A 57,671-nucleotide genomic window follows, 5' to 3' on the forward strand; every position below is an offset into this window, starting at 1 on the left:
AGGTTTTACGTACGTGATCGCGAGAAGCAAGCTCAGGAACCACACCGCCATAATCAGCATGTACTTTTACTTGGCTATACAGTTGATGTGCTAATAAGCCTTGTTCATCATCATAAATGGCAATACCCGTTTCATCACATGATGATTCAATACCTAAAATTCGCATCAATTACTCCGCCAAGAAAAAACAAATGCGTATTTTACAGTGAAAATACGCATTACTGAATATTAAATTGCAATACCAATATTGGTTTGACCGTCAGATACCGCAAGTTGCTTAAGCTCTTTTACGTTCTCTGAGGTAATTCGGCCCATTTGCTCTACAAAATCAATAAGCTCTGCAAGCACATCAATTTCATACTGCATTAAAGGGTGTTCACGAACAGCTTTGTTATCAGCAATTTCACCATCCACTGTTAGTTGATATTCAATGAAACGAGCCACCGAGGCCTGTGAAATTTTACTAATATTTAAAAACTCTTGTTCATCTTTGGCTATCAAACCGTGCAGCATGCCAAGCAAAGCTGTCGCTGTATCGATTGCGGGATAGGTGCCAAACATGTCAAAGTCAGTAAGCTCTGGCACGTTTGGCTCAATTTTCTCAATTTGCTTTTCAAGGCTGATTTTACTTTTTGGCAGTAAGATTTTTTCCCAGCAAACACTCAATGCGCTACGAAAAACCGCGGCATCACCGAACCCTGTTGCTTCACTAAATAAGCTATAATTAGGCAACATACGCTCAAGTAATGCGCCACCTAATACCGCTTTTTGCAAATAGTTTAATTCTCTAATACGTTGAAAATTATTCGCTTTCGTCATTCTTTACAGTCCCACAAGACCAACATATTTCAAATGTTGCTCCGTTAAGCTCATGACATTTTGGGCATACCCAGTCAGGAGCCGATTGTTTTAATTGCCGGTAGTTTAGCAATATTTCTTGCGCCTGGCGCTCTTTTAATGCGTAAACAAGTATATCGACCCCTGTTTGTTCAAATGGGATCTCCCCAAGCGCCCCTTGCAAAAGCTCACCTTGCAGTTGCGATTCGATCCCTTTACTTTTTAAAAGCCCTTTAATAATGTTTGCCTCTAAGCCATTTTCAGCCTGAAACACTTTTACCCAAGTGAATGGGTCCTGCTTCGCAGGTTGATTTAAATTACTGTTTTGCAAATCACTTCCCTTTTACTTTTCTATCTTTAAATCCTAAACTAGGCTAGCAACTAACTTCGCTGCAATGCTTATTTCAAGGTAGCCACATGACTTTAACAACACCGGGATTGTTATTCCCAGCAATTTCTTTACTGTTACTTGCTTACACCAACCGTTTTTTGGTGCTTGCTCAGCTTATTCGAGAACTCAATGCACGTGAAGGGGAAAGTATCCGCCCATTAGTTGTTGCACAGATTACCAATTTAAGAAAACGCATTAAATTAATTCGCGTAATGCAAGTTTATGGTGTTGCCTCTTTTTTAATGTGTACCTTATCAATGTTTGCATTATTTATAGAATTTAATACTACTGGAATCATTTTATTTGGCATCAGCCTCGCGTGCTTAGCCTTGTCGCTTCTCACCTCTTTGTATGAGATCCACATTTCTTGCGATGCAATCGAGATTGAATTGAAAAATATCGAAAAAAAACCTCTTTCAGATAAGGCAGAGTAAAATTCACCCTCTATACTTATTGTATGAGATACAACAATAAGTGGTGCTTTTGTGGATGATTTTTTATTTTCTGAAGAATCCTTAGAAGAAAATAATGTAGGTACGGAAGAGGCTGAATACTGGCATATTCTTGTTGTTGATGATGAAGAAGATATTCATCAAGTTACGAAACTAGTATTAGCTGGGTTCACTTTTGAAAATAAAGCGCTTCGCTTTTATCATGCCTATTCTGCTGCTGAAGCGAGAGAGCTTTTAGGTAAAGGTACTCCATTTTCAGTGGCGCTTGTTGATGTGGTAATGGAAACAAACCACGCAGGCCTCGATCTCATTCAATACATTCGCGATGAAATAGAAAACCATGATATACGTTTAATACTGCGTACAGGTCAGCCTGGGGAAGCCCCTGAAGAAGCCATCATTCGTGATTACGATATCAATGATTACAAAAATAAAACTGAGCTCACCGCGATAAAAATGAAAACTTTGCTCTATTCAGCGCTACGTTCACATCGTGATATTCAGATTATTGATCATCATAAACATGGCCTCGAACAAATTATCAATGCCTCAGCCAATTTCCTAAAATGTGATAGTGTACAAGAGTTTGCCTCCACAATTTTAAACCATGTTACTAACGTAATGGGGATAAGTGACAGAGAAATATATTGTGCCGCTGCGGTTAACCTGCAATCATCGCCAGCTAATGACTTTCAATTACTTGCCGCTTCAGGTGTTGAACCAACTCCATGTAAAAATAAAATTCCTGAGGATGTAAAAAACTTATTTATTGATGCACATGAAAGAAAATCGTCTTTAAAAAACAGCACAGATTACATTGGCTACTTTCCAACAAAAGCAGGCCTTGAAACTATGTTGTATGTCAATAAAGGTTCAAAGCTGCAGAATACAGACTATCAACTGCTAGAATTTTACGCCAATAATATCGCACTTGCTTATGACAACTTAAAGCTTAGAGAAATGGTCAAAGAGTCACAAAAAGAGTTGTCGTATATTCTTGGCGAAGCAGTCGAAAAGCGCTCAAAGGAAACTGGCTCACATGTTAAACGTGTCGCTTTGTACAGTGAGTTACTCGCAAAATTATATGGCTTGGATTCGTTCCGCTGTGAAATCATTAAACTGGCTTCACCATTACATGATATTGGTAAAATTAGTATTCCAGACAAGATTCTAAATAAGCCTGGTAAACTCACTGATGAAGAATGGGAAATAATGAAAACTCATGCCGAAACTGGCTATGAAATACTAAAAAACTCAACAAACGAAATATTAAACTGTGGGGCCTTAATTTCCTACCAACACCATGAAAAATGGGATGGAACTGGTTATCCGCAAGGACTAATTGGTGATAATATCGATATTGTTGGTCGAATTACTGCAATTGCAGATGTATTTGACGCACTTTGCAGTGACCGATGCTACAAAAAAGCATGGCCACTCGATGATGCTCTCTCATTGATAAAAGAGCAACGTGGGAAACATTTTGATCCAATTTTAGTCGATCAGCTACTTGAAAATTTAGCGCTTTTCTTAGAAATTAAGGAACGTTATCCTGATTGATGTAACTTTTCTGTAAAACAAGTACTTCCCAATACGGGTACAATACTTTACTATGCCTCTCGTGATGTAAAATTGTACCGCCTGGATGTAGGGCTTACTTATAACAAGGGACTATTAAAGTGAGATTTGAACAACTTGAACAATTCGTAGCATTAGGCGTGCTAAGGCATTTCCGCCAAGCTGCAGAGAAAACTCAAATAAGCACTTCTGCATTAACTCGCAGTATTCAAACACTTGAAGATGAAATTGGTTATGAGCTAGTTACTCGCTCTACTCGCTCAGTAAAGTTAACCAAAGAAGGTGAGCTTTTCCTAGAGTATGCAAAACAAACTCTCGACAATCTTGAAGAAACCAAGAAGCATTTATTTGAATCATTAAACGGCTGCGCAAGTGAAAAACTGATTATTGGCTACACCAACAAAGCGAGCACGGTTGTGCCTGTTTCTTGCGGTCAGTTTTTAGCGCAGTACCCTCATGTGAAAATCGAGATGCAGCTGCAAGAGCAAAGTGAACTAGTACGTAAACTGCAATTAGGTGAAATTGATATCAGTGTATGTTCGCAAGCGATGAACAGCATTGGCAGCGATATACATTTACCTGATCAACTAATCATTTTCGTGGCTAAAAATCACCCGCTTGCAAATAAAAGTGACATTAGTAAACGCGACTTAGCTGACTACCCTATGTACAGCTGTTTTTCACAGTCAAAACAAGTGCAATCTATGCTAAACGATGCAATTGATTCTTTTGATAAAACATCAAGCATCAAAGTAGGCAGTATTGAACAAGTTATGGATGGTCTGAAAAAATCAAACCATATCGCGATTGCCAGCATTGAGCATGCTAATAGTGTGTCATCTGATCCGGAGTTACTATTATTAAAAACTAATAAAGGTATCGCACACGACCAGCTAATAATCCAAACAAACCAACAAATCAATGAGAATTCTCACGTTAGCCACTTACTCGATCTCATTGAAAAAACGGCCCTTTCAAGCCAAGGTTAGAAGCTATTTAATCTACTGCTAGCCTGTAATTAATCAGGCTAGCCAATCTTTTTTTATTTCTTCATTTTTACTGCATAAAAAGCGTGCATCACACAATTTTTCATATACACTTACGCACCTTTTTTTGATTGTGCACATGAATGACCGCACCGCTTATTACCGACACATACTTAGATGCTATTGAACGTACTGGTTATGCTGTTGTTGAAAACGCGATTAATGAAAGCTTAATTGCTGATTTAATTGCCGATTGCTATCGCATTAATCCGCATTTTCATACCGCAGGTATTGGCCGATTAAACGACCAACAAATAGATAAAACTGTGCGTAAAGATAAAACCTTTTGGTTTGATAGCTCAAGCCAAGCACAAATTACTTATCTGGCGACCATGGAAGCAATAAAGACACAGTTAAACCGTGGCTTTTATTTAGGCTTATTTGACTATGAATGCCATTATGCAAAGTATCAACAAGGTGACTTTTATAAAAAGCACTATGATGCCTTCAAAGGCCGTTCTAATCGCATTTTTACAACGGTTTGTTACTTAAATACGCCAGAATCTGGCGGTGAATTGGTGATCTACAAACCAAAGAGTAAAGAGATTGAAATAGTCATTAAACCTCAAGCGGGCTTATTGGTGATGTTTGAAAGCGAACGCTTTATGCATGAAGTATTACCCGCAAACGATGTACGCTACTCAATTGCGGGTTGGTTCAGAAAAAATGCCTCAATCAGCGGTATTATCGACCCACCAAGATAATTAAAAGGACAGTGGCAAGGATGCTGCTAAACCGATAAAAATCACTAACCCCACATAGTGATTATTCAAAAATGCTTTGAAGCAAGGCTCTCGCTCTCGTTTATGAATAAGCGTTTGTTGATAAAGTAAAAAACCAACCGCTGCAGCTAAGCCCAGCCAATATGGCAAGCCAAGCTGATGACTCATACCTATGTAAGCAAGAATCGCAATAAATAAGGCATTGAGTAAAAAGATGATATGTCTGTCATAGCTGGCAAACAAGATTGCTGTCGATTTAACGCCAATCTTTAAGTCATCATCTCTATCAACCATGGCATACATGGTGTCATAAGCCACAGTCCAAACAAGATTCGCGATAAATAGGAGCCAGGCTTCTAATGGTACTGAGCCAATTGATGCCATATAGGCCATTGGAATAGCCCAACTGAATGCCGCGCCAAGTACAACTTGCGGCAGCTGGGTGTAGCGCTTCATAAATGGATAACAGAACGCCAGTGCTAAAGCACCAAACGATAGTAAAATCGTTGACCATCCAAGTGTTAACACTAAGCCAAACGCCACCACAATGAGCAGTACAAATAAGCTCAGAGCCTCACCACTTGATACCAAACCTGCTGCTAGCGGTCGCTGGGCTGTGCGCTTAACTGAGCCATCAATTTTACGATCGGCAAAGTCATTAATTACACACCCAGCACTGCGCATCACAAAGACACCCAAACTAAATACCACAAAATTTAATAAGCTAGGCGTGCCAAGCTCGGCAAGCCATAGCGCCCAGTAAGTAGGCCACAATAATAATAAAGTGCCTATTGGCTTATCGGTACGCATTAATTGCTTATAGTAAGCTATATGTGCGACCTTAAGTGCAGCTAGCTTCATAGGTAGATATACGCTCCAGGTAAGAATACTTCAGCCACGAGAAAATGAGCATTAGATAAGCTAAATACACTGCGTCTTCCCCACAGTGCTTGTGAAGAGTAGCCTATTTCAGCTATTAAAGCTTGAATAGCGTGCTGCTGTGAAAACTCAGCAACTTCTATTTCAGTGCGCGATAAGTTTGGGTCTTGAAAAATAACATCGCCCAGCGGCCTTGTCCCCATACTTAGTAACTGCTGCTTTTTTAATGTATCATCTGCCGGCAACCAGCTTTGTGCATAAACCATTGGTTTACCATCGCATAGTAGTAACACTTCGCGATTTAATGCCTGACTTAAAGAGGTATTGAGTAATGCTTGTTGCTCGCGGGTTAAGTCAAAAGGTGCTTCGTTTAAAACTTTAACTGAAAAGACCTGACAGTGACTTTTAAGCTTAGCTGTTAATGACCCAGCTTCAAGCAACCAACTTTGCTGTTGTTGCGTCAAATCTGGAAATGCTGAAGCAGGCTGCCAATTTGCAGCTAATGAAACTGGGAATGTGATCACAACGACTCATTATTTTTAAAAACCGTGCAAATGATATCACTGCTGCACGTTTGGCAAAAGTCATGATTTAATCTCAAGCTGGGTTAAAAAACGCAGAACAGCCTGTATCTTAAGTGAATTTGGGTATAGACTAAAAATCATTGAAAGGGTGGAATATTCTTAACTATGAAAAAATCATTGTTATCAATTTACTTGATAAGCATGCTACTTGTTACTGCAACAAGTTGGTCTGTTCGCGCTGAATCAAATGTTGGCTACTTTGGTTTTGAGCCTGACATCATCACTAACTACATAGGTCAAGGTAATAAAAAACTTGGCTATGTTCGTATTACGGTGGATCTCATGCTCAATGATCTATCTGATATCGCAATCGTAGAACATCACACTCCACTATTGCGTGATGCGATTGTTGAAATACTCTCAAAAGAGCCTGAAGAAAACATTAAATCGCTTACCGGCCGCGAAGAAATAAGAAAGCGCTGCACCGAAAAGCTAAAAGCACTACTAAAACAAGAAACAGGACAAGAGATTGTCCGAGAAGTGTTATTTACTAAGTATTTATATCATTAATTGTAAGATGGCGGCATTAGCCGCCACTTTTATTTACGCGATTATTTGCGTGAAAGCAGCTTGTCTGACACGGCATAAGCCATACCAGCCAATAACCCCGCTAAATGCGCCCAGTTCGCCATACTCACAGGCAACATATCTACAAAGCCTAGAATAAGCCATACCAGCATAAAACCGACAATGCTATTACTTACTAGTGGCGGCTCTGTTGGCCTCATTACGCTGTAGATCCAACAAAAACCCAGTAAACCATACACAACGCCGCTTAGACCACCAAAGTTAGGCCCAACTACTAAAAACTGTGCCCAGTTACTAATGAATGCCGTCACTAAAAATAAACCCACTAAGGTTAATTTGCCACTGCGTTTTTCTATATCGTTACCCAGCGTCATCCACCAGATCAAATTAAAAATAAGATGAATAGCGCTAAAGTGCACAATGGCAGGTGTAAACCAAGTTAGAGGCTGTGCAGGATTAAACTGCAACATACTGTAAATAGTTTCAAAACCACCTAATAAGAAGGCCACAAATATAGCTATCGAGACTAGAGTAACTGTACGGTTTAGCCAGCTTAATGCCTTAAAACGGGCTTTTAAATTAAGTGATTGGCCTTGATATGACAGAGGCGATCGTGTACTGCCCACCTGCCATGAAGCTTGTTGGTATTTTTCGTCATGAGGGTTAGCCGCAAACTCCTGCCAAAGAGATTGGGCTTGATGAAAGTGCTCTGGAGCAACACAAATAATCACTGTTTGTCCATCTTGCGAGCGTAGCTCACCATGTAAGCCCTTACTTTTGATGTAATCTATAAAGCCTTGTGCGGCGCGAGGATTATTTATGCTACCCAACTCAATCATCGTTCAATATGCTCCGGAAGTTGCGCTTGCCAAGCTGTAAAGCCACCATCCATGCTGTATACGTCTTCAAACCCCTGCTCAACTAAATAGCTTGCAGCACCTTGAGAGCTCACACCATGATAACAAACGATGATGATTGGCTGATCAAACTCTTTATGCATCATAAAATCGCTGATGTTAGCATTTGATAAGTGCTCAGCACCTGGGATATGACCCGTTTGAAATGAGTTAGGATCGCGAATATCAGCAATCACAACCTCTTCTTTATCTAACAGCGCAAATGTTTCGCTCACTGAAATATGTTTATACGACATAGTACTCTCTAAACTAAAAAGGCGGCCAAAGCCGCCTTATAAAATTACTCGGTGTTAATCCCAGTTGAGGATTACTTTACCTGATTGGCCTGAAATCATTGTATCAAAGCCTGCTTGGAAGTCATCCACAGAGAACTGGTGAGTGATAATTGGTTTCAGATCAAGACCTGACTGAATTAGACTCGCCATCTTGTACCAAGTTTCAAACATTTCACGGCCATAAATCCCTTTAATGATTAGACCTTTGAAAATAACCTGGTTCCAATCAACCGCCATATCTGAAGGTGGAATACCTAACATGGCAATTTTACCACCGTGATTCATGTTGTTTAGCATGCTGTTAAATGCTACTGGCACACCTGACATTTCAAGACCAATATCAAAGCCTTCAGTCATGCCAAGCTCTTTCATTACATCTTCAAGCTTTTCAGTTGCTACGTTTACAGCACGAGTCGCGCCCATTTTACGCGCTAAATCTAGACGGTATTCGTTCACATCGGTGATAACCACATGACGTGCACCCACGTGTTTGGCAACAGCAGCTGCCATGATACCAATTGGGCCAGCACCTGTGATTAATACGTCTTCACCGACTAAGTCAAACGACAACGCTGTGTGTACTGCATTACCGAATGGGTCAAAGATTGATGCTAGTTCATCAGGAATGTTATCTGGAATTTTAAATGCGTTGAAAGCTGGGATCACAAGGTATTCAGCAAATGCACCTTCACGGTTTACACCAACACCTGTTGTATTACGGCATAAGTGCACACGACCGGCGCGACAGTTACGACAGTGACCACAGGTAATATGGCCTTCGCCAGAAACACGGTCGCCAACTTGGAAACCACGTACTTCCTGACCCATATCGACCACTTCACCTACATATTCGTGACCAACAACCATTGGCGTAGGAATTGTATTTTGTGCCCACTCATCCCATTTATAAATATGGACATCTGTTCCACAAATTGCTGTTTTGCGGATTTTAATAAGCAGATCGTTATGGCCAACTTCAGGTTTTGGCGCATCAGTCATCCAGATCCCTGGTTCTGCTTTTAATTTAGATAATGCTTTCATGATTTATACTCAATTAAACAAAACCGAAGCAAAAGCTTCGGTTTAGGAAATAAAATTAGATAACACCCATTTCTTTACCAATACGGGTAAAGGCAGCAATAGCGGTATCTAATTGCTCTTTTGTATGCGCCGCAGAAATTTGCGTACGGATACGTGCTTGGCCTTTAGGTACTACTGGGAATGAGAAACCTGTTACGTAAATACCTTCAGCAAGTAATTTGTCAGCCATGGCTGAGGCAACTTTAGCATCGCCTAACATGACAGGGATAATCGCGTGGTCTTTACCTGCACAGGTAAACCCTGCAGCTTCCATTTGTTCACGGAAATACTTTGCGTTATCCCAAAGTTTAGCGCGTAACTCGCCGCCATTGCTTAGCATCTCAAGTACTTTAATTGATGCAGTAACAATTGATGGTGCAAGTGAGTTTGAGAAAAGATAAGGACGAGAACGCTGGCGTAACCACTCAACAATTTCTTTTTTACCTGATGTGTAACCGCCTGATGCGCCACCAAGTGCTTTACCAAGGGTACCCGTGATGATATCAACACGGTCTAGTACACCGCAGTACTCCGGCGTACCTTTACCATTTTCACCAACAAAACCAACAGCGTGAGAGTCATCAACCATCACTAATGCATCATATTTATCGGCAAGGTCACAAACCGCTTCAAGGTTACAAATAACGCCGTCCATTGAGAAAACGCCGTCAGTAGCGATTAACTTAGTTTTAGCGCCCGCTTCATCAGCAGCAATAAGTTGCTTTTCAAGGTCACTCATATCGTTATTTGCATAGCGGAAACGCTTTGCTTTACAAAGTCGTACACCATCAATGATCGAAGCATGGTTTAGTGCATCAGAGATAATCGCATCATCTGGACCTAGAATTGTTTCGAATAAACCTGCGTTTGCATCAAAGCATGATGAGTAAAGAATGGTGTCTTCTGTTTCTAAGAACTCAGAGATCTTTTGCTCTAAAGTTTTATGGATATCTTGAGTACCACAAATAAAGCGCACAGACGCTACACCAAAACCGTGCTCATCAAGGCCTTGTTGAGCAGCTTTAATTAACGCTGGGCTATTTGCTAAGCCAAGGTAGTTATTAGCGCAAAAGTTAATAACCTTATCACCAGAGGCAACTTCAATTTGAGCCTGTTGCTGCGACGTGATAACACGTTCGCTTTTGTATAAGCCCTCAGCTTTCACTTCATCAATTTGCTGCTGCAACTGATTAAAAAACGCAGATGCTCTCATCTGTAATCTCCACATATTCTTGTACCTAATCAGAAATGATTAGCATGAATTTAAATTTTGCACCTATTGTAAAAGCTTAGACGAACAATTGCACTGTTTGCAGTTCGTCGCAAACCCTCAACTGGTGTGGGTTTGTGAACTTAAACTGGTCTTACCTCATAAATTACAAATATAAATTGGGTAAATCAGCTAAAGATTCACAAACAATATCGGCATGTTGTTCTGTTGACTCAGCATAACTTTGCCCTGAGCGAACTAAAACACGGGTCGCGATATTGGCTCTTTCAGCGGCAATAAGGTCGCCAAGCTTATCACCGACCATAATACTTTGTGATGGGTCGATTTGATGCTCATCGATGGCTTGTAACAGCATACCCGGAGCAGGCTTGCGACAGTTGCACTCTTGCAAATAAGCAGGCTCAGCCTTGCTTGGATGATGCGGACAAAAATAGACATCAAGAATTGTAACGCCATGGCGTAAAAATTCGCCCTTCATCCACTCAGTAAGGTTGGAAAAATCTTGCTCTGAATAATAACCACGGCCAATCCCCGATTGGTTAGTTACTACCACAATTTTATAACCAGCGTCGGCGAAGGCTTTGCACGCTTCGAATACACCGGGTACAAATTCAAACTCTTCTGGTTTGTATACATAGCCATGATCAATATTGACCACACCATCACGGTCTAAAAATAAAACTTTGCTCATGACAATTGCTCTTTATCTACCACGTGGTCAAACATCGAAATCACCTTTTCTACACTTATTTGCGCCATTAAATCAGCCCCTTTAACGCGTGTTCCCCAAGGTAGCTGTTGCGCTGTTTTGCCTGTTTGTTCACGTAAGTTTTGGTGATAAACCTCAACAACATACTCTTGATACAAATAAGGTCCTGTGCGTTTTGGGTTTGAGTGGGCATACAAACCAATAACAGGTGTTCCTACCGTTACGGCCATGTGCGCAGGCCCAGTATCTGGAGCTAACACTAACGCCGCACGTTTCAAAACACATAACAGTTCTTTTAGTTGAGTTTTCCCTACTAAGTTAAGCACAGGTGCCGAACAATGCGCGATAATTTGCTCGGCAAGTTCAATCTCTAAAGGGGTTGGGCCGCCAGTAATAACCACCGAAAAGCCTTGTTGATGAGCGTGTTCAGCAAGTGCAGCATAACGCTCAGGTAACCAATTTCGCTCTTTTTTACTTGCCGCAGGCGAGATAACAAAAATACGCCCGGCTAAACGCTCCTCGCCTAATAGCGCATCGGCTGCTTGTTGGTGCTGCTCAGTAATTGGCATTTGCCATTGAGGTTTGTAATCAGACGACCCAATTGCTTGAGCGAAGCCTTTAAAGCCTTCTAATACATGCGCCTCTGATTGCGGGGCAATACGCTTATTAATAAACAAGCTATGTAACTCTTTTGAGCGAGCCCAATCAAACCCCACTTTGACCTTTGCAGGAATACAGCGGGCTGCTAGATTCGCTCTGAGTGCGACTTGCATATGTAAGAGCACATCAAATTTACGCCCCTTGAAAGTGTCTTTTAGTTGCTGATAAGCCTGTTTGCCCTGCTTTTTATCGAACACAACAAACTCAACACCTGGTAAATCGGCCAGTAACATAGCCTCAACTTTACCAATCACCCAGGTAATTTTTGCCTTCGGTTGTGCCTTTTGAATTGCTTGCACTGCTGATACGGCATGACATACATCACCAATAGCCGAAAGCCTTAAAATACAAATATCTGAATAGGAGGTTGATTGAGTCACGTGCGCCCTTAGCTACAGCAAATAATATGCGATCTTAAATTAACTTGATGCTAATGCAAGCACTTATGCGAAAAGCTAAAAATACGGTAAGATAGCGCTAATTTTATTTAATCTTGAAGTTGTTATGTTTGAAACTCAGCATCTGCAGAACACCACCCTTTTGTGTCACCCAGCTTATAAAGATGAGCTCACGCAACAGTGGTTCGATGCCAATTATTGGCAACAACAAGATAAAATCGTTGGTGCAAAAAAAGGTCGCGCAACAGCGTGGTTTTTTAAACATCAACAGCTTACAGGCGTTCTTCGTCACTATTGGCGTGGTGGTTTAATTGGTAAGTTACTGAGCGATCAGTACCTATATGTTGGTTTGAAGCAAACTCGTGTCTATAAAGAATTTACACTGATGATGCGTTTGCTTGAGCTTGGCCTAAATGTGCCGACACCCATTGCGGCAAAAGTGACCAACCACGGCTTAATCTATCGCGGCGATATCATCACCGAAGCAGTAACAGGCGCCAAAAGCGTGTTAGATATTTTAATCACGCGTCCACTTAGCCAGTCTGAGCTAAAAGCGATAGCAGTCACTCTCAGCGAATTTCACAATCATGGCGTCTATCACGCAGATTTAAACATCAATAACATCTTGTTCGATGATACAGGTAAGGTGTTTATCATTGACTTTGACCGCGGTGAAATCAAACAGCCACATGCTAGCTGGCAAACAGAGAATATCAAACGCCTTGCCCGTTCATTTGCAAAAGAGCAAGGCCGTAATGAAGTGATGCATTGGCAACAAAGTGATTGGCAGTCACTGGTGTGTGACTACCAAGCATTGCTGAACTAATTATCGATTTTGGGCCAATGCTAAATAACTTTCAGCAACTTTTGTTGATGGTATTTTTGATAGTATTTCTGCATCATCAACCTCTGGCTTATCGTTTAACACAGACTCAATAGCCTGAGTTAAAGCCCCAGGGTTATTTGTAGGAACTAAATACTTGGCTAAACTACCCGTTAAGATTTCTTTTGGTCCATGAGTACAATCGGTGCTTACAACTGGCGTACCCAGTATGAGCGCCTCAATGAGAACAGTAGGTAATCCTTCATAATCAGAACTCAGTACCAAAGCATCAGCACCTTTAATCCAAGCATATGGGTTTTGCTGAAAGCCAGGCAAAATAAGCCTATCTTCAATACCATGTTGGCGACCAAGTTTGGCGGCTTTATTAACTTTATTACATAATAAAACAAGCTTATGGGATGTATTTAAATTTGCAAATGCTGAAAATAAAACATCATGTCTTTTTTGTTTTGCTAAACGACCAACGTGAATAATATAGGGCTCACGTGGTAATCCTAACTCAGTTTCACTCGCTTTTTTGACTATGCTTTGAACATTAAACGGGTTAAAAATTGTTGTGATACTGCGGGGAGCAATCAACTTTTGCTGCTTAATTTCACTTTCAATACCTTCAGAAACACAAATTAAGTTTTGTCCTGACAAGCGCTTTTTACTTTTCAGTAAATATTGATAAGCAAATGGTCCAAGTTTCTTTTGTCTATTTAACTCAGCCGTAATTGAGTTATGAATGACATAGAAAACATGTTTAATAGTACTGCAAATTAGCAAATTATTACTGCGATCTAAATTTGATAAAACGAGATCAAATTCCCCGTTTTTAGATTGGTATTGTGCAAACCAATTTTCGATACGTTTTACGCTTTTTTTTAGTTGCCAGAACCTATCAACTTTTTTTGCTTTATGGTCAAACAAACATTCAACATTTAGTTGTGATGGTAAGGTATATTCAATCGAATTCGCTAAACTAAGAATGACAACTTCATGTTGTTGAGCCAAAAGCTCGCCAGCCAGCGTCAGCATCACTTTCTCAGCCCCACCGCCAACCAAAGAATCAATAACTATGGCAACCTTCATTTAGAAACCCCAAACAATAACTCAGACACGCCTTGCAGCATTTCTTTCTTGGCATTATGCGGTTTTATTTTCGCCAAAACGTTTTTAGTTGCTTGATAAGTTGCAGGTTCCAGTAATCGTTTAACAGCGTCACTTAAACTGTCTAACGTTGGATCTGCGGCTAAAGTTAAGTTACTTTCAACACAGTTTTGCAAACGTTTCGGTTGGTCCTTGGAAATTGCTGCAGCAACAGTGGGGACTTTGAGTGAAATAGCTTGTAATAAACTGTCCCCTGCTGATAACACTGCAAATTTAGCATGTGCTAATACACCAACAAATTCACTTGCATGTAAACTTTTTAAAATGATCAGGGTATCATCTTTAGGTAGAACGTTTGGGTAGTTAGAACCAAAAACAACGATACCTTTCAAGCCTGTTTCAGCAGCTATTTTCTTCGCTGCTTGATAAAAAATATCAGCAAATAACTGGTTTTTTTCACCGTGCCCACCTGATCCAGCATTTACTAAAAAATAACCTTCATTCGTAAGATTTAACTGAGCTAACAATTGATACGTTTCGGTATTTGATGACTGAGAGAAGAAAGGACCCACATTTACCGGAGGTGACAAAGGGAAGAGCTTAAGCTTTAATCGCTCACTGAAGCTTATTTTTTCAATACAATAGTCAGGTTGTGCAACCCAATGTTTATCTATTAAATTTAAACGATTTAGCTTTAAGCCTTTCGCTCTTTTTTTATTATGCTGTGAAATAAACACCACTTTAGCCCCTGCACGCTTTGCTGTTTTCATTTGGGCTGCTCTACCTGCACAATCAAAAACAACCAAGTTAGGCTTTAATGTTTCAATTAATTGATTAACTTTACGCGTTTCTTTTGTCGCTGATTGCTCTATCAGTGTTGTATCAAATGGGCAATCAAGGGCGTAATTTGTATGTTTATTTAATAAAAAGTGGATGTCTAAACGATCGGGAAAATTCTCATCTAAATAATGAGCAAATGATAACGAACGCATGTATTCACCTATTCCTTCAGATGATGACACGGGGATAAATAAAAGGCGTTTTTTTTCCATTACACTTTAAATTATAAAATTTGCCAGATTATACATCAAATTGAGTTCCTTTTACGATACCTAGACGAATTGCTCGTTGTGAATTATTTACTGCAATCATCATGTAGGGTTGGTAGACTTCTAGTCCCAAAAAACAAACCGAGAATTAAGCATTGCCTAAAAAAACACTTTTATTACTCGCTCTTGCTAGCGCATTTAGTCTACCTCTAGCTGCTGAACCTTGGGTTAAACCAGACGATTATGGCTTAAGAGCCGACATTCAATTATTAGCGGATACAGGAGTGATTAAAGCCCCTGTAACTACATACCCGCTAATGTGGAATAGTTTTATTGATGAATTAAATGACACCACACTAGAGCAATTACCTAGTTTTGTTCAAGATGCTTTACTTCGTGTAAAGCACAGATATAAAGCCGAAAATACCGAACAGTACAACTTCCATAGCGAAGTTTTTCTATCAACAGATACATTACCAGCCACGAGTTTTGGCGCCACCAACACACAAAAATCAGAAGCGACCGTCGCTTATAGTTTTTTAGGTGAAAGTTTAGCAGGTAAACTAGCAGTTAATTATCGTTCTGATGGTAGAAAATGCTACCTAGAGGGCATGGAACAATCAGACATAGCTGAAGATCATCAAGCTCTTACTGATTGTGATGATATTACTTTTGACCATAGTTACCTTGCCTATAAAATTGGCAATTGGGTCTTTCGTGCAGGTGCAGTTGAACAATTCTGGGGACCAGGTGTTGACAACAGTCTAATTCTCACAGCGAATAGTAAACCTTTACAAGCTTTCAGCATTAGTCGTGAAAAAGCCACCGCTTTTGAATCAGCTTGGTTGAGTTGGATTGGTCCTTGGAGCTTAACAACTCAAATGGCTAAGCTTGAATCTACCCGAGCAGTCCCTGATGCGCTACTTTGGAGTAGCCGAGTGAACTTTAGACCAATTCAGCAACTTGAGGTTGCTCTAAGCTGGTCTGCACAATGGGGCGGGGATGGCAAACCGAATTCTATAAAAGACTTCTTTGAAATGGTTTCAGGGAAAAGTACCTGTTCTGATGGTTCGCAAGATTGTAGTAATTCTGAAAAGTCAAAATTAGGCAACCAACTGGCAGGTATTGATTTACGCTGGTCAGATACTCTCTATTCATACCCGTACGCTATTTATTTAAGTACGATTGGAGAAGATGCTAGTAGCTACTTTAAGCCCGCAGACAGAGCGTATTTAGCAGGCATAGAAACAATAATTCCATTTGCAGAGCAAAATATCAAAATAAACATTGAATACATTGATACTGTGGTTTCTTGCTCTGGTGATGAATCAACCCCTAACGTACAAATAACTAATGATTGTTATTATGAACATTCAGATTATCATTCTGGTTATCGTTACCAAGGAAGAACAATCGGTTCTACATTTGATAACGACACAGAGTCCCTTGTACTCACTGTGCTTGGGCAACATAGAAATGGTAACGATTGGCAAGTTAAACTGCGTCAGGTTGATTACAACAAAGATAACGTTGATAGATACCCTAGCAACCCAGATTTAGGGCATACAATCACTAAAAATGCCATTGATAGCACACAACTAGAACTGCGCTACAGAATGTTAGCATTACAAGGAAGAATCTCTTTCGGTGCCCTGGCTGCTAAAAATAAATCAATGGGGGAATCAGACACTGAAACCTCCGCATTTATGAAATATGAAATGAACTTTTAGAATCAAAAAAGCCAACAAATGTTGGCTTTTTTATTAACTTTTGATTTTGCTAATAACGTTTGATGTTGAGCAACCATTAAGAAACTCAAGTACTTCGACTTTGCCGCCATGGCGTAATACATGATCTGCACCGGCAATTTGGTCAACGGTATAATCGCCGCCTTTTACTAATACATCAGGGCTAATTTGCTCAATAAGCTTAGCTGGCGTGTCATTTTCTTCAATACTGCCAAATGGAATAACCCAGTCAACTGACGCCAGTGCACTTAATACCATGGCACGTTCATCCAATGGATTAATCGGTCTTTCTGGACCTTTCAAGCGAGTGATTGATTCATCATTATTTAAGCCAACAACAAGTCTCTCGCCACGCGCTTTAGCCTGAGCAAGATAGCGTACATGGCCTGCGTGAAGAATATCAAAGCAGCCATTAGTGAACACTATTTTTTCACCATTTTGCTTAGCAAACTCAATATGCTGAAGCACATCTTCAAACGGCGTTTGGTAATGCTCACCAGTTTGCTGCAAATATTGACCAAGCTTACGGCTCAACTCTTCTGGCGACACGGTTGCGGCACCCAGTTTACTCACCGCAATTCCGGCAGCAAGGTTGGCAATTTCAACCGCATCTTTTGCTGCCATACCCGCACCAAGCATCACGGCAAGCGTCGCGATTACGGTATCGCCGGCGCCAGTAACATCGCTGACTTCAAGCTGCTGGGCCGCAAAATCATGTTTTTCTGCTTGGCTGATTAACGACATACCCTGCTCTGAGCGCGTTAATAGCATCGCAGCGATGCCCGCTTCAGTGATTAGCTTACGTGCGCTGTCAGTCAAGTTTTGCTCAGAGTCCGTCAAACCACCAGCAAGCTTAAATTCGTTTAAGTTAGGGGTTATGTAATCGGCACCACGGTATAAGTTTAAATCAGATGATTTAGGATCAATAAGAACTGTTTTACCTGCTTTCTTTGCAACCTGAACCATTTGTTGAATTAAGCTCAGAGAGCCTTTGTTGTAGTCAGAAAACAACACAAAATCGTAGTCATCTAAAACCAGCTCTAAACGGTTTAATAACAATTGGCTGTGTTGCTCAGTAAAGCTTTCTTCAAGGTCTAATCGAACAACTTGCTGATGACGGCTGATTACTCGCATTTTAGAAATAGTCGGTAAATCGCAAACACTCACTAATTGCGAATCAATTTTCTCTGAACTTAAAATTGTTTCGAGGATTTGCCCACTTTCATCTTCACCAATTAATCCTAGTAGGCCCACTCTACCATCTAAACGAGCAATATTTTTTGCTACGTTTGCTGCACCACCAGCTTTGTCTTCAAATTTACTGACTTTAACAACAGGTACTGGGGCTTCAGGCGAAATACGTCCTGAATCGCCATGCCAATATCTATCTAGCATGACATCACCAACGACCAAAATACGTGCCTTTGAAAGGTTTTTTAGTAACGCTAAATCCATTACTTTTGCTCCGCAACAACCATATCGATGGCTTCGCATAGCCAATGTCCGATGAACATATGCGCCTCTTGGATACGCGCTGTTTCATCATTTTTAATGATAATCGGTAGCTTAGCGATATCTTTTACTTTACCGCCATCTCGGCCTGTTAATGCCACCGTAAAAGCGCCAATTTCATTTGCTGCAGCCAGTGCGAGGTTGATGTTAGGGCTAGTACCAGAGGTGGTTAAGCCAATCACTAAATCTTCAGGTTTACATAACGCCTGCACTTGGCGCTCAAATACAGTATCAAAATGATAGTCGTTACTGTGAGCGGTTAAAATTGAGGTATCTGTTGTCAATGCGATAGAAGCAAGTGGACCGCGCTCCAATTTGTAACGTACAACAAACTCAGCAGCTAAATGCTGTGCATCAGCCGCACTTCCGCCATTACCAAACCAAATTACCTTACCACCTGCTTGCAAAGCGCTGTGACATGCTTCAAGTAATTGCATCACTTCTGGGTGATATGTATCCATCGTTTCAAATAACATTTGATGGCGGTTCAAACTTTCTAAGTAGCTTGCTGCTACAGAATCTAATTTAGGCATGAATATCCCTCTTTGGAACAAACTTTGGCAGGAGTAATAATGTTATTATTCCACAGATTTATTTCTTTGTGTTCAGTTTATCGTACTTTTATGAATATCGACTGGATAATTACAGTTATATGTAGACTAACTATTGGCAACAGCTCGATTAGCGTTAAACTACCCTAAAACTCTATATATTAAAAATTATGGCACGCATTTTATACTCTTTACTTTTATACCTACTAAGCCCACTGGTTGTTTTTTACCTGTATGTTTTACGCGGCAAAAAGAATAAGGGTTACCGTGAACATTTTGCTGAGCGCTTTGGCTTTTCTAACTTATCTCATCACGATGTTGTTTTTCATTGTGCCTCTGTCGGTGAAGTGTTAGCTGCAACGCCGCTTATAAAGGCCGTTCAATCAGAAAACCCAACACTTACTATTTTAGTAACCTGCAATACCCCAACGGGTCGAGAACAAATAAAAAATAACTTTAAAGATGCGCTTAGCTGCTGTTATTTACCGATTGATTTTTTCTTCGCTACGAAGCGATTTTTAAAACGTATCCAGCCAAAGGTACTGTGTATTTTAGAAACTGAGCTTTGGCCAAACCTGATGGCGCAAAGCAACAATAACGGCACAAAGGTACTTGTTTTAAATGCCCGGCTTTCAGCTAAATCACAGCAAGGCTACCAAAAGGTAATGCCTTTAACTAAGGTGATCATGCACTCTATTAGCGATCTGGCCAGCCATAATCAAGATGATGCAAAACGCTTTATTGAACTTGGTTTAAAGCCTGAAAAGGCACGCGTATTTGGCTCAATTAAATTTGATATCATGCCTACAGATGAGCAATTAAATAAAGTCGCAGCACTTAAAAACCAATATAACAACGAGCGATTTATCTGGGTTGCAGGCTCTACTCACCCTATTGAACACGAGCTTATTTTAACTGCTCATAAGAAGCTGTTAAAAGTGTTACCCAACGCTCTTTTGATTATTGCTCCACGTCACCCAGAGCAATTTGATAAAGTCGCAGAGATATTAAAAAGTTCAAATTTGAGCTTTAGTCGTCGCAGTGAAGATAACTATAACAACCAACAAGTTGTGTTAGCTGATACGTTAGGTGAGTTACAATGCTTATATGGTGTGGCAAACATCAGCTATGTTGGTGGTAGTTTAATCGAGCGAGGCGGCCATAATCCGTTAGAGTCAGCAGCGTTTTCTGTTGGCGTATTAGCAGGTCCTCATACCTATAACTTTGACCATATTTATCCTGAGCTGATTAGTGCTCAAGGAGCAAAAACTGTTACCGATGAAAATCACCTTGCTGACACACTTATCGCTTTGAGTAGTGATGTACAAGAGACTATTAAGCTCGGTCAACAAGCTCAGAAATGCGTTGCTAACAACCAAGGCGCCATTAGTAAAACGGTTAAATTAATTGAGCATTACTTAGAAAAGTAAGATAGAAAAGTAAAATAGAATAGAGAAATAATGTGACTTCAAAGCAAGCGATAAATCGCCCAGAAATACAAACGCGCGAATGGGTATCAAGCGTAATCGTAAAATACAATTTCTGCCCGTTTGCCCGTAAAGAAGTAGAAAGCAATTGCATTCATTATCAAATTAGTCAGTCTATTACGCTTGATGATGCAGTAATGGATATGCTTGAGCAATGTAGCGCGTTAGACCAACAAGCAGAGCGCGAAACCACTTTGTTGATGTTTGAGCAAGGCTTTAAAGATTTTGAAGAGTTCTTAGATTTAGTCGATTTAGCCAATGCGCTTTTAGCTGCGCAAGGCTATGAAGGTAAGTATCAAATAGCCAACTTTCATCCTAACTATGTATTTGCTGATAGCGATGACAGCGATGCTGCAAACTATACGAATCGTGCACCTTACCCAACACTGCATTTAATCCGCGAAGCCAGCATGAGCGAAGCGTTAGACAACTACGATGAACCCGAATCCATCCCAGAGCACAACATTAAACTTACAAGACGCAAAGGCATCGATTTTTGGCAGCAGCTACTGCAAAACTGCATCGATAAGCGCTAACACCTACCAGCGTTCTATAGATAAAAAGCCAGTAATGCTGGCTTTTTGTTTTTATAGCTATTAAATTTAGTGAGTTATTTTTTTACCCACTCACCGTTCACTTCAATGTAGTGACCCGGCTTCGTTTTCTCGATAGTTTTAGCAGCTGCAAGGGCTTCAACTTGCGCTAACGAAAGATTGTTCTTTTTCGCAAGTTTTAAATATTGCTCTTTACGCTTTGCATTAATTTCATCAACGACCGCTTTTGCTTCGCTGTTATTAACCACTAAACCTAAATAGCCTGAGCTGTCTTCACCCACTAGGCCTTGGCTTTTTGCATCATCAAGGCTGATAGCCCAAGCAGAGAAAGATAAACAAACAGCACTGATCAAGGTGATCACATTTAGTTTTTTAAGTTGTAATTTACGCATGTGTGCTCCTTAGAATAATTCGCTGTCATCACTGAATAAGGTATCTAGTTCTTTATCCACTTTTACGCGGATCTCATGGTCAACTTTTACATTTAAGTTGATTGTAATCGGCTCTTTTGCTGCCACCTCAACACGGTGGGTACAGGCACTCAGCATGCCTACCGCCGTGAGCATTACTAACCACTTAGCCATCATTGCTTCCTTTTTTTGCATACTCTTTCTCAACTCTTTGAGTAATTTCATCACTTAAACGCAGCGCTCTAAGTAAAGTAAATACATTCTCTTCATGATTATAATTAAAGTTCACTGCTTGCTGCTGCGCTTCATTATAACCCTCTAAATTTACACCTAAATGTAACCAACCATCCGGTTTGAGATTAACACTGCTGCGTAGTTTTTTAATATCTAAATTCTCAAGTAAACTCAGCGTGGTACTCAGCTCTTGTTGCTGCGCTTTTACCGCTTCAAAGCCCGCATTATTAGTGATCAGTAATTTACCATCACCCTGATTAACTAACTGCCCTTGCTTTACCTCGATGCCCTGTTTATTTATTACAACGGGTAAGGTGCCTGCTAAGCGCCCACTTAAGCTAATTCCTGATTCAGCATCAAGGGTGACCAATTTACTGGCATCAATATTTTCAAATTTAACAGTCGCGGTTTGGCTATCACTGAGTGGGCAGAACTTATTCACCACAAATGCCCCACCCATAACCTGACCAGTTAGATTAGCTACGCAAGGCTGATTAGCTGTTACCTGCAACTGACCTTGTATATTTTTGACCACGGCACCTGCGCGCAGTTCATTGAGTGTAAATTTAGTCGCTACAATATTAAGCTGCCCTGAATTAAACGTGCCGTTCAAATTCACTGCAAAATCATTCGCTAGATAATCATTATAAAGCGCAGTGAATTTACTTATTTGCACGCGCCCTTGTGCTTGTTGAAGATTTACATCCCCTTTTATATTGCCCGAAACGACTCCATCAGTGACTGTAGCAAGCGGCTCAAACTGAACAATTATCGGGTTTAGCTTGGATACTGCCTGCTCTGGTATCACTAATTCAAATGGGTGAGCAACCTCAGACATATGATGGCTAACAAGCGCTTCAAAGCCATCGGCAAACACATGATGCGTTGCCTGCAAGGCGCGGCTTTGAAGAGCCTTTGAAACGACTGACAACTTATTTAAGCTAAGCTCTGCTGTTGATAATTTAGCGGCTGTGGTTTTGGCATCAATATCAGCAAATAACTCCCCCACACTGAGATCTGTACTAAGAGTAAGCTCATTGCTAATTTTTGCTGCGTTAATATCATCATAAGTTAATGATTTAACCTTGCTATTAGCGTTAACAACGAGGTGCTGCTGGGCATTATACTCAGCGTTAATTGCGCTGCTAAAATCAGTTATCTGAGCACCCGAAATTAGGGCATTTTTAACACTGATATCAGTATTCAGTTTAGCTGTAGGGCTAGTAAATAACCCTTCAATATTTAGCTTTCCTTTAGCCCCAATACCTTCAACCCCAACACCCTCAGTCAAGGCGCCATCAGACTGAAAATCTAAAAATGCAGGTAGTGAATCCACCGACAGTTGAAAATCAGCGCTAACGCTGCTTTCATGCAAATGCGCGTTGAACTTAAGCTCATCTATATCTTTACTATTAAAATCAATGCTAACTTGGCTATTCAGTGATGTGAGCGGATCCAGCAAAGAAAGGGATGTATTACTGACTGTCACCTCACTTTGCCCTTCTATAGCTTGCAGCTTTACAGTTGGGATTGATAGCAACTTACTTTCTACACTCACTGGTTTTTCAATGTGTAACTGCCAAGTAAGCGGTAACTGCGCTTCAACAAATGATTGATGCTGCTGGTCTGCGATGGTGTTTAAGCAGTCTCGCTTTGCGCTCAGTTGATTTTGTAAAGCTGATAAATCCGCGTATAAATGCTGTTGATTTAATTGATACTTAGCACTCAATTGCCCTTCACTGGCAAAACCTAGGTCACACTCCCCTACAGCATGCTGATAACTTGCATTGATTGAGCTTTCAATGGCAACTGTAATTCCATCAAACTTAATCTGTGATTGAATAGTAAAGTGGCTGCTTGTTGGCAATGTTACGAATCGCTCTGCCACTTGCTCATCAAACGTGATGTTGGCTTTGACTTCATAATTAGATATTTCAACATCTGCATTAAGATCCCGCAAAATCGAAAAATGGTTTAGGCGTTTTTCTTGTATCGCCAACCTAACAGGGGTGTCAGTAAACGGTGAGACTACATCAAGCTGCTCAATGCGAATTAGCGGTCTTTGCTCGGGTAATACCAAGGCAAGCTTTTTAAATTCAGGTTGTGAAGTGTCAGGTTGTTGATTATTACTCTGATTACTAATTATAAGATTGGCTCGAGAAACACTAACCTGCTGCTTATTCGCAATAATGCCAGCTAACTCTATTTGCTGTCCTTGGTAGGTTAAGCATAATTTCTCGATATTCAAATCAAGCTTGCGAGTTAATGACCAATCAATGCAGTGAAGCTCAGCGCCATTTTTACTGAGCATAGGCGTTAAGTACCACGATGTCAGTGGTAATCTGAACAAATACGCCAACAGCACCATGCTTAGCACGATACCTAGCAACCCAACACACGCCCGCTTAAAACTCAAAAAACTCTCCTTGCTTCTCGCTTCTCGCTTCTCGCTTCTCGCTTCTCGCTTCTCGCTTCTCAGATCATTATAAACAAAAAGGCCACACATGATAGTGCAGCCTTTTTAGTTTAAACGGTTTGTATGAACCTAGCTTGTATAGCTAGGCACACAATTAAGTTCTAGCCAACGTTTTTACGAGCGTTGCGGAACATACGCATCCACGGGCTATCCTCTTTCCACTCATCTGGGTGCCATGAGTTAGCAACCGTACGGAATACACGCTCAGGGTGCGGCATCATAACCGTTGCACGACCATCTGTAGAAGTAATACCTGTGATACCTTCTGGCGAGCCATTCGGGTTAGCTGGGTATTGCGTTGTTGGGTTACCGTAGTTATCAACAAACTTCACTGCCACTGTACCTGACTCAAGCGCTGCTTTAACTGCATCAGCGTTTGCGAACTCAGCATGACCTTCACCATGTGAAACAGCGATAGGCATACGTGAACCAGCCATACCGTTAAAGAATACCGATGGGTTTTCTTGCACTTCTACAAGGCTAAAGCGAGCTTCAAAACGTTCTGACTTATTCGTTACGAAACGTGGCCAGTGCTCAGTGCCAGGGATCAATTCTTTCAATGTTGAAAGCATTTGACAGCCATTACATACACCTAAGCTGAAAGTATCTTCGCGGTGGAAGAAGCTTTGGAACTGCTCACGCGCCATCTCATTAAATAAGATTGACTTAGCCCAGCCTTCACCTGCACCTAATACGTCACCGTAAGAGAAACCACCACATGCCACTAAGCCTTTAAATTGCTCAAGTGTTAAACGACCTTCAAGTATGTCGCTCATGTGCACGTCAACCGCAGCAAAGCCTGCACGGTTAAATGCCGCCGCCATTTCTAAGTGAGAGTTAACACCTTGCTCACGTAAAATAGCCATTTTCGGCTTCGCGCCAGTTGCAATGTAAGGCGCTGCAACATCTTCGTTTAAGTCAAAGTTTAGTTTTACGTTAAGACCAGGGTCTTTTGCGTCAAACTTAGCGTCAAACTCTTGCTTAGCACACTCTGGGTTATCACGACGCGCTTGCATTTGGTAAGTTGTTTCTGCCCAAATAGTACGAAGCTCAGTGCGCGTGTGGTTAAGAACCACATCATCACCACGAGTGAATACCACGCGGTCATCAGCGTTTAGTGCACCAATTTCATGGCTGATAGCTGCTAGACCGTGGTCTGCAAGAACGGCTTTAACTGCGTCTAAGTCAGCGTTTGCCACTTGGATAACCGCACCTAGCTCTTCATTGTAAAGCGCTTCGATGTCTGAACCTGTTAAGCCTGCAAGGTCAACAGTAACACCCGTGTGGCCAGCAAATGCCATTTCAGCGATAGTTGTGAATAAACCACCATCAGAACGGTCATGGTAAGCAAGTAACTTGTTATCAGCAACAAGCGCTTGCATTGCTTCATAGAAACCTTTTAATAGTGCTGGGTTATCAACATCAGGCGTTACATCACCTAGTTGCTTATAAACCTGTGCAAGGCTTGATGCGCCCATGCGGTTTTGACCCGCACCTAAATCAACTAATAATAGTGAAGACTCACCTTTATCAGTGCGTAGCTGTGGCGTTACTGTTTTACGCACATCTTCAACACGACCAAAGGCTGTAATAATCAGTGATAATGGTGCAGTAACTGATTTTTGCTCACCGTTTTCATCCCATTGAGTTTTCATCGACATTGAGTCTTTACCCACAGGAATAGTTAAACCTAGTGCCGGACAAAGCTCTTCACCCACCGCTTTTACAGCTTCGTAAAGACCTGCATCTTCGCCAGGGTGACCTGCTGCTGCCATCCAGTTTGCAGATAGCTTGATATTTTCAAGGCCACCGATGTTAGCACACGCGATGTTCGTTAGTGACTCAGCCACAGCTAAACGAGCAGAAGCACCGTAGTTTAAAAGTGCAGCTGGTGTACGTTCACCTAGTGACATTGCTTCACCGTGGTAAGTATCAAACGCAGCGGCTGTTACCGCACAGTTTGCTACTGGCACCTGCCAAGGACCTACCATTTGGTCACGCGCAACTAAACCCGTTACCGTACGGTCACCAATGGTGATTAAGAATGTTTTCTCAGCAATCGTTGGTAAGCGTAATAAACGCTGTGCAGCGTCTGCAGCATCAATGTTAGCAACGTCTAATGGTTGAGATTGCGCTTTTTTCGATTCAACTTCACGGTGCATTTTTGGTGCTTTACCAAGTAAAACATCAAGCGGAAGATCAACAGGATTGTTACCGAAGTGGCTATCTTCAACCGTTAAGTGACGCTCTTCTGTTGCTTCACCAATAACAGCGTATTCTGCACGTTCACGTTTACAGATTGCTTCAAAGCGCGCGAAGTCTTCTGCCGCAACTGCTAATACGTAACGCTCTTGAGATTCGTTACACCAAATTTCGTGTGGTGCCATACCCGGCTCATCGTTAGGAATGTCACGAAGTTGGAATTTACCACCACGACCACCGTCGTCTACAAGCTCAGGGAATGCGTTAGAAAGACCACCTGCACCCACATCGTGGATGAAAGCGATTGGGTTTGCATCACCTAGCTGCCAACATTTATCGATAACTTCCTGACAACGACGTTCCATTTCTGGGTTTTCACGTTGTACCGATGCAAAGTCTAAGTCTTCGTTTGATTGGCCTGATGTCATACTAGACGCAGCACCACCACCTAGGCCGATGTTCATTGCCGGACCACCTAGTGCAATTAGCTTAGCACCTACAGGGATTTCGCCTTTTTGAACATGCTCAGAACGAATGTTACCTAAACCACCTGCAAGCATGATTGGCTTGTGGTAACCACGTACCTCGATACCATTATGGCTTGATACTTTCTCTTCGTATGTACGGAAGTAACCAAGTAAGTTAGGACGACCAAATTCGTTATTGAATGCCGCACCACCTAATGGGCCTTCAGTCATGATATCAAGTGCATTTACGATACGACCAGGCTTACCAAAGTCTGTTTCCCATGGCTGCTCGTAGCCAGGAATTCGTAGGTTAGATACAGTGAAACCAACTAAACCTGCTTTAGGCTTAGAACCACGGCCTGTAGCACCTTCATCACGAATTTCACCACCAGAACCTGTTGATGCACCTGAGAATGGCGCAATCGCTGTTGGGTGGTTGTGCGTTTCAACTTTCATCAAGATTTCGATGTTCTCTTGATGGTATGCGTACTCGCCTTCGTTATTTGGGAAGAAACGACCTGCTAGCGAGCCCTTCATTACCGCTGCGTTATCTTTATATGCAGATAGTACGTTTTCAGGGTTTTGCTCGTAAGTGTTTTTGATCATTTTGAACAATGATTTTGGCTGTTCGATGCCATCAATTGTCCAATCGGCGTTAAAGATTTTGTGACGACAATGCTCAGAGTTTGCTTGTGCAAACATGAATAATTCGATGTCGTTCGGGTTACGCCCTAACTTTTGGAAGTTTTCTACCAAGTAATCAATTTCGTCATCTGCAAGCGCAAAACCTTGCTCAACGTTTGCTTTAGCAAGCGCTTCACGGCCACCACCTAAAATGTCAACTGATGACATTGGACGCGGCTCATCGTGACGGAATAATTTAGCTGCATCAGCCATATCCGCGTGCGTTGCTTCAGTCATACGGTCATGTAATAACGCTGCAACTTCAGCTGTTTGCTCAGCTGATAAGTTACCTTCTACGTAGTATGCAATACCACGCTCAACACGGTGAACTTGGCTTAAGCCACAGTTATGTGCGATGTCAGTTGCTTTTGATGCCCAAGGCGAGATAGTACCTGGACGCGGCGTTACAAGAATTAACGTGCCAGCAGGGGTATGCTCGGCAATTGTTGGACCGTAAGTAAGCAGTTTTTCCAGCTTGGTTTGCTCATCAGCTGAAAGCTCAGCTGTAAGATCAGCAAAATGCATGAACTCAGCGTAAACGTCAGTGACTGGAAGTTGTGCCTGTTGGCAACGCGCTAAAATTTTCTGAACTCTAAAATCGGAAAGTGCTGGTGCACCACGAAGGATCAACATAGGTATTTTCATCCGGGGTTAGGGATTGAACGATATTTTAGGCGCATATTATAGTGCAAATAACGTCTAGATTTAACTCAAAATTACGCTTTTATTTAAATAATCTTCATAACCGCTTTTAAGGTTGCAACAATTAACTAGCTTAGTCGTCTTTATTTCTCTGCAGGTTCTTGTTCTGTATGACTTATCTATCAGCAACCCTGTTATTGTTATTAATTTTTAAATAGATAACTAAAACTATTCGCCAAGTGACGTGGCTTAGAAGTTTTGTTATAACACTAAGGTAATGGTTTAAGGGGCATTTATAATTTATGCAAAAGTTACTCGCTATTTTTAGTTTAGTGCTCATGTTATGTGCGTGCGATATGCAACAGCAACCGTCGCAACTTGCTCATATCAAGGCGCAGAACAAAATTAGAGTCGGCACATTAGCTGGTGCGAGTAATTACTATCAGGCTCCACAAGGTGTGCAAGGCTTTGAATATGAGCTCGCCCAAGAATTTGCTGACTATGTTGGTGTAGAGCTCGAGATGGTGCCTTTTTTTAATCTATCCGATATGTTCGCACGCTTAGAAAGTGGCGATTTAGATATTATAGCGTCAGGTCTTACCTATAATACGATTCGGGCTGAGCATTACCGGTTCGGCCCAACCTATCGCACCATAAGCCAAAAACTAGTTTATAAACAAGGCCGTAATAGACCTCGTGAGTTTGCAGATTTAACAGGCAACCTGACTGTTCTAGCCAAAAGCAGTCACTCGCTGGCACTACAACAATTAAAACAGCTCAATCCAGAACTTAGCTGGAACGAAACAGAAGACATGGATGAAGAAGAGCTTTTACAAGCTGTCATCGACGGTGAAATTGATTACACCTTAGCAGATTCACACACCCTATCACTATTTCGCCGCTATCACCCAAATTTGAGTATAGGTTTCTCGGTTACCCGTAATGACCCTATCGCTTGGCTACTTAGAAAAGATGGTGACGACTCATTATATGCCTTAATGGTGCCATTTTTTGGCGATGTAAAACAAAGCAACCAGCTTTATGTGCTAGAAGAAAAATACTTTGGTCATGTTCGCCAATTCAATTATGTGAATACGCTAGCGTATATCGAAGCAATAAAAGACACTTTACCTAAGTACCAACCTTGGTTCGAGCAATACGCAGGTAACATAGACTGGCGATTACTGGCAGCTTTGAGTTATCAAGAATCGATGTGGAACCCAAGGGCTAAGTCACCAACCGGTGTTCGCGGTATTATGATGCTAACCCAAGCAACAGCAAAACAGGTCGGCGTAACAAATCGCCTAGAGCCTGAGCAAAATATTAAAGGCGGTGCGCAGTATCTTGCCAAAGTGATTTCTTGGATCCCTGAACGCATTCCGCAGCCCGACAGAACCTGGTTTGCTTTAGCCTCTTATAATGTTGGCTGGGGACACGTAAACGACGCACGGATTATTACCGAGCAAGAAGGTGCAAGCCCCGATAAGTGGGCTGATGTTAAAAAGCGCTTACCGCTTTTAATTAAAAAGCGTTACTATCGAAAAACCAAATATGGTTATGCCCGTGGCGATGTTGCAGTAAAATACGTTGATAATATTCGTCGCTATTACGACGCACTGGTTTGGCTTGATGAAAATGATGCGATTGCTAACCCTAGTGAAGAAGAGCAAAGCACTGAAGAAGCTAAACCTGAAGCGCAAGTAAGCGAAACAAAGCCAAATGACAACACGCAACAAACCAACTCAGAGCAGCAAGAATTAGAAAACAACTAACTTCAAGCACCGAAATCTGTTTACTTGTCATCAAATGATCATTATCTTCCTGTAGAGATCAATATAATGCTTTACTCTCACTTAAGGAGCACTCATGTTAAAAAGAAGACGCACGACACATAAGTTCAAGCGTAATGTTATTTACTCAACGGCGACCCGCCGTCGTATCATGCTACGTAATACACACAAAAAAGTTATTTGGCGTCGCCGCTTATTTGCGATGCAGTTAATGGAAGCACAAGTTCCTGCAACGCCGGTTGTATAACTAGGCGTTGCGAGCAGCCAGCTTTGCCGCCTTTTTCTCTTCTCTACGACGCTTAAAAAACGCTGAAATTACCGCCCCACACTGCTCACTCATAACATCACCGGTTACTTCAACTTGATGATTAAGCCTAGGCTCTTGCAGCAGATTCATAATTGATCCTGCCGATCCCGTCTTGGCATCTTTAGCACCAAATACCAACCGCTTAATACGGCTATGTACCAACAGACCTGCGCACATAGAACAAGGTTCTAACGTAACATACAAGGTGCAATCGATTAATCGGTAGTTATTAAGTATTTTACCTGCTTCGCGGATTGCCATCATTTCAGCATGAGCGGATGGGTCGTTATCGATAATTGAGCGGTTATAACCATAAGATATCAGTTGATTATCTTTTACCAGCACAGCACCAACCGGAATTTCATTAATCGCAGCCGCTTCATTGGCGTAGTTTAATGCTTTTTCCATCCAATATTGGTCGCTAAATTGTTCGCTCATATATCACACAAATCTTGTAAAACTGTGAGTAATTATACCTAGTTAGTGAAAAATGTCGGCAATAAATACTGCTACACTTAAAAATTAACGCAAAATTTAGTGGCTTTTTCATGGCTCAATGGACCCATATTGCGCTATAATCTCGCGCTTTTTTTATTTAGCTTACAACACGGGTAGCAAATGAAATTTCCTGGACGCCGCAGGCATAAACATTATTTTCCGGTGGAAGCCAAAGATCCACTGACGAATCAACTTAACTCAACCGACCGACTACAACGTAGTTATATTACGGGTATCGACCAAATTGTGGTAGATATTGAAGCGAAAGTTGATCAAGCTTTCCTAGATGAATTTCAATTGCGCCGTGGCATGTCGCAAGTGATCGATAACGATATTACCAACGCACTATACGACAGACTAAAACTCGACAATATGATCGATTATGAGTTTGCCGGTGGTACGGTAGGTAACACCATGCACAATTACTCTACCCTAGCTGATGACCGATCAGTACTTTTAGGGGTAATGAGTGAAAATATCAAAATCGGCAGCTATGCATACCGTTTTTTATGTAACACCTCTAGCCGCGTTGACCTTGACTACCTTCAGCCTGTAGATGGCCCTATTGGTCGTTGTTTTACCTTAATTGACGAGACCGGTGAGCGTACCTTCGCAATCAGCGCGGGGCTCATGAATCATCTTCGCCCTGAATCAATCGACCAAGCACTTATTGAGAATTCATCAGCACTGGTGATCAGCGCATACCTAATGCGTACTCAAGGTGATGAAACCATGACAGAAGCGACCATGCAGGCAGTGAAATATGCCAATGATGCCGGTGTGCCTGTGGTTTTAACCCTTGGCACTAAATTTCTAATTGAACAAGACCCTGCTTGGTGGGCTGATTTTGTAAAAGAGCATGTTGATATTCTTGCTATGAACGAAGAGGAAGGCCTTGCTATTACTGGCTTTGAAGATCCGCTTCTGGCAGCCGACAAAGCGCTAGATTGGACTGATTTAGTTATTTGCACGGCTGGTGAAAAAGGCTTGTTTATGGCCGGTTACGTCGACGACTCATTCAAGCGTGAAACAGAATACCCGTTATTACCAGGTGCAATTGCTGACTTTAACCGTTATGAATTTTCTCGCGCAATGCGTAAAGACGACTGCCAAAACCCTATTCGTGCGTACAGCCACACAGCACCATTTATGGGCGGCCCTGACAGCATTAAAAATACCAATGGCGCAGGCGATTGCGCTCTGGCTGCGGTACTGCATGACCTATCAGCAAACGTTTACCACAAACTTAATGTGGCAAACTCAGCGAAGCATCAGCAACCTGCTATGACCTACTCATCGCTTGCACAAATTAGTAAATACGCTAACCGTGCAAGTTATGAAGTACTTGTTCAGCACTCGCCACGTTTATCGCGTGGTTTACCTGAACGTGAAGATTGTTTAGAGCAAGTTTACTGGGATCAGTAATCTCCACTAAAAAATCGAAATATCCAGTTTCTGGGATAAACGCTCAAGAGCCGCTATCCCAGCCACTGAGTTACCATACGAGTTAAGTCTAGGCGCCCACACAGCCACAGTAAATTGATTTGGTAACACAGCTAAAATAGTACCCGATACCCCTGACTTACCCGGCATACCAACACGGTAGCCAAAATCCCCAGCTGCATCGTATAAACCACTGGTAAACAGTAACGAGTTTAACTGCTTATTTTGCCTTGCACTAAGTACTTCATGGCCATTGGCATCTTTACCTTGGTTTGCTAAGTAATTGTAAGCTTTTGCTAATTCTACGCAGTTTAGCTCTATGGCACAGAAGTTAAAGTAAGCCCATAACACATCATCAACTTCATTATTAAAGTTGCCGAATGACTTCATTAGATGCCCCATCGCGGCGTTGCGATGACGAAACTCATATTCAGAATTTGCCACTTTCTTATCAATAACAACCTGAGCATTTCCTGATAACTGACGAAATGACTCAAGCATAGAGTGCATCGGCGCAGATAAACGGCTATATAACGCGTCACAGGTGACAATCGCGCCGGCATTAATAAATGGGTTGCGTGGTATGCCCTGTTCAAACTCAAGCTGTGTAAGTGAGTTAAAAGCGGTGCCTGATGGCTCTTTACCGACTCGCTGCCAAAGCTCATCACCATAACGCTGAAGTGCTAAGGTTAAGGTCATTACTTTAGAAACAGATTGAATCGTAAAACGCGCACCACAATCACCCGCGCAATAGGTTTGCCCATCAACTGTATGGATAGCAATGGCAAACTGGTTTGGCTCAACTTCTGCAAGCGCAGGAATATAATCAGCAACCTTACCTTGGCTCAGTAATGGTTGAACTTCTTTTGTGATTTCATCTAATACATGTTGATAATCAATCTGTGACATACCGCGTCCTTTAAAACAAAAAGCCCCGCATTTGCGAGGCTTTATAGTCTACTAAAGATGGTTTGCTATAGCGATTGCTATTAGCTCATAGCTGATTGCAGTTTTTTCATCGCTGTTTTTTCTAGCTGGCGAACACGTTCTGCTGAAACGTTATATTTCTCAGCAAGCTCTTGTAATGTTGCTTTATCGTCAGCTAACCAACGTGCACTTACGATGTCTTGAGAACGTTCATCAAGGGTTTTTAACGCGCTGAATAAACGTGCATGAGACTGTTCTTGCCATTGCTGCTCTTCGATATCATCAGCAAGGTCAGCACTGCCATCTGTTAAATACTGTACTGGCGAGTATGTGCTTGTTGGTGCGTCGTCATTGTCGTCGCCCGTTAAGTCAAAGCCCATATCTTGGCCACTCATACGTGATTCCATCTCACGTACTTCTTTTTCACTTACACCTAGCTCATTAGCAACAGTGCTAACCTCAGCTTGGTTAAACCAACCTAAACGCTTTTTGTTTTTGCGTAGATTGAAGAATAATTTACGTTGCGCTTTTGTTGTTGCAACTTTCACGATACGCCAGTTTTTAAGTACGTATTCATGAATTTCGGCTTTGATCCAGTGTACTGCGAATGAAACTAAGCGAACACCTACACTTGGGTCGAAACGTTTTACCGCTTTCATCAGACCAATGTTACCTTCCTGAATTAAATCAGCTTGCGGTAAGCCATAACCTGAATAGCTTTTCGCAATATGAGCAACAAAGCGTAGATGCGACATAATGAGTTGCTTCGCAGCTTCAAGATCACCTTCTTCCTGAAGACGTGTCGCCAACTGCTTTTCTTTCTCTGCATCAAGCATAGGAATAGTGCTAACCGCTTGAAGGTAGCCGTCCATACTTGCGCTCTGTTGACCTGCAGTAAGTGCCATTGCGTATAAATCTTTACTCATTTTTCACCTCAGTGATAAACATTTGAAACCATCTTAGCACTCTTTAAGCGAGAGTGCTAACTTCAATTAAAAACTTTTTTAAAGTTCAAATCAAGTGGTTTTTTTAAGATTAATTTTATTTTACTTTAAGGCGCTGAATAAGCGATGAATTCTAGCTTTTAAAGGTATTTTGAAAGATATATAGCCCACCATTCAAAATCTAAACAAACAGCATAAAGGCTTAATATGACAAATTAACGACAAGCAAAAGCGCTAAAATAATAGCGCTGATAGCTACACTTTATCGGGTTCAATTTCTTTTATATAGCGGTTAACTGATAGGTAAGAACCAACAAATCCTAACCCTGTTGCAAGAGCGACTAAAATGCCAAACTCTGTGAGTGTTAAACCAATTAAGTCAAAGCTGGTTTCATAAACACCCGCAACATCACTTACAGCAGCACCAAGCCACCACATCATTAATGCAACACAAATAAAAGAGAACAAACCGCCAATAATACCGTACCAAATTCCTGTCCATAAAAATGGCGCATGAATAAAGGTGTTTGTCGCCCCAACTAACTTCATCACCTGAATTTCATCTTTCTTATCCATGATTGATAAGCGGATAGTATTACCAATGATCAGGGTGACGGAGGTTAATAATAGTAGAGCAATGGTGATCACGCTTTCTTTTAATAAACTTAAAAGTGCATTTAATCGCTCAAGCCAAGCAATATCGAGTTTACCAAAATCCACTTCTCTTTCGCCTTCAAGCTTTTGCAGTAATTGTTTTGCTGTATTTGGCTGACGGTATCGTGCTGTCGGCGTGACGATAACAACATCAGGTAACGGGTTCGCATCTAAATATTCAAGTGCTTGGCCAAACCCTGATACTTGTTTAAATTCAGTGAGGGCATCGCCCTTTGATATAAACTCTACTTTATCTACTTCAGGGTAGAGTGCTAAACGCTTAACCAAGGTTTGCGTTTGCTGTTCGCTCATAGTTTCTTTTACGAACAACGAAATCTCTGCAGCATCTTCAAAGCCACTGCTCACTTGCGAGACATTTTTAACCACTAAATAAAGCGTCGCTGGCAGTGTTAAGCTCAATCCTAATACAGCAATGGTCATCAATGAAGCTAAAGGCGTTCGCCACATTTCACCGAGGCTGTGCACACCTTGGCGAATAAGATTAATAAAGAAGAAATAAGGCGCTGCTAAAAATGACTTTTTCTGACGTTCGTTTTGGCTGTTGCGGCTTTTAAACAATAAACTCATAGTGCCCCCTCAGCTAGCGGATCCTCAATCATACGGCCATCTTTCAGTGTTAGACTGCGATAACGCATACGCGCAATTAAGCCAATATCATGGGTTGCAATCAGCACGGTTGTACCATGATTATTAAAGTCTTCGAATAAACGTAAAATGTCCATCGAAAGCTCAGGGTCTAAGTTACCGGTTGGTTCATCAGCTAATAGAATTGGCGGTGAATTAACGATAGCGCGAGCAATACCCACACGCTGCTGCTCACCACCTGATAAGGTTGCAGGATTACACTTCGCTTTATCAAGTAACCCGACTTTATCAAGCGCACCATGAACACGCTTAGCTATTTGCTTGTGGTGCGTACCTTCAATAATTAAAGGTAAGGCAACATTATCAAACACTGAGTAACGTTCTAGTAAGCGGTGATTCTGAAAGATGATACCAATATCGCGGCGCACGTAAGGGATCTGACGTGATTTAACAGCATTTAAATCAACACCATTAATAAGCACCTGCCCTGCCGATGGACGCTCCATCAAACTAATAAGCTTCAATAGGGTACTTTTACCTGCACCACTGTGCCCAGTTAAAAAGGCCAGTTCGCCAGGCTTAATATGAAAGCTGACTTTTTCAAGGGCACGATGGCCACCTGGGTATGTTTTACTGACTTGCTGAAAATTTATCATTTTAGTTATCAATCATCTTGCAGCGAAAAAGGGAGCAAACTCCCTTTAGTTAATTATGCGTCATCCTCGTCTTGGCTAAATAGTGCATCAATAAAGTCACTACTATTAAAGGTACGTAAATCATCAATACCTTCACCAACACCAATGTAACGAATTGGGATATTAAATTTATCTGCAACGGCGAAAATCACACCACCTTTAGCGGTACCATCTAGTTTAGATAAAGTAATGCCCGTTAAACCAACACATTCATTAAATAATTTAACTTGGCTAATTGCGTTTTGACCTGTACCTGCATCTATAGTTAGCATAACTTCATGCGGCGCATCTGGGTCAATTTTCTTCATTACACGGGCAATTTTCTCAAGCTCTTGCATTAGGTTATCTTTATTTTGCAAGCGACCTGCTGTATCGGCGATTAACACGTCAACATTACGGGCTTTTGCCGCCTGAAATGCATCAAAAACCACTGACGCACTGTCTGCACCTGTATGCTGGGCAATCACAGGAATGCTATTACGCTCACCCCATACTTGCAGCTGCTCAACCGCCGCAGCGCGGAACGTATCACCAGCAGCAAGCATCACTGACTTACCTTCGTTTTGGAACTGCTTAGCTAATTTACCAATCGTGGTGGTTTTACCTACACCATTTACACCCACCATTAAGATAACAAATGGCTTTTTGTCACCACTTACAACCAGCGGCTGCTCAGCGGTTTTAAGCATACTTGCCATTTCTTGCTTCATTAACTCATATAAAGCATCGCCATCTTTTAATTGCTTACGATCAGCGGCATCGGTTAGGTTATCAATCAACTTCATGGTTGTATCAACACCTAAATCGGCTGTTAGTAATTGTGTTTCTAGTTCTTCAAATAACTCATCGTCAATTTTCTTACCACTAAAAATAGACGCAAAGCCAGAACCAATATTAACGCGAGTTTTTAATAAACCTTTTTTAAGGCGTGCGAAGAAACCTTCTTTCTTAGGTTTTTCAGCAGCAGCTTGAGCAGCTTTCTCTTGCTCTAGGCGCTCTGCCTCCGCTTTCTCTGCCGCAATACGTTCTTGTTCTAAACGCTCCGCCTCTGCTTTTTCTGCCGCGATACGTTCTTGTTCTAGGCGCTCCGCCTCCGCTTTCTCTGCCGCAATACGTTCTTGCTCTAAACGCTCCGCTTCCGCTTTCTCTGCCGCGATACGCTCTTGTTCTAAACGCTCAGCTTCTGCTTTTTCTGCAGCGATACGTTCTTGTTCTAAGCGCTCTGCCTCCGCTTTTTCTGCAGCAATGCGCTCCTGCTCTAAACGTTCCGCTTCCGCTTTCTCTGCCGCGATACGCTCTTGCTCTAAGCGCTCCGCCTCTGCCTTTTCTGCAGCAATACGTTCTTGTTCTAAACGCTCAGCTTCCGCCTTTTCTGCTGCGATACGTTCTTGCTCTAAACGATCCGCTTCAGCCTTTTCTGCAGCAATGCGCTCCTGCTCTAAACGTTCCGCTTCCGCTTTCTCTGCCGCGATACGCTCTTGCTCTAAGCGCTCCGCCTCTGCCTTTTCTGCAGCAATACGTTCTTGTTCTAAACGCTCAGCTTCTGCCTTTTCAGCTGCGATACGTTCTTGCTCTAAACGATCCGCTTCAGCCTTTTCTGCCGCGATACGTTCTTGTTCTAAACGCTCCGCCTCTGCCTTTTCTGCTGCAATGCGTTCTTGCTCTAAACGCTCAGCTTCCGCCTTTTCTGCTGCGATACGTTCTTGCTCTATACGTTCAGCTTCTTCCTTTTCTGCTGCAATGCGTTCTTGCTCTAAACGCTCCGCTTCCGCCTTTTCTGCCGAAATACGCTCTTGCTCTAGGCGCTCCGCTTCCGCCTTTTCTGCAGCAGCTTGCTCTGCTTCACGCTGCGCCTGTTCTGCGGCAGCACGTTCTTGCTCTAATTTCATTGCTGCTTCTTGCTCAGCAAGTCGAGCTTGTTGTTCTTGACGTTGCTGCTCTGCCGCTTGCTGCTCTTGAGCTAAACGCTCAGCTTCTGCTTTTTCTGCCGCAATGCGTTCTTGCTCTAGACGCTCCGCCTCTGCCTTTTCTGCAGCGATACGTTCTTGTTCTAAACGCTCAGCTTCTGCCTTTTCAGCAGCAATGCGTTCTTGCTCTAAACGCTCAACTTCTGCCTTTTCTGCCGCAATGCGTTCTTGCTCTAAACGTTCAGCTTCTGCCTTTTCGGCTTCAATTCGCTGTTGTTCTTCTATTTGCTTCTGGTTATCAGCCTCTTTTGCTGCTTGCTCTGCTTGTTGCTTATCTGATTTGCCAAAACCAAACCAAGACAGGAATTTACTTTTTTTTGCCATACTTGCTAATAACCACTTATAAAAATCTGATAAACTTACATGAATAATAGTTTGGTGACAGTTCAGCTTTTTAGCCAAACATAAACAGGTACCATCTATCGCTAAGGTCGCAATACTATCACTTTTAGCGCAGTAGAAAAATGACACGCTAGCTATTGCATACAATATTATCTGAGCTAGGGGTCAGTTACCAATGATTAGTGAGTTAAATGAGAAAAAAATCAACAGCTAACCGCCAAGCAAAAGCAGCGAACAATAAATCAGCAAATGGTTTTATTCGTATTATTAGTGGGCAATTTCGTGGTAGAAAATTACCAGTAAAAGATGTGCAAGGCTTGCGTCCAACCACAGACCGTATAAAAGAAACAGTATTTAACTGGCTCATGCAAGATACCCGAGGCGCAGCTGTTCTTGACTGCTTTGCTGGTTCTGGCGGCTTAGGGTTTGAAGCTTTATCGCGCTTTGCTGATCATGCTGTGTTTTTCGAACTAGATAAAAGTGCCGCTAGCCAGCTAAAAGAAAACATTAGCACGCTTAAATTGGATAATGCCGTCGTAAAACAAGGCAATAGCCTTTCATTATTAGAACAAAACACGCAAAACGAGCAATTTGATCTAATTTTTGTTGACCCGCCATTTCGACAAAACTTGGCTGAAAAAAGTTGTTTTTTACTCGAAAAAAATAACTGGTTATCTGCCCAAGCACTTATATATGTTGAGGTCGAAAGCGAACTAAGCGACCTAAGCTCACCAGATAACTGGATGCTTTTAAAAGAAAAAACTGCCGGACAAGTAATTTGTCGACTATATCAACGCCAGACAAATTAACACTGTTTTGCAAACCTAGTTTCTGTTAATATTATTCTTTACATGTGGTGTTGCTTCGGATTACAATACCGCACCATTTTTGAACCACTTGGTCGTTATTCGATCAACTTGAGCAACGCTCATTATTTAGGTAGGTGAATTTTTAATGCCAGTAATTAAAGTAAGAGAGAACGAACCGTTTGACGTAGCACTTCGTCGCTTCAAGCGTTCATGTGAAAAAGCAGGTATCCTTTCAGAAGTTCGTCGTCGCGAGCACTATGAAAAACCAACAGCTGAGCGTAAGCGTAAAAAAGCTGCTGCAGTAAAGCGTCACATGAAGAAGCTTTCTCGCGATAACGCACGTCGCGTTAAATTATACTAATCAGTATTTGTTCTTGTATAAATGAGCCTTTTATTAACGCTAAAAGATGCGCAAAAAGATGCGATGAAGACAAAAGACAAAGAACGTCTTAAGCCTATCCGCATGGTACTTGCTGCAATCAAGCAACGTGAGATTGACGAGCAAATTACGCTTGACGACGACGGTATTACCGCTGTTTTAGTAAAGCTTGTTAAGCAACGTCGCGATTCTTACACCCAGTATATTGATGCGGGTCGTGAAGATTTAGCTGAAATTGAAGCCAGTGAGATTAAAGCACTTGAAGAATTCTTACCTCAACAATTGAGTGAAGAAGAAATCATTGCTCTTATTGACTCGGCTATAGCTGATACAAACGCAGCGGGTATGCAAGACATGGGTAAGGTAATGGGAGTTATCAAAAGCAAAGCTGAAGGTCGTGCCGATTTAGGTAAGATTTCTGGCTTAATCAAGCAACGATTAACTGCCTAACCCCCACATACAGATGTATGATTCAAGCAAACCGAGCCTAGTGCTCGGTTTCTTGCTTTTAGTCTTTCATAAACACAGTAATTGTGTTCAAATCTTATTTTACAACGCATAGATAGCGCAGGAAAAAACAACAGCTATGGCCGGAAAGATCCCTCGACAGTTTATTGATGATTTACTCGCTCGCACAGATATTGTTGAGTTAATTGATTCGAGAGTTGGCCTAAAAAAAGCAGGTAAAGACTACCAAGCCTGTTGCCCATTCCATAATGAAAAATCACCCTCTTTTACCGTTTCTCAAGATAAACAGTTTTATCACTGCTTTGGTTGTGGCGCCAATGGAAATGCAATTTCGTTTGTCATGGAATACGACAAATTAGAGTTCGTTGACGCCATTGAAGAGTTAGCGAGTATGCTCAATTTAGACGTACCTCGCGAACAAGGCACAAGCTCAGGCCCGCAACGCACCGCAGAACAAAAGCGCTCTGATTACGATTTAATGTTACATGCTGCTCGCTTTTACCAACATCAATTAAAGCATCATGCCAACTCGAAAACGGTTATCGACTATATCAAGGGTCGTGGCTTAAGTGGTGAAACAGCGAAAAAATTCATGATTGGTTATGCGCCAAGTGAATGGGAAGCGCTATGCCAGCAACTTGGCCGCAATAAAGAACAAAAAGAGCAGCTTGTAGAACTAAAGCTAGCCTCTGAAAAATCGCCTGGTCGTCAATTTGACTTCTTCCGTGATCGACTCATGTTTCCTATTCGCGATAAACGCGGTCGGGTGATTGCATTTGGTGGCCGTGTTATGCAAGCGGATCAAGGTCCTAAGTACCTTAATTCACCAGAAACCCGTATTTTCCATAAAGGCTTTGAGCTTTATGGTTTATACGAAGCCAAGCAAGCTCACAAAAAGCTCGACCATATTTTAATTGTTGAAGGCTACATGGATGTCGTTGCTTTAGCTGAGCAAGGCATCGAATATGCCGTCGCCGCCCTTGGCACAGCAACCACTGCAGAGCATATGCACACTTTATTTAGAACCACGGATAAAGTGATTTGCTGCTACGACGGTGACCGTGCTGGCCGCGATGCAGCTTGGCGAGCGCTTGAGAATGCACTGCCTTATCTTGGTGATGGTAAGTCGTTGAAGTTTGTGTTTTTACCAGATGGTGAAGACCCTGATTCACTGGTACAAAAGGAAGGTAAAGACGCTTTCGAAGCTAGGTTAAGCGAAGCGGATGATTTTACTAAGGTGCTGTTTAATAAGCTCAGCCAAGAGATAGACCTGACACAAGACGCAGGTAAAGCAAAGCTCCTTAGTGATGCCCTACCACTAATTGAAAAAATCCCGAGTGATTTTTACCAAGAGAATATTTTGGAACATCTTGGCCGCTTAATTGGTCGAACAAGAGAGCAATTAAATAATCGTGTTAAGTCACCAAAGCAACAGCATGCGATTGAGCGTAAATTTAAAATAACGCCGATGCGCCAAGCGATTGGTATTTTATTGCAACACCCAAGTTTGGCGACCAGCATTGCTTATATGCCGGAGTTAGCTGAGATGAAAATAGCCGGTATTGAGCTATTTTTACGCATTCAGCACTTAGCACTAGAACGTGAAGGTATCACCACCGCACAAATTTTAGAGTCATTTAGGGATGGCGCTGAATATGACGCGCTGGTGAAATTAGCCACTTGGCAGCATCAAATAAATGACGATCGTTTAGAGACGGTTTTTAAAAATACTTTTAAATTTATTGAAGACCAGTGTTTAAATTATCGACTAGAGACCCTATTAATAAAAGACAAGACCCAAGGCTTAAGCAGCGAAGAAAGGCTGGAATGCCACTTACTAACGCAAGCGTTAAAAGGCAGCAACAGCTAGTCAGAATTGAATAATGCTGTTATACTGTGCTATTCACTGCGTCTAGTTAGTTTTCGTGTCGCTTAATTAGTAAGCGAGCTGGCGCCTGTTGTATCAACTTTCAGAGTGGAAGAATAAATCTCTATGGATCCAACTCCTCAGTCACAATTAAAGCTTCTGATTCAAAAAGGTAAAGAGCAAGGTTATTTAACTTTTGCAGAAGTTAATGATCACCTTCCACAAGACATTATCGACTCAGATCAGGTAGAAGATATCATTAGCATGATTAATGATATGGGTATCAAGGTAAGTGAAAACGCACCTGATGCCGATGAATTAATGATGCAAGAAACAACGACAGACGAAGACGCAGCAGAAGCCGCGGCAGCTGCACTTGCGACTGTAGAAAAAGAGATCGGTCGAACAACTGACCCTGTACGTATGTATATGCGTGAAATGGGTACTGTTGAACTTCTTACGCGTGAAGGCGAAATCGTAATCGCTAAGCGTATTGAGGAAGGTATTAACCAAGTACAGATTTCAGTTGCTGAATACCCAGAAGCAATTACTTATCTACTAGAGCAATGGGACAAATTCGAAGCTGAAGAAATGCGCTTAAGCGATATTATCTCTGGCTTCTTTGATCCTAATAATGAAGACGAATCACAAATTTCTGCAACACACATCGGTTCTGAGTTAAACGAAGAGCAACTCGACGAAGAAGACGACGAAGACGATGATGACGAAGATAGTGATGATGATAGCGATGATGATAACGATGGCGACACAGGTCCAGATCCTGAAGAAGCCCGTATTCACTTCGAAAACTTACGTGAGCTTTATAACAAAGCACGCGAAACGTTCGAAGAAAAAGGTCGCTCACACCCTGACTCACTTGTAGCTATTGCAGAAATCGGCGAACTATTTAAAACATTTAAATTAGTGCCAAAACAGTTTGACCGCATGGTTAACAACATGCGTGAAATGATGGACCGCGTTCGTGTACAAGAACGTATCATCATGAAGCAAGCTGTACAAATTGCTAAGTTACCGAAAAAGAACTTTATCAAGCACTTTGCAAATAACGAAACAGACACAAGCTGGATCGACCTTGAGATTGCTGCAAACGAGAAATACTCAGTAGCACTTGAATCAGTTAAACCAGAAATAATTCGTTGCATCAGCAAACTAAGTGCAATTGAAGAAAGCACAGGTCTTAGCATCGAACGAATTAAAGATATCAACCGCCGTATGAGTATTGGTGAAGCGAAAGCTCGCCGTGCGAAGAAAGAAATGGTTGAAGCGAACTTACGTCTTGTAATTTCAATTGCGAAAAAATACACCAACCGTGGTTTACAATTCTTAGACCTTATCCAAGAAGGTAATATTGGTCTAATGAAAGCGGTTGATAAGTTCGAATACCGCCGTGGTTATAAGTTCTCAACTTATGCAACATGGTGGATCCGTCAAGCAATCACACGTTCGATTGCTGACCAAGCACGCACCATCCGTATTCCTGTGCACATGATTGAGACGATCAACAAGTTAAACCGTATCTCTCGTCAAATGCTACAAGAGATGGGGCGTGAGCCGAGCCCAGAAGAATTAGCTGAGCGTATGTTAATGCCTGAAGACAAGATCCGTAAGGTACTTAAGATCGCTAAAGAGCCTATTTCAATGGAAACACCAATCGGTGATGATGAAGATTCGCACTTAGGTGACTTCATTGAAGATACCACAATCGATTCACCTATTGATTCTGCAACCATGGAATCACTACGTGGCGCAACAAACGATGTACTAGCGGGCTTAACAGCACGTGAAGCTAAAGTATTACGTATGCGTTTCGGTATCGACATGAACACTGACCATACATTAGAAGAAGTAGGTAAACAATTTGACGTAACACGTGAGCGTATTCGTCAAATCGAAGCGAAAGCGTTACGTAAATTACGTCACCCTTCTCGCTCTGACTTACTGAAAAGCTTCTTAGATGCTAAGTAATTTAGTATCGCGTTATTAACTAAAAGGCCGCTGTTGCGGCCTTTTTTCTATTCGAGAGATATTCATGGCTTGGATCCAAATTCGCATCAATGCAAACGCAGACAACGCTGAATTAATCAGCGACTTACTCATGGACACTGGCAGTGCCTCAGTCACTTATGTTGATGCCAAAGATACTCCTATTTATGAGCCAAAGCTTGGTACTGTGCAGTTATGGGCTGATACCACAGTGATTGGCCTGTATGACGCAAACCATGATATGGACAGCGTTGTAGCAACATTAAATGCTGAAGCAACACTCGCCGATAAGCTCGTTTATAAAATTGAACAGCTTGAAGATAAAGATTGGGAACGTGAATGGATGGATAACTTCCACCCTATTCAATTTGGTGATCGCTTATGGATCTGTCCAAGTTGGCGCGATATTCCCGACCCTGATGCGGTTAATGTATTGCTCGACCCTGGCCTTGCTTTTGGCACAGGTACCCATGCAACCACTGCGCTTTGTTTAAAGTGGCTAGAAAGCCAAGATTTAACAGGTAAAACCGTGGTCGACTTTGGTTGTGGCTCAGGTATTTTAGGAATTGCGGCGATCAAACTCGGGGCAGAGCGTATGATCGGTATCGATATAGATCCTCAAGCCCTTGAAGCAAGCCGCGATAATGCAAAACGTAATGGCGTTGCAGATAAACTTGAAGTGTATTTACCTGAAGATCAACCAGAGTTTACAGCCGATATTGTGGTTGCAAACATCTTAGCTCAACCACTTCGTGAACTACATGAAGTGATTTTAGGTCTTTTAAAACCGAATGGTAAAATTGCTATGTCAGGAATTTTAGAAGAACAAGCTCAGTCTGTAGCCGATGTTTATGCCCCGTTTTTAGCACTTGATGAAGTGGCTGTTGAAGGTGAATGGACCCGTGTCAGCGGCGTCAAAAAAGCTTAAACAGCACTAGAGCATTTACTCAAACATAATAGGTAAAGCCTATATTTAACAGGCTTTACCTTATTTTTACAGTTAATCGTTTCGCACTTTTTTGCGAGTAAAAAAATTTCTGTTTAAATATCAAACAAATCAACCTACCCGTCAAACTGTTATCAAAAGTCAATACGAAAAGGGCAAAAAAAAGTCACTTTTGTTCAATTTATAGCCTTTGATTTTTGCAAAAAAAACCGTAAACTTAGCGCCCCTTGAAAAGAGGCCAATTGAATAACAGTGCGTATCGGTTCATACCAACTTGAGAACAATGTAATTGTCGCGCCAATGGCAGGCATTACAGACAGACCATTTAGACAACTTTGCCGTCGCTTAGGTGCGGGCCTTGCTGTTTCTGAAATGCTCTCGTCAAACCCGAAAGTATGGAAAACTGAAAAATCGATGAACCGTATGGATCACAGCGGTGAATCGGGAATTCGTTCGGTGCAAATCGCCGGAGCCGATCCTGAGCTTATGGCACAGGCAGCACAATTCAATGTCAGCAATGGTGCACAGATCATAGATATCAATATGGGGTGCCCAGCTAAAAAAGTGAATAAGAAACTCGCAGGCTCTGCCTTATTACAGTTTCCTGAATTAGTACAAGAGATACTCGATGCCGTTGTAAACGCTGTTGATGTCCCTGTCACTTTAAAAATCCGTACTGGATGGGATCAGGATAACCGTAATGGTGTCGAGATTGCGAGAATAGCTGAACGTTATGGCATTGCCTCACTGGCAGTACATGGGCGAACGCGCGCATGTATGTATAAAGGTGAAGCAGAGTACGCCACAATTAGGGATATTAAACGTTCAGTGTCTATCCCTGTCGTTGCCAATGGTGATATTACTTCACCAGAAAAAGCAAAGCAGGTTTTGGATTATACGGGTGCAGATGCCATTATGATTGGTCGAGCCGCCCAAGGTCGCCCTTGGATTTTTAGGGAGATAGACCACTATTTGCGAACTGGAGAACATTTGCCAGCACCTGAAATTGCAGAGGTGCGTAGCATTTTGATGGAGCATTTAGACAATCTACATCAGTTTTACGGGGAGCCAATGGGAGCGCGTATCGCTCGAAAGCATGTATCTTGGTATTTGCAAACCCATGACAGTGACGGTCAGTTTAGGCGAGTATTTAATGCGTTAGATAACCCACAGGCACAAGTCGACGCATTAGAAGAATACTTTAAAACACTAGCAGCTAACTAAGAAAGAAAGAGACATATAACGATGTTCGAACAAAACGTGACTTCTCCATTTATCACAAACCCTCATGTACAGTCACACGAGAAACCACAGCCGTTGCGTGATGCAGTGAAAAAAGCTGTTCATCACTACTTAAAGCAACTTAATGGTCAAGACGTACAAGACGTATACGACCTTGTTCTTTCTGAGCTAGAAGCACCATTACTTGAAGAAGTAATGACGTACACGCGTGGTAACCAAACTCGTGCTGCAATCTTACTAGGTATCAACCGTGGTACTTTACGTAAGAAGCTTAAAAAATACGGCATGAACTGATACCAGTTGTATTGAAACCGTAATCATTCTAACGAGCTAAATAAGTCCCTAACTGCGTTAAAAATTTCTTATGTAGAATAACTACACTGCAAAATTTTTGCCTTGTTATTGACTTATTTCTCTGTCGTTATAATTGCTTACTAATCCAATACAACTGATATAAAAGTTTTTAAAGAACTGATATAAAAGTTTTGAAAAAAGCACCTTAGGGTGCTTTTTTTATAGCTGTTAAAAACTATGCAAAATCCTCACGCTTTAAACGTCGTTTTTTAAAGCAGATTCAGTTAAAATACCGCCTTTCTAAGCTAGCTCAAACATTGAGGTAATCAAAACTACAATGGATACACATCGTCCAATTCGTCGCGCACTATTAAGTGTGTCAGATAAAACCGGTATCGTTGAATTTGCTCGCGCTCTTGAAGCACAAGGCGTGGATATTTTATCAACTGGCGGTACTTGCAAATTACTTGCTGATAACGGCATCAAAGTCACTGAAGTATCTGACCATACTGGTCACCCTGAGATCATGGATGGTCGCGTAAAAACACTTCATCCAAAAATTCACGGCGGCATCTTAGCGCGTCGCGGTCAAGATGAAGACGTAATGAGCGAGAATAACATCTCTGCTATCGATATCGTTGTAGTTAACTTATACCCCTTCGCAAACACTGTTGCGAAAGAAGACTGCAGCCTAGAAGATGCGATTGAAAACATTGATATCGGTGGTCCAACTATGGTTCGCGCTGCGGCGAAAAACCATAAAGACGTAACTATCGTGGTAAATGCAAAAGATTACGACCGCGTGATCAGCGAAATGCAAAGCAACAACGGTTCAACAACGTATAAAACACGTTTTGATCTAGCTATTGCTGCTTACGAGCACACAGCTCAGTACGATGGCATGATTGCAAACTACTTCGGCAAGATGGTTCCTGACTACACAGAGGAAGCTGCTGAAGAGACTAAGTTCCCACGCACTATCAACATGCAGTTCACTAAGAAGCAAGATATGCGCTACGGTGAGAACTCACACCAAGACGCTGCTTTTTATGTTGAAAACGACTTAACTGAAGCATCTGTTGCGACGGCAGTTCAACTGCAAGGTAAAGCACTTTCTTACAACAACATTGCTGATACTGACGCAGCATTAGAGTGTGTAAAAGAATTCGACGTACCAGCGTGTGTTATCGTAAAACATGCGAACCCTTGTGGTGTGTCAATTGGTGACAACATTCTTGAAGCTTATGATCGTGCATTCAAAACTGACCCTACATCAGCATTTGGTGGCATCATCGCATTCAATAAAGAACTTGATGCAGACACAGCTGAAGCAATTGTTGCTCGTCAATTCGTTGAAGTTATCATTGCACCTAAAGTATCTGAAGCAGCTGCACAAATCGTATCTGCTAAGCAAAACGTACGTTTATTAGAGTGTGGTGAGTGGTCTGGTAATGCAACAGGTCACGACATCAAGCGTGTTAATGGCGGTATTCTAGTTCAAGACCGCGACCTAGGCATGGTAACGCAAGGCGACCTTAAAGTTGTATCTAAGCGTCAACCAACTGAGCAAGAATTAAAAGATCTTTTATTCTGCTGGAAAGTAGCTAAATTCGTTAAGTCTAACGCAATCGTTTATGCACGTGACGGTATGACGATTGGTGTAGGTGCAGGCCAAATGAGCCGTGTTTACTCAGCTAAAATTGCGGGTATCAAAGCCGCTGACGAAAACCTTGAAGTTAAAGGTTCAGTTATGGCATCGGATGCATTCTTCCCATTCCGTGACGGTATTGATGCAGCAGCAGAGGCTGGCATTACCGCAGTTATTCAACCAGGTGGCTCAATGCGCGATGAAGAAGTTATCGCTGCAGCTGACGAAGCTGGTATGGCAATGGTATTTACAGGTATGCGCCATTTCCGCCACTAATCACATAAAGGGTTAAGCAAATAGCTTAACCCTTTTTGTTTGCCACAAATTCACGTATTCTGATTAATAATAATTACCCATATAATGAAGGAATAGATGATGAAATTTGCCGTAAAAACGTTACTCGTTGCCAGCCTTGCACTGACATCAGCACAGGCTCTAAGCCATTCTCATGAATCAGCGCTTACACAAGCCGTGCAATCAAGTGAACGTGATGCTAAAAATAGCGCACGTGATAAATATCGCCATCCAGTTGAGACACTTGAGTTCTTTGGCTTTAAGCCAAACATGACCGTTGTTGAAATTGCGCCGGGCGGTGGTTGGTACAGCGAAATCCTTGCGCCAGCTGTAAAAGGCCATGGTGTTTACTACGCGGCACATTTCCCTGCTGATTCTGAGGTGGGTTATTACCAACGTTCATTAGCTGGTTTTAAGAAAAAGATGAGCGATGACGCACGCTTCAGTGAAGTTAAACTAACTGAATTTGCACCAGTAACACATCTTGATATTGCACCAGCGGGTAGCGCAGATCTTGTCTTAACATTTAGAAATGTACACAACTGGTACATGGGTAAAGATAAAGAAGGCGCGTTAAGTGCGTTTAAAGCATTTTATAAAGCACTTAAACCAGGCGGCACTTTAGGTGTGGTTGAACACCGTCTACCTGAAGCGCGCAGCGATGAAGATCAGAAATCATCAGGTTATATGAAGCAAAGCTATGTAGTTGATATTGCAAAGCAAGCTGGCTTTGAACTGGTGGCAAGCAGTGACATTAACGCAAACCCACTTGATACAGCAGATCACCCTAAAGGGGTGTGGACACTACCACCAAGCCTTCGTTTAGGCGAGCAAGATGCCGCGAAGTATAAAGCGATTGGTGAAAGTGATCGTATGACGCTGAAGTTTAAAAAACCGCTATAAATAGGATTATACGCCATGAATGTACTTGTCATCGGCAGTGGCGGCCGCGAACACGCTCTTGCGTTTAAGGCTGCACAAAATACTAAAGTAAACACCGTTTTCGTAGCTCCTGGTAACGCAGGTACTGCACTAGAGCCAAAACTTGAAAACGTTGCTATCAACGTTGAAGACCTAGCAGGTTTAGTTACTTTTGCTAAAGAAAACAACGTTGAGTTAACTATTGTTGGTCCAGAAGTACCGCTTGTTTTAGGTGTAGTTGATACATTCCGTGAAAACGGTCTAGCTATCTTTGGCCCAACAGCAGGTGCTGCACAGCTAGAAGGCTCTAAGTCATTCACTAAAGACTTCTTAGCACGTCACGATATTCCAACAGCTGATTACCAAACGTTTGAGCAAATCGACCCAGCACTGGCTTACCTAAAAGAAAAAGGTGCGCCAATTGTAGTTAAAGCTGACGGCTTAGCAGCAGGTAAAGGCGTTATCGTTGCGATGACAGAGCTTGAAGCTGAAGAAGCTATCCGCGATATGCTTGCAGGCAACAGCTTTGGTGAAGCGGGAAGCCGTGTAGTTATCGAAGAGTTCTTAGAAGGTGAAGAAGCTTCTTTCATCGTGATGGTTGATGGCAAAAACGTACTGCCATTTGCAACTAGCCAAGACCACAAACGCGCTTACAACGGTGACCAAGGTCCAAACACTGGTGGCATGGGTGCATACTCACCGGCTCCAGTTGTTACAGATGAAATTCACCAACGTATTATGAACGAAGTGATCAATCCAACAGTTGAAGGTATGGCAAAAGAAGGCCACCCTTACACTGGTTTCTTATACGCTGGTTTAATGATCACCGCTGATGGTACGCCAAAAGTAATCGAATACAACTGTCGTTTTGGCGACCCTGAAACACAACCTATGATGCTTCGTCTTAAGTCTGACCTTGTTGAACTTATCGAAGCGGCTAACCGTGAAGAACTAGATAAAACAGCAATCGAGTTCGACCCACGTGCAGCAGTCGGTGTTGTATTAGCAGCTAAAGGCTACCCAGATAGCTACCCGAAAGGTGATGCAATCAACGGCTTGCAAGTTACTTACCCTGAAGGTGAGAAAGTATTCCACGCAGGGACTAAGCAGGACGGCGACAACGTAGTAACAGCTGGCGGTCGTGTACTGTGTGCTACGGCACTTGGCAACACAGTAACTGAAGCGCAGCAACGTGCTTATAAACTAGTTGATCAAATCAGCTGGGAAGGCATGGAATATCGTACTGATATCGCCTATCGAGCAATTGCTCGCGAACAGAATTAAGGTCAAACCAGTCTAATTCTGAAAAAAGCGCAGTTTATCTGCGCTTTTTTAATGCTACACTATGAGAACATTTACCTAGATAAAGAACTAATTTTGAATAATAAAGCACTGAAATATAACTTTGTTTCATTTCTTATTCTAACAATTTTGTTTTTTATCATTGCTACCCTAGCTGCACATTTAGCCAGCCCTACCCGCTACACCATAGATAAAACAGCCCCCATCTACAGTAATACGGCGTATCGAATAGATAGCAGTAAAGCGCTAACACTCGAGCAGTTTTTAGCTGAGCCAGACAAGCTTAAACATCGCCCTTTTAAAGATGTTGAATGGGATTTAGCAGCGCAAGATTATTGGTTAAAGCTTGATTTAGAAAACCGTCAAGCTAAGCCTGTGGAGCTGGCGATTCACTTTGATAACCCTATGGTTGATTACCTTAGCGTTTATCATGTTGATGATACAGGGCAGCTTATAGATACAACCGAGCTAGGTGATAAAGTCTCTGGCCTTAGTTTGTTTCAATACAGTACACCGCACAGCATGCTCACCATGCAGGGCTATGAACAAACATCCCTCATTATAAAAATAGATACGGTTGGGATTAGCAAAACACCTATTAATATTTATGGTGAAAAAGAGTTTCAAGACCTACTACGTTCGCAATCAGGAATTTGGGGGATCTTCATTGGTGTGCTGATCATGGCAGCTCTGTATAACTTGGTATTATTTTTAGGGATCCGTGACCGCGTCTATCTTATTTATATAGGCTACATCATCTCAGCACTACTACTTATGGGCTCAGTGCTCGGCTTTGGTTTTTATTTATGGCCGTTATCGTGGCAAATCTTTTTTAATGAGCAAGTGGTCTTCAGTAACTACGCGATTGCATTTTTCACCGTCGCCTTTTGCACCATGTTCTTACGCTACCATAAAGACAATTGCCGCTTATACAAACTCAGTATCAGCTTTTTAGCCTTGCTGTTCAGCCTCGGTTTGCTCAGCTTTTTTATGTTGGAATACCATTCCTCGAAAATCTTTTTTGCCATCATGGTGCCGTTATACATTTTATGTATTTGCATGATTTACAAAAAGTTGGTGAGTGGTTTTCGGTGGGCAAAGTTTTATGTCATGTCGTGGGTGCCACTGATTGTAGGCGCAGCCATTCAGCCGTTAGAACTAACGGGCTTTATTCCCTACAGTTTTGCTGTTAGGCACATATTTTTAGTCGCCATTCTCTGTGAGATTGTGCTTATGGCAATGGCGCTGGCAGACCGTGTTCGTTATCAACGTGAAAAAGCGCTGTATCATGCAACCCATACGCAACAAACTGAGCTACTCAACCAAGCAATGCTCAAACAAGCCTATATGGCGATTACCTCGGAGCAAAGACTCGCTAACCTTTGTTTAGTGAAAATAGAGCAATTCAATGCCCTTATGAGCATTCTAAAGCCAAGCCAAAGCAGCCAAATAATTATCACTGTTGCCCAATCGCTAGAGCATCAAATTAATAAAAATAGGCAATTTATTAATTTAGAATCAGCGTTAGATAACAGTCCAAAAGTGGCTGACTTAGGCAATGGTGTACTGGCTTTTATTTCGACCAAAATTCAATCGAAAGCAGAAATCTATCAAGAACTTAGCAATATATGCAAGCAGCTACCTAAGCAATATAAAGTGGCAGGCTTAGACCTTCAGCTTTATTACCGCTATAGCATTACTGAACCGGTGAGTGATGATGGCTTTGATATTTGGCTGCAACGTGGCTACTTAGGTTTATCGCAAAAACATCAAAATATAGACTTTAGTAAAGCTCATATTGATATGGATGTGAGCCTTGCTGCTGAGTTACAACAAGCAATGCGAAGTAATACCTTAGCTATTTACTTACAACCCATTATTAGTTTACGCAGCGGTGCTATTTCTGGTGCAGAGGCATTATTACGCTGGCCAACAGCAGGTAAACATCTTGATATTGAGCAACTCATTTTATTGGCTGAGCGCACTGGTTTAATTAACGAATTGAGCTTATGGGTGATTGATCAGGCTTGCCTAGCCGCTGCAAAGCTTAATCGACAAGGCTATCGCGACCATACCATTAGCGTTAATTTAAGTGCTAAGAATCTCGCGATCCCTAAGCTGGTCGAAAAAGTCGAAAACACCATTCTAAAACATGGCATTACTGCGGATCAGTTAAAGTTTGAATTAACTGAGTTTGCGCTTATAAAGAACCATGATGAAATGGTCAGCTTTATCAGCGAACTCAATAAACTCGGTAGCAAGGTGGTACTCGATGATTTTGGTACTGGTTACTCGTCGTTAAACTACTTAGTAAATTATTCTTTTAGTACGATTAAAGTCGATAAGAGCTTTATTCTGGATTTAGTGAATAACACTACCAACCAAGTGGTGGTAAAAACGGCCATTGATATGGCCCATAACCTTGATATGAATATCACCATCGAAGGCATTGAAGACCAAGAAACAGAAAAAATGCTGATCAAGATGGGCGCAGATCAAGGGCAAGGCTATTATTACAGCAAAGCGGTGCCGATTAATGAGTATCTAAGCTTTATTGCCTCACAATTTAAATAGGCCGTGTTACACTGCCCTTTTTTAACATCTTTAGGGGCCATGTAAAGATGCAAGGTACGATCAGAAAATTAAAGTCGACACTGACCTCTCCTGTCGAATATCAATTACCTATCGGTGATGAGCTAGTTTCATTAAATGACTATATTGGTAAGCCGCTCACGCTGACTTTCACCGGCAATATTTTTTGCTGTAACTGTGGTAAGAAAACCAAGAAAAGCTACTCTCAAGGCCACTGTTTTGTGTGTATGCGCAAACTGGCTAGCTGTGACATGTGTATCATGAAACCTGAAACGTGTCACTTTGATAAGGGCACCTGTCGTGAGCCACAGTGGGGTGAAGAAAACTGCATGATCCCGCATTACGTGTATTTAGCCAACACCTCAGGCCTAAAAGTAGGTATTACCCGCCATACTCAAATTCCTACACGCTGGATTGACCAAGGTGCGACGCAAGCTTTACCTATCTTCAAAGTACAAACCCGCCTTCAATCGGGTTTAGTTGAGGTTGCTTTAGCCGAGTTTATTGCTGATAAAACCAATTGGCGAAACATGCTAAAAGGCCAATCTGAAGCGATTGATTTAAAAGCTGCGGCAGCAGAGTTGATCCCACAAATTGATGCTAAGCTGAGTGAACTTGCAGAGCTATTTGGCGCAACAGCCATTGAAAAGCTCGATGAAGAGGTGGTCGAGCTAGACTACCCAGTAAGTGAATACCCAAGCAAGATCAGCTCTTTCAATTTTGATAAAGCACCAGAAGTATCAGGTATTTTAAAAGGCATTAAAGGCCAGTACTTAATTTTTGATACTGGCGTCATTAATATTCGTAAGTTCACTTCTTACGAAATTAGCCTAGCTTAGGCTCTTTTTTCGGTATTGAGATAAAAGTCATACCATTGTTGCTTCGCTATTGGGCGGCAAAAGTAATAGCCTTGAATGGTATCGCAGTTAAGTGAACGTAAGTAATTTAACTGCTCTACCTTCTCTACTCCTTCCGCGACAACATGAATACTCAAGCTTTTCGCCAGGCTAATAATCGCCGTGACAATTTCACTATTACCGTATTCATCTGGCACTTTTGCGATAAAGCTGGCATCAATTTTTAACGTATCAATTGGCAGTTTGGTTAAGTAGCTTAAAGCCGAATAGCCCGTGCCAAAGTCATCTAACGTTATATGCACGCCTAACTTTTTAAGCGCGAGTAACTCTTGCTTAGCCTCACTAAAGTGGCTGATAAAACAGCTTTCAGTAAGCTCTACTTCAAGCTTGTGTGGGTCTACATCGTAACGCTCGAGTAAGCGCTCAACATTTGATGCTAGTTGCCCCTGACGTAAGTGATTAGCCGAAATATTAATTGCTAAGCGCCCTGCTTCAATGCCTTGTTGCTGCCATTTTTCTAACTCTTTACAAGCTTGCTCGATGACCCATAAATCAAGCTTCACAATTAGGCCAAGCTCTTCAGCAAGAGGAATAAATTTAGCGGGTGATATAACCCCTAGGTTTGGCTCATGCCAACGTAAAAGCGCCTCTACCCCTAAAATTTTGCCAGAATTTAACTGCTGCTTAGGCTGGAAATAAAGCTCAAACTCATCGCTTTCGATGGCGTTTTGTAATCGGCTCATCATAGCCAATCGCTCTAAAGAACGTGCATTCATCGCAGGTTTGAATAATTGAAATGAATTACGCCCCACTTCTTTAGCACGGTACATAGCAATATCGGCATGCTTGAGCAACGTAGCGCTATCTACGCCATCATCAGGGAAAACTGCAGCGCCAATTGAGGCTGTAATTGCAACCACATGCTCGTTAATAGCAAGCGGCATACTCACTTGCTGTAATACTTGTTCGGCAAAGTTGAGCAGTGTTTCAACCCGATTTACTTCACATAACAGGACAAACTCATCGCCACCTAAGCGCGCAAGAGTATCCCCTTCAGGAAGAATTGATAAAATACGCTCTGCTACTTGCTGTAATAAGTTATCGCCAGCGTCATGCCCTAAACTGTCGTTCACCTCTTTAAAGCGGTCTAAGTCGATAAACATCACCGCTAATAGATCATGGTTTCGTTTGGCGCTGCTAAGAGCTATTGAGAGTCTGTCATGAAATAAGCGCCGATTAGGCAAGCCTGTCAGTTCATCGTAATAGGCGAGCTGGGCAATTTTTTCTTCTGCACGCTTGCGCTCTGTAATGTCGCTAAAAATTGCCGCATAAAGTACTTCATCAAAGTTAGGATCTTTAATCTGGATAATGGTGAGCCACTCGACAAACTCTTCACCATCTTTTTTGCAATTGCAGATCTCCCCCTGCCAGACCCCTTCGTATTCAATGGCATGCCACATCTTTTGATAAAACGAACGGCTATGTTTTGTAGAGCTTAAAATATTAGGGCGCTTTCCAATTACTTCATGCTCAGCAAAGCCGGTCAATTTAGTAAAAGCAGGGTTAACTTGAATAATCGTGCCGTCTTTACGGGTTAGCATTATGCCATCGAGTGAGGCATCAATAATTTTATTTGCCAAAAACAAGTTACGTTGTGACTTTTGCAAAGCAATATCACGCTGCTCAATTGCCCGCTCAAGTTCGCAGCAATAAGCTGACTCGATCTCAGTGATCAAATCAGCAAATGAAATCACCCCGCAAATTTCATCATCTCTGACCACCAAATGACGCACATTACGATCTGTCATAGTGCGATACGCATCAAATAAACTGCTTTCACAATCAATTTCAATTAACGGGTAGCTAGCATATTGCCAACAAGGATTTAGCCACTCGGTTTGAATGATCAGCTCAACAATATCACGCTGAGTAATAATACCGTGCAGTTCAAGCTCTCGGTTATAAACCAATACACTATCAAGGCGGCCAGCGCGCATCAGTTGCACAACCTCTTCTATCGGTGTTTGCGCATCAACTATCTCTAGATCAGTGCGATACTGCTCATGAATAGGTCGAAATTGTAGGTAGTGGTCCAAACCTTGGTTATGCACAATATCAGATAAGTTCAACATACCTGCAGGCTGGTTCTCGCTATCCATCACCAATAAATGACGAATACCATGCTGTTGAAAACGCAGGGTTGCATCACTGACTGAGCATTGATTCGGCACTGTAATAACAGGCGCTGACATGACTTCGTGAATGGCAAGGTTCTTATAGAGCGGGCTGCTGATGTCAATTTTCAAACAATCAGCCTCAGTCCAAATCCCAACCACGGATTGCTCATGCTTGATAAAAATCGCCGTTACATTGTGAACATGCATCAACCTCACCGCATCGACCAAAGGCGTATGCGCAGGACACGATACCAGCTTTTGCGAAAAAACATCACTCACCTTTTGATGTCGTCTTGGTTGATTCATAAGTAGACTTTCCTAGTTCTTACATGAATTGGCAATTATAATCATTTCAACCTCGGCAGCTTTGACACAGGACAATAAATGCACTCATCATTTCCTAAGATTATTTTTACAGACCATGAATTAGCATTAGTTGAAGACGAAGCCGATATAGAAAGCTTTTTTTATGGCTTAAGTGAAGAGCAACAGCAAGAAACGATGCTACTTTTGGCAACAGGGCAGTATGTCAACTTGCAAGGAGAAAGCGTGAAAGCGTTAACTGACGTTGAACTTGCGAATAAAGTAACAGAGCATCTAACACAAGAGGGAGTATGCTGTTTAAGTAAGGTTACTAAGCTTACACCAACGCAAGCCTTTGCGATGCTGGCAGATTAAGGCGCACCCACCAGCGCTTTAATGTGCGCAACAGCACTGCGACCAAGGGCTGATAAAGCATAGCCCCCTTCAAGATAAGAGATAATCCCCTTGCAATCTTGTTGCTGACAAAACTCTGCTAATTGGGTGGTTAGCCATGCATAATCATCTTCAACAAACTTCAGGCTTGCCATGTCATCTTCAAGGTGAGCATCAAAACCAGCACTAATAAACAACAGTTCAGGTTTAAATTCATTGAGTTTTGGTAGCCACTGCTCAAGGTAAACAGCTTTTAAGTCATTACCATCACTGGCAATTGGCAGCGGTGAGTTAACTAATGTCGCGTTATTTTCAACCGCAGTATTTGGGTAAAAAGGGTGTTGAAACAAAGAGCAAAACAACACATTATCATCATCTAAAAAGATATCTTGCGTGCCATTACCGTGGTGTACATCAAAGTCCAAAATAGCGATACGTTTTACACCTTTGCTTTGCGCGTACTTCACAGCAATGGCTAGGTTATTAAAAACGCAAAAACCTGCAGAGGTGCTACGGTTTGCATGATGCCCTGGCGGTCTAACCGAGCAAAATGCGGCATCCAGTTTATCAGCAAGGATTTCATCAACGGCGAGTAATCCAGCGCCAACGGCTCGTTCAATCGCTTTCAGTGAATCTGGGCACAGCCATGTGTCGCCGTCTAATTCAGCAAGCCCTTCAGCGGGAATTGTTTGCTCTACGTGACTAACCAAAGATTCATCATGAGCAAGTAAAAAGTCGTCGCGGCTGGCTTTAGGAGCTTGTA

At 41.9% G+C, this 57,671-nt stretch carries 53 protein-coding genes (2 of these 53 cut by a window edge); 26 read left to right on the plus strand and 27 right to left on the minus strand.

Annotated elements, in window-relative coordinates; translation table 11 throughout:
• The 3 genes from tsaD to NO991_RS09130 form a co-directional block, all read right to left on the minus strand.
• Window positions 1-166: the beginning of a tRNA (adenosine(37)-N6)-threonylcarbamoyltransferase complex transferase subunit TsaD gene (gene tsaD / locus NO991_RS09120; RefSeq protein WP_054551076.1), read on the minus strand. The gene continues 848 nt to the left of window position 1, outside the view; the window shows 166 of its 1,014 coding nt (coding positions 1-166); its start codon is at window positions 164-166; its stop codon lies off the left edge, out of view.
• Between the two features lie 62 nt (window positions 167-228).
• The gene (locus NO991_RS09125) at window positions 229-819 is read right to left on the minus strand and encodes a YjaG family protein (RefSeq protein ID WP_054551075.1); all 591 of its coding nucleotides are present in this window, start codon (window positions 817-819) and stop codon (window positions 229-231) included.
• Window positions 803-1,168 (minus strand): DUF2007 domain-containing protein, encoded by a 366-nt coding sequence (locus NO991_RS09130; RefSeq protein ID WP_054551074.1) that lies wholly within the window; start codon window positions 1,166-1,168, stop codon window positions 803-805. The genes NO991_RS09125 and NO991_RS09130 overlap by 17 nt, the downstream gene beginning before the upstream one ends.
• An 86-nt stretch (window positions 1,169-1,254) precedes the next feature.
• Between NO991_RS09130 and NO991_RS09135 the strand changes: the two genes are divergently transcribed.
• The 4 genes from NO991_RS09135 to NO991_RS09150 all read left to right on the plus strand — a co-directional run bounded on the left by NO991_RS09135 (window position 1,255) and on the right by NO991_RS09150 (window position 5,008).
• Window positions 1,255-1,662, plus strand: a complete 408-nt coding sequence (locus NO991_RS09135) for a DUF2721 domain-containing protein (RefSeq protein WP_054551073.1) — start codon at window positions 1,255-1,257, stop codon at window positions 1,660-1,662.
• 51 nt (window positions 1,663-1,713) lie between these two features.
• On the plus strand, window positions 1,714-3,240 hold the full coding sequence (locus NO991_RS09140) for a response regulator (protein WP_054551072.1): 1,527 nt from the start codon (window positions 1,714-1,716) through the stop codon (window positions 3,238-3,240).
• A gap of 119 nt (window positions 3,241-3,359) precedes the next feature.
• Window positions 3,360-4,247 carry a LysR family transcriptional regulator gene (locus NO991_RS09145; protein ID WP_054551071.1) on the plus strand — a complete coding sequence of 296 codons (888 nt, stop codon included), beginning with the start codon at window positions 3,360-3,362 and terminating at the stop codon, window positions 4,245-4,247.
• Between the two features lie 140 nt (window positions 4,248-4,387).
• Entirely contained in the window at window positions 4,388-5,008 is a 621-nt protein-coding gene (locus NO991_RS09150) for a 2OG-Fe(II) oxygenase (protein ID WP_054551070.1), read from the plus strand.
• On the opposite strand, the gene ubiA is transcribed toward NO991_RS09150, so the two are convergent.
• Window positions 5,009-5,887, minus strand: coding sequence for a 4-hydroxybenzoate octaprenyltransferase (gene ubiA / locus NO991_RS09155; protein ID WP_300419588.1), 879 nt, complete (start codon window positions 5,885-5,887; stop codon window positions 5,009-5,011).
• The gene (locus tag NO991_RS09160) at window positions 5,884-6,429 is read right to left on the minus strand and encodes a chorismate lyase (protein ID WP_187489831.1); all 546 of its coding nucleotides are present in this window, start codon (window positions 6,427-6,429) and stop codon (window positions 5,884-5,886) included. The genes ubiA and NO991_RS09160 overlap by 4 nt, the downstream gene beginning before the upstream one ends.
• A gap of 201 nt (window positions 6,430-6,630) precedes the next feature.
• Here NO991_RS09160 and NO991_RS09165 point away from each other — a divergent pair, with 201 nt between their 5' ends.
• Window positions 6,631-6,999 carry a flagellar basal body-associated protein FliL gene (locus NO991_RS09165; RefSeq protein ID WP_371351978.1) on the plus strand — a complete coding sequence of 123 codons (369 nt, stop codon included), beginning with the start codon at window positions 6,631-6,633 and terminating at the stop codon, window positions 6,997-6,999.
• A gap of 41 nt (window positions 7,000-7,040) precedes the next feature.
• Here the strand turns inward: NO991_RS09165 and glpG are convergent, their stop codons facing one another.
• From glpG to NO991_RS09195, 6 genes are all read right to left on the minus strand, one after another.
• The gene (gene glpG / locus NO991_RS09170; protein WP_300359146.1) at window positions 7,041-7,856 is read right to left on the minus strand and encodes a rhomboid family intramembrane serine protease GlpG; all 816 of its coding nucleotides are present in this window, start codon (window positions 7,854-7,856) and stop codon (window positions 7,041-7,043) included.
• Window positions 7,853-8,170, minus strand: a complete 318-nt coding sequence (gene glpE / locus NO991_RS09175; RefSeq protein WP_138599653.1) for a thiosulfate sulfurtransferase GlpE — start codon at window positions 8,168-8,170, stop codon at window positions 7,853-7,855. The genes glpG and glpE overlap by 4 nt, the downstream gene beginning before the upstream one ends.
• Window positions 8,171-8,224: 54 nt before the next feature.
• Window positions 8,225-9,250 carry an L-threonine 3-dehydrogenase gene (tdh, locus tag NO991_RS09180; protein ID WP_054551064.1) on the minus strand — a complete coding sequence of 342 codons (1,026 nt, stop codon included), beginning with the start codon at window positions 9,248-9,250 and terminating at the stop codon, window positions 8,225-8,227.
• A gap of 55 nt (window positions 9,251-9,305) precedes the next feature.
• Window positions 9,306-10,502, minus strand: a complete 1,197-nt coding sequence (locus tag NO991_RS09185) for a glycine C-acetyltransferase (RefSeq protein WP_138599652.1) — start codon at window positions 10,500-10,502, stop codon at window positions 9,306-9,308.
• A gap of 163 nt (window positions 10,503-10,665) precedes the next feature.
• On the minus strand, window positions 10,666-11,211 hold the full coding sequence (gene gmhB / locus NO991_RS09190) for a D-glycero-beta-D-manno-heptose 1,7-bisphosphate 7-phosphatase (protein ID WP_138619224.1): 546 nt from the start codon (window positions 11,209-11,211) through the stop codon (window positions 10,666-10,668).
• Window positions 11,208-12,269 carry a glycosyltransferase family 9 protein gene (locus NO991_RS09195; protein ID WP_300359137.1) on the minus strand — a complete coding sequence of 354 codons (1,062 nt, stop codon included), beginning with the start codon at window positions 12,267-12,269 and terminating at the stop codon, window positions 11,208-11,210. Before NO991_RS09195 ends, gmhB begins: the two co-directional genes overlap by 4 nt.
• Before the next feature lie 124 nt (window positions 12,270-12,393).
• Between NO991_RS09195 and NO991_RS09200 the strand changes: the two genes are divergently transcribed.
• Window positions 12,394-13,113: a 3-deoxy-D-manno-octulosonic acid kinase gene (locus NO991_RS09200; protein ID WP_300359134.1), complete on the plus strand. Its 720-nt coding sequence runs from the start codon at window positions 12,394-12,396 to the stop codon at window positions 13,111-13,113.
• Here NO991_RS09200 and NO991_RS09205 read toward each other — a convergent pair whose 3' ends face one another.
• Both NO991_RS09205 and NO991_RS09210 read right to left on the minus strand, forming a co-directional pair.
• Window positions 13,114-14,205 carry a glycosyltransferase gene (locus tag NO991_RS09205; protein ID WP_300359131.1) on the minus strand — a complete coding sequence of 364 codons (1,092 nt, stop codon included), beginning with the start codon at window positions 14,203-14,205 and terminating at the stop codon, window positions 13,114-13,116.
• Window positions 14,202-15,215, minus strand: a complete 1,014-nt coding sequence (locus NO991_RS09210; protein ID WP_300359128.1) for a glycosyltransferase family 1 protein — start codon at window positions 15,213-15,215, stop codon at window positions 14,202-14,204. Before NO991_RS09210 ends, NO991_RS09205 begins: the two co-directional genes overlap by 4 nt.
• A gap of 212 nt (window positions 15,216-15,427) precedes the next feature.
• Here NO991_RS09210 and NO991_RS09215 point away from each other — a divergent pair, with 212 nt between their 5' ends.
• Complete coding sequence (locus NO991_RS09215; RefSeq protein ID WP_300359125.1) at window positions 15,428-17,002, plus strand: capsule assembly Wzi family protein; 1,575 nt, start codon at window positions 15,428-15,430, stop codon at window positions 17,000-17,002.
• Window positions 17,003-17,035: 33 nt separating this feature from the next.
• Here the strand turns inward: NO991_RS09215 and hldE are convergent, their stop codons facing one another.
• Together hldE and NO991_RS09225 are read right to left on the minus strand one after the other, a co-directional pair.
• Entirely contained in the window at window positions 17,036-18,475 is a 1,440-nt protein-coding gene (gene hldE, locus NO991_RS09220) for a bifunctional D-glycero-beta-D-manno-heptose-7-phosphate kinase/D-glycero-beta-D-manno-heptose 1-phosphate adenylyltransferase HldE (RefSeq protein ID WP_300359122.1), read from the minus strand.
• Window positions 18,475-19,065, minus strand: coding sequence for an SIS domain-containing protein (locus NO991_RS09225; protein WP_187489823.1), 591 nt, complete (start codon window positions 19,063-19,065; stop codon window positions 18,475-18,477). The genes hldE and NO991_RS09225 overlap by 1 nt, the downstream gene beginning before the upstream one ends.
• 188 nt (window positions 19,066-19,253) lie before the next feature.
• Here NO991_RS09225 and waaA point away from each other — a divergent pair, with 188 nt between their 5' ends.
• Together waaA and NO991_RS09235 are read left to right on the plus strand one after the other, a co-directional pair.
• Entirely contained in the window at window positions 19,254-20,513 is a 1,260-nt protein-coding gene (waaA, locus tag NO991_RS09230) for a lipid IV(A) 3-deoxy-D-manno-octulosonic acid transferase (protein ID WP_300359116.1), read from the plus strand.
• 32 nt (window positions 20,514-20,545) lie between these two features.
• Window positions 20,546-21,106 (plus strand): DUF1415 domain-containing protein, encoded by a 561-nt coding sequence (locus NO991_RS09235; RefSeq protein ID WP_235377040.1) that lies wholly within the window; start codon window positions 20,546-20,548, stop codon window positions 21,104-21,106.
• 74 nt (window positions 21,107-21,180) lie between these two features.
• Here the strand turns inward: NO991_RS09235 and NO991_RS09240 are convergent, their stop codons facing one another.
• The 4 genes from NO991_RS09240 to purL all read right to left on the minus strand — a co-directional run bounded on the left by NO991_RS09240 (window position 21,181) and on the right by purL (window position 28,230).
• A complete protein-coding gene (locus NO991_RS09240; RefSeq protein ID WP_054551056.1) occupies window positions 21,181-21,516 on the minus strand; it encodes a YdbL family protein in 336 nt (111 codons plus the stop codon).
• A 9-nt stretch (window positions 21,517-21,525) separates the two neighbouring features.
• Window positions 21,526-21,708 carry a YnbE family lipoprotein gene (locus NO991_RS09245; RefSeq protein ID WP_054551055.1) on the minus strand — a complete coding sequence of 61 codons (183 nt, stop codon included), beginning with the start codon at window positions 21,706-21,708 and terminating at the stop codon, window positions 21,526-21,528.
• Entirely contained in the window at window positions 21,701-24,184 is a 2,484-nt protein-coding gene (locus NO991_RS09250; protein ID WP_300542868.1) for a YdbH domain-containing protein, read from the minus strand. The genes NO991_RS09245 and NO991_RS09250 overlap by 8 nt, the downstream gene beginning before the upstream one ends.
• Window positions 24,185-24,345: 161 nt before the next feature.
• On the minus strand, window positions 24,346-28,230 hold the full coding sequence (gene purL / locus NO991_RS09255) for a phosphoribosylformylglycinamidine synthase (protein ID WP_300359108.1): 3,885 nt from the start codon (window positions 28,228-28,230) through the stop codon (window positions 24,346-24,348).
• Between the two features lie 311 nt (window positions 28,231-28,541).
• On the opposite strand from purL, the gene mltF reads away from it, so the two are divergent.
• Together mltF and NO991_RS09265 are read left to right on the plus strand one after the other, a co-directional pair.
• On the plus strand, window positions 28,542-30,011 hold the full coding sequence (gene mltF, locus NO991_RS09260; protein WP_300542866.1) for a membrane-bound lytic murein transglycosylase MltF: 1,470 nt from the start codon (window positions 28,542-28,544) through the stop codon (window positions 30,009-30,011).
• Between the two features lie 94 nt (window positions 30,012-30,105).
• Window positions 30,106-30,276 carry a hypothetical protein gene (locus NO991_RS09265; protein WP_165385080.1) on the plus strand — a complete coding sequence of 57 codons (171 nt, stop codon included), beginning with the start codon at window positions 30,106-30,108 and terminating at the stop codon, window positions 30,274-30,276.
• Here NO991_RS09265 and tadA read toward each other — a convergent pair whose 3' ends face one another.
• Window positions 30,277-30,774, minus strand: coding sequence for a tRNA adenosine(34) deaminase TadA (gene tadA / locus NO991_RS09270; RefSeq protein WP_300358502.1), 498 nt, complete (start codon window positions 30,772-30,774; stop codon window positions 30,277-30,279).
• 180 nt (window positions 30,775-30,954) lie between these two features.
• Here tadA and NO991_RS09275 point away from each other — a divergent pair, with 180 nt between their 5' ends.
• Window positions 30,955-32,259: an inosine/guanosine kinase gene (locus tag NO991_RS09275; protein WP_054560976.1), complete on the plus strand. Its 1,305-nt coding sequence runs from the start codon at window positions 30,955-30,957 to the stop codon at window positions 32,257-32,259.
• Between the two features lie 6 nt (window positions 32,260-32,265).
• Here NO991_RS09275 and glsB read toward each other — a convergent pair whose 3' ends face one another.
• From glsB to ftsY, 5 genes are all read right to left on the minus strand, one after another.
• Complete coding sequence (gene glsB, locus NO991_RS09280) at window positions 32,266-33,186, minus strand: glutaminase B (protein WP_166340525.1); 921 nt, start codon at window positions 33,184-33,186, stop codon at window positions 32,266-32,268.
• 80 nt (window positions 33,187-33,266) lie between these two features.
• A complete protein-coding gene (gene rpoH / locus NO991_RS09285; protein ID WP_054551048.1) occupies window positions 33,267-34,130 on the minus strand; it encodes an RNA polymerase sigma factor RpoH in 864 nt (287 codons plus the stop codon).
• 273 nt (window positions 34,131-34,403) lie between these two features.
• A complete protein-coding gene (ftsX, locus tag NO991_RS09290) occupies window positions 34,404-35,390 on the minus strand; it encodes a permease-like cell division protein FtsX (RefSeq protein ID WP_054551047.1) in 987 nt (328 codons plus the stop codon).
• Window positions 35,387-36,064 (minus strand): cell division ATP-binding protein FtsE, encoded by a 678-nt coding sequence (gene ftsE, locus NO991_RS09295; protein WP_054551046.1) that lies wholly within the window; start codon window positions 36,062-36,064, stop codon window positions 35,387-35,389. The genes ftsX and ftsE overlap by 4 nt, the downstream gene beginning before the upstream one ends.
• A gap of 53 nt (window positions 36,065-36,117) precedes the next feature.
• Window positions 36,118-38,394, minus strand: a complete 2,277-nt coding sequence (gene ftsY / locus NO991_RS09300; protein WP_371351979.1) for a signal recognition particle-docking protein FtsY — start codon at window positions 38,392-38,394, stop codon at window positions 36,118-36,120.
• Between the two features lie 209 nt (window positions 38,395-38,603).
• Between ftsY and rsmD the strand changes: the two genes are divergently transcribed.
• From rsmD to NO991_RS09365, 13 genes are all read left to right on the plus strand, one after another.
• A complete protein-coding gene (gene rsmD, locus NO991_RS09305) occupies window positions 38,604-39,221 on the plus strand; it encodes a 16S rRNA (guanine(966)-N(2))-methyltransferase RsmD (RefSeq protein WP_199529462.1) in 618 nt (205 codons plus the stop codon).
• A 145-nt stretch (window positions 39,222-39,366) separates the two neighbouring features.
• Window positions 39,367-39,582: a 30S ribosomal protein S21 gene (rpsU, locus tag NO991_RS09310; RefSeq protein ID WP_002957797.1), complete on the plus strand. Its 216-nt coding sequence runs from the start codon at window positions 39,367-39,369 to the stop codon at window positions 39,580-39,582.
• A gap of 21 nt (window positions 39,583-39,603) precedes the next feature.
• Window positions 39,604-40,050, plus strand: coding sequence for a GatB/YqeY domain-containing protein (locus tag NO991_RS09315; protein WP_300358488.1), 447 nt, complete (start codon window positions 39,604-39,606; stop codon window positions 40,048-40,050).
• A gap of 136 nt (window positions 40,051-40,186) precedes the next feature.
• A complete protein-coding gene (dnaG, locus tag NO991_RS09320; protein ID WP_235377032.1) occupies window positions 40,187-41,938 on the plus strand; it encodes a DNA primase in 1,752 nt (583 codons plus the stop codon).
• A gap of 123 nt (window positions 41,939-42,061) precedes the next feature.
• Window positions 42,062-43,921, plus strand: a complete 1,860-nt coding sequence (rpoD, locus tag NO991_RS09325; protein ID WP_138601684.1) for an RNA polymerase sigma factor RpoD — start codon at window positions 42,062-42,064, stop codon at window positions 43,919-43,921.
• 64 nt (window positions 43,922-43,985) lie between these two features.
• On the plus strand, window positions 43,986-44,867 hold the full coding sequence (prmA, locus tag NO991_RS09330) for a 50S ribosomal protein L11 methyltransferase (protein WP_138619134.1): 882 nt from the start codon (window positions 43,986-43,988) through the stop codon (window positions 44,865-44,867).
• A 270-nt stretch (window positions 44,868-45,137) separates the two neighbouring features.
• Window positions 45,138-46,109 carry a tRNA dihydrouridine synthase DusB gene (gene dusB / locus NO991_RS09335; RefSeq protein ID WP_054551040.1) on the plus strand — a complete coding sequence of 324 codons (972 nt, stop codon included), beginning with the start codon at window positions 45,138-45,140 and terminating at the stop codon, window positions 46,107-46,109.
• A gap of 21 nt (window positions 46,110-46,130) precedes the next feature.
• On the plus strand, window positions 46,131-46,421 hold the full coding sequence (gene fis / locus NO991_RS09340; protein WP_002957804.1) for a DNA-binding transcriptional regulator Fis: 291 nt from the start codon (window positions 46,131-46,133) through the stop codon (window positions 46,419-46,421).
• Between the two features lie 337 nt (window positions 46,422-46,758).
• Complete coding sequence (gene purH / locus NO991_RS09345) at window positions 46,759-48,345, plus strand: bifunctional phosphoribosylaminoimidazolecarboxamide formyltransferase/IMP cyclohydrolase (protein ID WP_138619132.1); 1,587 nt, start codon at window positions 46,759-46,761, stop codon at window positions 48,343-48,345.
• Window positions 48,346-48,444: 99 nt separating this feature from the next.
• Complete coding sequence (locus NO991_RS09350) at window positions 48,445-49,266, plus strand: class I SAM-dependent methyltransferase (protein WP_166340615.1); 822 nt, start codon at window positions 48,445-48,447, stop codon at window positions 49,264-49,266.
• A 15-nt stretch (window positions 49,267-49,281) separates the two neighbouring features.
• Entirely contained in the window at window positions 49,282-50,568 is a 1,287-nt protein-coding gene (gene purD / locus NO991_RS09355) for a phosphoribosylamine--glycine ligase (RefSeq protein ID WP_300358465.1), read from the plus strand.
• Between the two features lie 93 nt (window positions 50,569-50,661).
• The gene (locus tag NO991_RS09360) at window positions 50,662-53,160 is read left to right on the plus strand and encodes an EAL domain-containing protein (RefSeq protein ID WP_300542858.1); all 2,499 of its coding nucleotides are present in this window, start codon (window positions 50,662-50,664) and stop codon (window positions 53,158-53,160) included.
• A gap of 47 nt (window positions 53,161-53,207) precedes the next feature.
• Entirely contained in the window at window positions 53,208-54,017 is an 810-nt protein-coding gene (locus tag NO991_RS09365; protein WP_188728008.1) for a DUF2797 domain-containing protein, read from the plus strand.
• Here NO991_RS09365 and NO991_RS09370 read toward each other — a convergent pair.
• Window positions 54,014-56,518 carry an EAL domain-containing protein gene (locus NO991_RS09370; RefSeq protein ID WP_300358459.1) on the minus strand — a complete coding sequence of 835 codons (2,505 nt, stop codon included), beginning with the start codon at window positions 56,516-56,518 and terminating at the stop codon, window positions 54,014-54,016. The genes NO991_RS09365 and NO991_RS09370 overlap by 4 nt on opposite strands.
• A 78-nt stretch (window positions 56,519-56,596) precedes the next feature.
• On the opposite strand from NO991_RS09370, the gene NO991_RS09375 reads away from it, so the two are divergent.
• Window positions 56,597-56,890 (plus strand): hypothetical protein, encoded by a 294-nt coding sequence (locus tag NO991_RS09375; protein WP_300358457.1) that lies wholly within the window; start codon window positions 56,597-56,599, stop codon window positions 56,888-56,890.
• Here NO991_RS09375 and NO991_RS09380 read toward each other — a convergent pair.
• On the minus strand, window positions 56,887-57,671 hold the 3' portion of the coding sequence (locus NO991_RS09380) for a histone deacetylase family protein (RefSeq protein WP_371351952.1). It continues 136 nt past the right edge of the window; only the last 785 of its 921 coding nucleotides appear in the window; the start codon falls outside the window, past its right edge — the gene reads right to left on this strand; its stop codon occupies window positions 56,887-56,889. The genes NO991_RS09375 and NO991_RS09380 overlap by 4 nt on opposite strands.

Origin of the sequence: Pseudoalteromonas sp. DY56-GL22 (assembly GCF_041414715.1) — a bacterium.
Lineage (GTDB): Bacteria > Pseudomonadota > Gammaproteobacteria > Enterobacterales > Alteromonadaceae > Pseudoalteromonas > Pseudoalteromonas simplex.

What these genes read in the sequence shown, in the direction of transcription:
- NO991_RS09125 (WP_054551075.1), bottom strand. Translation starts at nt 819, where the DNA reads ATGACGAAAGCGAATAATTTTCAACGTATTAGAGAATTAAACTATTTG.
- fis (WP_002957804.1), top strand. Translation starts at nt 46,131, where the DNA reads ATGTTCGAACAAAACGTGACTTCTCCATTTATCACAAACCCTCATGTA.
- NO991_RS09135 (WP_054551073.1), top strand. Translation starts at nt 1,255, where the DNA reads ATGACTTTAACAACACCGGGATTGTTATTCCCAGCAATTTCTTTACTG.
- glpE (WP_138599653.1), bottom strand. Translation starts at nt 8,170, where the DNA reads ATGTCGTATAAACATATTTCAGTGAGCGAAACATTTGCGCTGTTAGAT.
- mltF (WP_300542866.1), top strand. Translation starts at nt 28,542, where the DNA reads ATGCAAAAGTTACTCGCTATTTTTAGTTTAGTGCTCATGTTATGTGCG.
- hldE (WP_300359122.1), bottom strand. Translation starts at nt 18,475, where the DNA reads ATGGATTTAGCGTTACTAAAAAACCTTTCAAAGGCACGTATTTTGGTC.
- NO991_RS09185 (WP_138599652.1), bottom strand. Translation starts at nt 10,502, where the DNA reads ATGAGAGCATCTGCGTTTTTTAATCAGTTGCAGCAGCAAATTGATGAA.
- rpsU (WP_002957797.1), top strand. Translation starts at nt 39,367, where the DNA reads ATGCCAGTAATTAAAGTAAGAGAGAACGAACCGTTTGACGTAGCACTT.
- NO991_RS09240 (WP_054551056.1), bottom strand. Translation starts at nt 21,516, where the DNA reads ATGCGTAAATTACAACTTAAAAAACTAAATGTGATCACCTTGATCAGT.
- purD (WP_300358465.1), top strand. Translation starts at nt 49,282, where the DNA reads ATGAATGTACTTGTCATCGGCAGTGGCGGCCGCGAACACGCTCTTGCG.
- NO991_RS09350 (WP_166340615.1), top strand. Translation starts at nt 48,445, where the DNA reads ATGAAATTTGCCGTAAAAACGTTACTCGTTGCCAGCCTTGCACTGACA.
- rpoH (WP_054551048.1), bottom strand. Translation starts at nt 34,130, where the DNA reads ATGAGTAAAGATTTATACGCAATGGCACTTACTGCAGGTCAACAGAGC.
- glpG (WP_300359146.1), bottom strand. Translation starts at nt 7,856, where the DNA reads ATGATTGAGTTGGGTAGCATAAATAATCCTCGCGCCGCACAAGGCTTT.
- NO991_RS09365 (WP_188728008.1), top strand. Translation starts at nt 53,208, where the DNA reads ATGCAAGGTACGATCAGAAAATTAAAGTCGACACTGACCTCTCCTGTC.
- dnaG (WP_235377032.1), top strand. Translation starts at nt 40,187, where the DNA reads ATGGCCGGAAAGATCCCTCGACAGTTTATTGATGATTTACTCGCTCGC.
- ftsY (WP_371351979.1), bottom strand. Translation starts at nt 38,394, where the DNA reads ATGGCAAAAAAAAGTAAATTCCTGTCTTGGTTTGGTTTTGGCAAATCA.
- waaA (WP_300359116.1), top strand. Translation starts at nt 19,254, where the DNA reads ATGGCACGCATTTTATACTCTTTACTTTTATACCTACTAAGCCCACTG.
- NO991_RS09225 (WP_187489823.1), bottom strand. Translation starts at nt 19,065, where the DNA reads ATGCCTAAATTAGATTCTGTAGCAGCAAGCTACTTAGAAAGTTTGAAC.
- tadA (WP_300358502.1), bottom strand. Translation starts at nt 30,774, where the DNA reads ATGAGCGAACAATTTAGCGACCAATATTGGATGGAAAAAGCATTAAAC.
- ftsX (WP_054551047.1), bottom strand. Translation starts at nt 35,390, where the DNA reads ATGAGTTTATTGTTTAAAAGCCGCAACAGCCAAAACGAACGTCAGAAA.
- NO991_RS09370 (WP_300358459.1), bottom strand. Translation starts at nt 56,518, where the DNA reads ATGAATCAACCAAGACGACATCAAAAGGTGAGTGATGTTTTTTCGCAA.
- NO991_RS09375 (WP_300358457.1), top strand. Translation starts at nt 56,597, where the DNA reads ATGCACTCATCATTTCCTAAGATTATTTTTACAGACCATGAATTAGCA.
- gmhB (WP_138619224.1), bottom strand. Translation starts at nt 11,211, where the DNA reads ATGAGCAAAGTTTTATTTTTAGACCGTGATGGTGTGGTCAATATTGAT.
- glsB (WP_166340525.1), bottom strand. Translation starts at nt 33,186, where the DNA reads ATGTCACAGATTGATTATCAACATGTATTAGATGAAATCACAAAAGAA.
- NO991_RS09210 (WP_300359128.1), bottom strand. Translation starts at nt 15,215, where the DNA reads ATGCGTTCGTTATCATTTGCTCATTATTTAGATGAGAATTTTCCCGAT.
- prmA (WP_138619134.1), top strand. Translation starts at nt 43,986, where the DNA reads ATGGCTTGGATCCAAATTCGCATCAATGCAAACGCAGACAACGCTGAA.
- NO991_RS09265 (WP_165385080.1), top strand. Translation starts at nt 30,106, where the DNA reads ATGTTAAAAAGAAGACGCACGACACATAAGTTCAAGCGTAATGTTATT.
- NO991_RS09315 (WP_300358488.1), top strand. Translation starts at nt 39,604, where the DNA reads ATGAGCCTTTTATTAACGCTAAAAGATGCGCAAAAAGATGCGATGAAG.
- NO991_RS09150 (WP_054551070.1), top strand. Translation starts at nt 4,388, where the DNA reads ATGACCGCACCGCTTATTACCGACACATACTTAGATGCTATTGAACGT.
- purH (WP_138619132.1), top strand. Translation starts at nt 46,759, where the DNA reads ATGGATACACATCGTCCAATTCGTCGCGCACTATTAAGTGTGTCAGAT.
- purL (WP_300359108.1), bottom strand. Translation starts at nt 28,230, where the DNA reads ATGTTGATCCTTCGTGGTGCACCAGCACTTTCCGATTTTAGAGTTCAG.
- NO991_RS09165 (WP_371351978.1), top strand. Translation starts at nt 6,631, where the DNA reads ATGCTACTTGTTACTGCAACAAGTTGGTCTGTTCGCGCTGAATCAAAT.
- rsmD (WP_199529462.1), top strand. Translation starts at nt 38,604, where the DNA reads ATGAGAAAAAAATCAACAGCTAACCGCCAAGCAAAAGCAGCGAACAAT.
- NO991_RS09245 (WP_054551055.1), bottom strand. Translation starts at nt 21,708, where the DNA reads ATGGCTAAGTGGTTAGTAATGCTCACGGCGGTAGGCATGCTGAGTGCC.
- NO991_RS09275 (WP_054560976.1), top strand. Translation starts at nt 30,955, where the DNA reads ATGAAATTTCCTGGACGCCGCAGGCATAAACATTATTTTCCGGTGGAA.
- rpoD (WP_138601684.1), top strand. Translation starts at nt 42,062, where the DNA reads ATGGATCCAACTCCTCAGTCACAATTAAAGCTTCTGATTCAAAAAGGT.
- ubiA (WP_300419588.1), bottom strand. Translation starts at nt 5,887, where the DNA reads ATGAAGCTAGCTGCACTTAAGGTCGCACATATAGCTTACTATAAGCAA.
- NO991_RS09200 (WP_300359134.1), top strand. Translation starts at nt 12,394, where the DNA reads ATGTTTGAAACTCAGCATCTGCAGAACACCACCCTTTTGTGTCACCCA.
- tdh (WP_054551064.1), bottom strand. Translation starts at nt 9,250, where the DNA reads ATGAAAGCATTATCTAAATTAAAAGCAGAACCAGGGATCTGGATGACT.
- NO991_RS09205 (WP_300359131.1), bottom strand. Translation starts at nt 14,205, where the DNA reads ATGAAGGTTGCCATAGTTATTGATTCTTTGGTTGGCGGTGGGGCTGAG.
- ftsE (WP_054551046.1), bottom strand. Translation starts at nt 36,064, where the DNA reads ATGATAAATTTTCAGCAAGTCAGTAAAACATACCCAGGTGGCCATCGT.